This window comes from Cyanobium sp. NIVA-CYA 375, assembly GCF_056108345.1.
The window spans coordinates 1-53,687 of the sequence record NZ_JBSYHW010000003.1; the positions used below are offsets into that span (position 1 = coordinate 1).

The 53,687-nt window shown below is 61.7% G+C and carries 63 protein-coding genes, 1 tRNA gene and 1 pseudogene (1 of these 65 running past the window's edge); 39 read left to right on the plus strand and 26 right to left on the minus strand.

Annotated elements, in window-relative coordinates:
- Window positions 1-336 precede the first annotated feature (336 nt).
- Window positions 337-513: a hypothetical protein gene (locus AC01FP_RS01370; RefSeq protein WP_474477219.1), complete on the plus strand. Its 177-nt coding sequence runs from the start codon at window positions 337-339 to the stop codon at window positions 511-513.
- Between the two features lie 6 nt (window positions 514-519).
- Window positions 520-776, plus strand: a pseudogene (locus AC01FP_RS01375) (lytic transglycosylase domain-containing protein); the annotation flags it as partial.
- Between the two features lie 14 nt (window positions 777-790).
- Here AC01FP_RS01375 and AC01FP_RS01380 read toward each other — a convergent pair.
- On the minus strand, window positions 791-994 hold the full coding sequence (locus AC01FP_RS01380) for a hypothetical protein (RefSeq protein ID WP_474477525.1): 204 nt from the start codon (window positions 992-994) through the stop codon (window positions 791-793).
- 77 nt (window positions 995-1,071) lie between these two features.
- A complete protein-coding gene (locus AC01FP_RS01385; RefSeq protein WP_474477222.1) occupies window positions 1,072-1,248 on the minus strand; it encodes a hypothetical protein in 177 nt (58 codons plus the stop codon).
- A gap of 146 nt (window positions 1,249-1,394) precedes the next feature.
- Between AC01FP_RS01385 and AC01FP_RS01390 the strand changes: the two genes are divergently transcribed.
- Window positions 1,395-2,246, plus strand: coding sequence for an aldose epimerase family protein (locus AC01FP_RS01390; protein WP_474477225.1), 852 nt, complete (start codon window positions 1,395-1,397; stop codon window positions 2,244-2,246).
- On the opposite strand, the gene AC01FP_RS01395 is transcribed toward AC01FP_RS01390, so the two are convergent.
- Window positions 2,243-2,563 (minus strand): 4a-hydroxytetrahydrobiopterin dehydratase, encoded by a 321-nt coding sequence (locus AC01FP_RS01395; protein ID WP_474477228.1) that lies wholly within the window; start codon window positions 2,561-2,563, stop codon window positions 2,243-2,245. The two genes, AC01FP_RS01390 and AC01FP_RS01395, sit on opposite strands and share 4 nt — an antisense overlap.
- A 94-nt stretch (window positions 2,564-2,657) precedes the next feature.
- Between AC01FP_RS01395 and AC01FP_RS01400 the strand changes: the two genes are divergently transcribed.
- From AC01FP_RS01400 to AC01FP_RS01440, 9 genes are all read left to right on the plus strand, one after another.
- A complete protein-coding gene (locus AC01FP_RS01400) occupies window positions 2,658-3,671 on the plus strand; it encodes a sensor domain-containing diguanylate cyclase (RefSeq protein WP_474477231.1) in 1,014 nt (337 codons plus the stop codon).
- Between the two features lie 98 nt (window positions 3,672-3,769).
- Window positions 3,770-4,912: an N-acetyltransferase DgcN family protein gene (locus AC01FP_RS01405; protein ID WP_474477235.1), complete on the plus strand. Its 1,143-nt coding sequence runs from the start codon at window positions 3,770-3,772 to the stop codon at window positions 4,910-4,912.
- On the plus strand, window positions 4,909-5,982 hold the full coding sequence (locus AC01FP_RS01410) for an alanine/ornithine racemase family PLP-dependent enzyme (RefSeq protein WP_474477238.1): 1,074 nt from the start codon (window positions 4,909-4,911) through the stop codon (window positions 5,980-5,982). Before AC01FP_RS01405 ends, AC01FP_RS01410 begins: the two co-directional genes overlap by 4 nt.
- A gap of 316 nt (window positions 5,983-6,298) precedes the next feature.
- Window positions 6,299-7,846, plus strand: a complete 1,548-nt coding sequence (locus tag AC01FP_RS01415) for a glycosyltransferase (RefSeq protein WP_474477241.1) — start codon at window positions 6,299-6,301, stop codon at window positions 7,844-7,846.
- Entirely contained in the window at window positions 7,843-8,679 is an 837-nt protein-coding gene (locus AC01FP_RS01420) for an HAD-IIB family hydrolase (protein ID WP_474477244.1), read from the plus strand. The genes AC01FP_RS01415 and AC01FP_RS01420 overlap by 4 nt, the downstream gene beginning before the upstream one ends.
- Window positions 8,651-9,589, plus strand: a complete 939-nt coding sequence (locus AC01FP_RS01425) for a carbohydrate kinase family protein (protein WP_474477247.1) — start codon at window positions 8,651-8,653, stop codon at window positions 9,587-9,589. Before AC01FP_RS01420 ends, AC01FP_RS01425 begins: the two co-directional genes overlap by 29 nt.
- A 4-nt stretch (window positions 9,590-9,593) precedes the next feature.
- Window positions 9,594-11,594: an alpha-amylase family glycosyl hydrolase gene (locus AC01FP_RS01430; protein WP_474477249.1), complete on the plus strand. Its 2,001-nt coding sequence runs from the start codon at window positions 9,594-9,596 to the stop codon at window positions 11,592-11,594.
- Window positions 11,595-11,659: 65 nt separating this feature from the next.
- Window positions 11,660-12,469 carry a prohibitin family protein gene (locus AC01FP_RS01435; protein ID WP_474477251.1) on the plus strand — a complete coding sequence of 270 codons (810 nt, stop codon included), beginning with the start codon at window positions 11,660-11,662 and terminating at the stop codon, window positions 12,467-12,469.
- A 71-nt stretch (window positions 12,470-12,540) separates the two neighbouring features.
- Window positions 12,541-13,206: an SDR family oxidoreductase gene (locus AC01FP_RS01440; protein WP_474477253.1), complete on the plus strand. Its 666-nt coding sequence runs from the start codon at window positions 12,541-12,543 to the stop codon at window positions 13,204-13,206.
- A gap of 6 nt (window positions 13,207-13,212) precedes the next feature.
- Here the strand turns inward: AC01FP_RS01440 and AC01FP_RS01445 are convergent, their stop codons facing one another.
- Together AC01FP_RS01445 and AC01FP_RS01450 are read right to left on the minus strand one after the other, a co-directional pair.
- Complete coding sequence (locus AC01FP_RS01445; RefSeq protein WP_474477256.1) at window positions 13,213-14,676, minus strand: glycosyl hydrolase family 57; 1,464 nt, start codon at window positions 14,674-14,676, stop codon at window positions 13,213-13,215.
- Between the two features lie 13 nt (window positions 14,677-14,689).
- On the minus strand, window positions 14,690-15,391 hold the full coding sequence (locus tag AC01FP_RS01450) for a glycosyltransferase (protein ID WP_474477258.1): 702 nt from the start codon (window positions 15,389-15,391) through the stop codon (window positions 14,690-14,692).
- 243 nt (window positions 15,392-15,634) lie between these two features.
- Here AC01FP_RS01450 and AC01FP_RS01455 point away from each other — a divergent pair, with 243 nt between their 5' ends.
- The 3 genes from AC01FP_RS01455 to AC01FP_RS01465 all read left to right on the plus strand — a co-directional run bounded on the left by AC01FP_RS01455 (window position 15,635) and on the right by AC01FP_RS01465 (window position 17,553).
- Complete coding sequence (locus AC01FP_RS01455; RefSeq protein WP_474477261.1) at window positions 15,635-16,102, plus strand: nuclear transport factor 2 family protein; 468 nt, start codon at window positions 15,635-15,637, stop codon at window positions 16,100-16,102.
- A 25-nt stretch (window positions 16,103-16,127) separates the two neighbouring features.
- Complete coding sequence (locus AC01FP_RS01460) at window positions 16,128-16,304, plus strand: hypothetical protein (protein WP_474477264.1); 177 nt, start codon at window positions 16,128-16,130, stop codon at window positions 16,302-16,304.
- 91 nt (window positions 16,305-16,395) lie between these two features.
- On the plus strand, window positions 16,396-17,553 hold the full coding sequence (locus tag AC01FP_RS01465) for a fatty acid desaturase (RefSeq protein ID WP_474477267.1): 1,158 nt from the start codon (window positions 16,396-16,398) through the stop codon (window positions 17,551-17,553).
- A 213-nt stretch (window positions 17,554-17,766) separates the two neighbouring features.
- Here the strand turns inward: AC01FP_RS01465 and AC01FP_RS01470 are convergent, their stop codons facing one another.
- Window positions 17,767-17,910 carry a high light inducible protein gene (locus AC01FP_RS01470; protein WP_474477270.1) on the minus strand — a complete coding sequence of 48 codons (144 nt, stop codon included), beginning with the start codon at window positions 17,908-17,910 and terminating at the stop codon, window positions 17,767-17,769.
- A gap of 58 nt (window positions 17,911-17,968) precedes the next feature.
- Between AC01FP_RS01470 and AC01FP_RS01475 the strand changes: the two genes are divergently transcribed.
- Together AC01FP_RS01475 and AC01FP_RS01480 are read left to right on the plus strand one after the other, a co-directional pair.
- Complete coding sequence (locus AC01FP_RS01475) at window positions 17,969-18,556, plus strand: PAP/fibrillin family protein (protein WP_474477272.1); 588 nt, start codon at window positions 17,969-17,971, stop codon at window positions 18,554-18,556.
- A 5-nt stretch (window positions 18,557-18,561) separates the two neighbouring features.
- Window positions 18,562-18,975 (plus strand): VOC family protein, encoded by a 414-nt coding sequence (locus AC01FP_RS01480; RefSeq protein WP_474477275.1) that lies wholly within the window; start codon window positions 18,562-18,564, stop codon window positions 18,973-18,975.
- On the opposite strand, the gene AC01FP_RS01485 is transcribed toward AC01FP_RS01480, so the two are convergent.
- The gene (locus AC01FP_RS01485; RefSeq protein WP_474477278.1) at window positions 18,968-19,804 is read right to left on the minus strand and encodes a PfkB family carbohydrate kinase; all 837 of its coding nucleotides are present in this window, start codon (window positions 19,802-19,804) and stop codon (window positions 18,968-18,970) included. The two genes, AC01FP_RS01480 and AC01FP_RS01485, sit on opposite strands and share 8 nt — an antisense overlap.
- A 64-nt stretch (window positions 19,805-19,868) precedes the next feature.
- Between AC01FP_RS01485 and AC01FP_RS01490 the strand changes: the two genes are divergently transcribed.
- Genes AC01FP_RS01490 through AC01FP_RS01500 form a run of 3 tightly spaced genes read left to right on the plus strand, consistent with a single transcriptional unit; the run spans window position 19,869 to window position 21,573 of the window.
- Window positions 19,869-20,435 (plus strand): PCC domain-containing protein, encoded by a 567-nt coding sequence (locus AC01FP_RS01490; RefSeq protein WP_474477501.1) that lies wholly within the window; start codon window positions 19,869-19,871, stop codon window positions 20,433-20,435.
- On the plus strand, window positions 20,432-20,998 hold the full coding sequence (locus AC01FP_RS01495) for a hypothetical protein (protein WP_474477281.1): 567 nt from the start codon (window positions 20,432-20,434) through the stop codon (window positions 20,996-20,998). Before AC01FP_RS01490 ends, AC01FP_RS01495 begins: the two co-directional genes overlap by 4 nt.
- Window positions 20,995-21,573 carry a rhomboid family intramembrane serine protease gene (locus tag AC01FP_RS01500; protein WP_474477284.1) on the plus strand — a complete coding sequence of 193 codons (579 nt, stop codon included), beginning with the start codon at window positions 20,995-20,997 and terminating at the stop codon, window positions 21,571-21,573. The genes AC01FP_RS01495 and AC01FP_RS01500 overlap by 4 nt, the downstream gene beginning before the upstream one ends.
- Window positions 21,574-21,583: 10 nt before the next feature.
- Here the strand turns inward: AC01FP_RS01500 and AC01FP_RS01505 are convergent, their stop codons facing one another.
- Entirely contained in the window at window positions 21,584-22,096 is a 513-nt protein-coding gene (locus AC01FP_RS01505; RefSeq protein WP_474477287.1) for a TspO/MBR family protein, read from the minus strand.
- Window positions 22,097-22,103: 7 nt separating this feature from the next.
- On the opposite strand from AC01FP_RS01505, the gene AC01FP_RS01510 reads away from it, so the two are divergent.
- Window positions 22,104-22,460, plus strand: coding sequence for a hypothetical protein (locus AC01FP_RS01510; protein ID WP_474477290.1), 357 nt, complete (start codon window positions 22,104-22,106; stop codon window positions 22,458-22,460).
- Here AC01FP_RS01510 and AC01FP_RS01515 read toward each other — a convergent pair.
- The 4 genes from AC01FP_RS01515 to AC01FP_RS01530 all read right to left on the minus strand — a co-directional run bounded on the left by AC01FP_RS01515 (window position 22,430) and on the right by AC01FP_RS01530 (window position 24,417).
- Window positions 22,430-23,308 carry a GNAT family N-acetyltransferase gene (locus tag AC01FP_RS01515; protein WP_474477293.1) on the minus strand — a complete coding sequence of 293 codons (879 nt, stop codon included), beginning with the start codon at window positions 23,306-23,308 and terminating at the stop codon, window positions 22,430-22,432. The two genes, AC01FP_RS01510 and AC01FP_RS01515, sit on opposite strands and share 31 nt — an antisense overlap.
- Before the next feature lie 5 nt (window positions 23,309-23,313).
- Entirely contained in the window at window positions 23,314-23,970 is a 657-nt protein-coding gene (locus tag AC01FP_RS01520) for a hypothetical protein (protein WP_474477296.1), read from the minus strand.
- Between the two features lie 61 nt (window positions 23,971-24,031).
- Window positions 24,032-24,247, minus strand: a complete 216-nt coding sequence (locus tag AC01FP_RS01525) for a Nif11-like leader peptide family natural product precursor (RefSeq protein WP_322765540.1) — start codon at window positions 24,245-24,247, stop codon at window positions 24,032-24,034.
- Window positions 24,229-24,417: a hypothetical protein gene (locus AC01FP_RS01530; protein ID WP_322765539.1), complete on the minus strand. Its 189-nt coding sequence runs from the start codon at window positions 24,415-24,417 to the stop codon at window positions 24,229-24,231. The genes AC01FP_RS01525 and AC01FP_RS01530 overlap by 19 nt, the downstream gene beginning before the upstream one ends.
- Window positions 24,418-24,547: 130 nt before the next feature.
- On the opposite strand from AC01FP_RS01530, the gene AC01FP_RS01535 reads away from it, so the two are divergent.
- Window positions 24,548-25,063 carry a tellurite resistance TerB family protein gene (locus AC01FP_RS01535; protein ID WP_474477299.1) on the plus strand — a complete coding sequence of 172 codons (516 nt, stop codon included), beginning with the start codon at window positions 24,548-24,550 and terminating at the stop codon, window positions 25,061-25,063.
- Window positions 25,064-25,090: 27 nt separating this feature from the next.
- On the opposite strand, the gene AC01FP_RS01540 is transcribed toward AC01FP_RS01535, so the two are convergent.
- Genes AC01FP_RS01540 through AC01FP_RS01550 form a run of 3 tightly spaced genes read right to left on the minus strand, consistent with a single transcriptional unit; the run spans window position 25,091 to window position 28,750 of the window.
- Window positions 25,091-25,234, minus strand: coding sequence for a high light inducible protein (locus AC01FP_RS01540; protein WP_474477302.1), 144 nt, complete (start codon window positions 25,232-25,234; stop codon window positions 25,091-25,093).
- Window positions 25,235-25,274: 40 nt separating this feature from the next.
- Window positions 25,275-27,140 carry a DNA helicase RecQ gene (gene recQ / locus AC01FP_RS01545; protein WP_474477305.1) on the minus strand — a complete coding sequence of 622 codons (1,866 nt, stop codon included), beginning with the start codon at window positions 27,138-27,140 and terminating at the stop codon, window positions 25,275-25,277.
- 14 nt (window positions 27,141-27,154) lie between these two features.
- Window positions 27,155-28,750, minus strand: a complete 1,596-nt coding sequence (locus tag AC01FP_RS01550; protein WP_474477307.1) for a glucose-6-phosphate isomerase — start codon at window positions 28,748-28,750, stop codon at window positions 27,155-27,157.
- A 235-nt stretch (window positions 28,751-28,985) separates the two neighbouring features.
- Between AC01FP_RS01550 and AC01FP_RS01555 the strand changes: the two genes are divergently transcribed.
- Complete coding sequence (locus tag AC01FP_RS01555; RefSeq protein WP_474477310.1) at window positions 28,986-29,738, plus strand: helicase DnaB; 753 nt, start codon at window positions 28,986-28,988, stop codon at window positions 29,736-29,738.
- Here the strand turns inward: AC01FP_RS01555 and AC01FP_RS01560 are convergent, their stop codons facing one another.
- From AC01FP_RS01560 to AC01FP_RS01570, 3 genes are read right to left on the minus strand one after another with little or no spacing between them, the layout of a single operon-like run.
- Complete coding sequence (locus AC01FP_RS01560) at window positions 29,739-30,617, minus strand: N-acetylmuramoyl-L-alanine amidase (protein WP_474477313.1); 879 nt, start codon at window positions 30,615-30,617, stop codon at window positions 29,739-29,741.
- Window positions 30,614-32,359, minus strand: coding sequence for a M61 family metallopeptidase (locus tag AC01FP_RS01565; RefSeq protein ID WP_474477316.1), 1,746 nt, complete (start codon window positions 32,357-32,359; stop codon window positions 30,614-30,616). Before AC01FP_RS01565 ends, AC01FP_RS01560 begins: the two co-directional genes overlap by 4 nt.
- Window positions 32,360-32,363: 4 nt before the next feature.
- A complete protein-coding gene (locus AC01FP_RS01570; RefSeq protein ID WP_474477319.1) occupies window positions 32,364-32,708 on the minus strand; it encodes a DUF1257 domain-containing protein in 345 nt (114 codons plus the stop codon).
- A 6-nt stretch (window positions 32,709-32,714) separates the two neighbouring features.
- Between AC01FP_RS01570 and purN the strand changes: the two genes are divergently transcribed.
- Window positions 32,715-33,389, plus strand: coding sequence for a phosphoribosylglycinamide formyltransferase (purN, locus tag AC01FP_RS01575; protein WP_474477322.1), 675 nt, complete (start codon window positions 32,715-32,717; stop codon window positions 33,387-33,389).
- Here the strand turns inward: purN and argC are convergent.
- On the minus strand, window positions 33,380-34,444 hold the full coding sequence (gene argC, locus AC01FP_RS01580; protein ID WP_474477325.1) for an N-acetyl-gamma-glutamyl-phosphate reductase: 1,065 nt from the start codon (window positions 34,442-34,444) through the stop codon (window positions 33,380-33,382). The two genes, purN and argC, sit on opposite strands and share 10 nt — an antisense overlap.
- Window positions 34,445-34,601: 157 nt before the next feature.
- Here argC and ribBA point away from each other — a divergent pair, with 157 nt between their 5' ends.
- Complete coding sequence (ribBA, locus tag AC01FP_RS01585; RefSeq protein ID WP_474477504.1) at window positions 34,602-36,206, plus strand: bifunctional 3,4-dihydroxy-2-butanone-4-phosphate synthase/GTP cyclohydrolase II; 1,605 nt, start codon at window positions 34,602-34,604, stop codon at window positions 36,204-36,206.
- Window position 36,207: 1 nt separating this feature from the next.
- On the opposite strand, the gene AC01FP_RS01590 is transcribed toward ribBA, so the two are convergent.
- A complete protein-coding gene (locus AC01FP_RS01590) occupies window positions 36,208-36,648 on the minus strand; it encodes a peptidylprolyl isomerase (RefSeq protein WP_474477327.1) in 441 nt (146 codons plus the stop codon).
- Window positions 36,649-36,777: 129 nt separating this feature from the next.
- Between AC01FP_RS01590 and mtnP the strand changes: the two genes are divergently transcribed.
- Window positions 36,778-37,701 (plus strand): S-methyl-5'-thioadenosine phosphorylase, encoded by a 924-nt coding sequence (gene mtnP, locus AC01FP_RS01595; protein WP_474477330.1) that lies wholly within the window; start codon window positions 36,778-36,780, stop codon window positions 37,699-37,701.
- Here the strand turns inward: mtnP and murQ are convergent.
- The 4 genes from murQ to dnaK are packed head-to-tail and all read right to left on the minus strand — an operon-like array spanning window position 37,680 to window position 41,981.
- The gene (gene murQ / locus AC01FP_RS01600; protein WP_474477333.1) at window positions 37,680-38,609 is read right to left on the minus strand and encodes an N-acetylmuramic acid 6-phosphate etherase; all 930 of its coding nucleotides are present in this window, start codon (window positions 38,607-38,609) and stop codon (window positions 37,680-37,682) included. The genes mtnP and murQ overlap by 22 nt on opposite strands.
- A complete protein-coding gene (locus AC01FP_RS01605; RefSeq protein WP_474477507.1) occupies window positions 38,606-39,001 on the minus strand; it encodes a DUF3110 domain-containing protein in 396 nt (131 codons plus the stop codon). Before AC01FP_RS01605 ends, murQ begins: the two co-directional genes overlap by 4 nt.
- Before the next feature lie 35 nt (window positions 39,002-39,036).
- Window positions 39,037-39,963: a DnaJ domain-containing protein gene (locus tag AC01FP_RS01610; RefSeq protein WP_474477336.1), complete on the minus strand. Its 927-nt coding sequence runs from the start codon at window positions 39,961-39,963 to the stop codon at window positions 39,037-39,039.
- Complete coding sequence (gene dnaK, locus AC01FP_RS01615; protein ID WP_474477338.1) at window positions 39,960-41,981, minus strand: molecular chaperone DnaK; 2,022 nt, start codon at window positions 41,979-41,981, stop codon at window positions 39,960-39,962. The genes AC01FP_RS01610 and dnaK overlap by 4 nt, the downstream gene beginning before the upstream one ends.
- A gap of 252 nt (window positions 41,982-42,233) precedes the next feature.
- On the opposite strand from dnaK, the gene pstC reads away from it, so the two are divergent.
- Genes pstC through pstB form a run of 3 tightly spaced genes read left to right on the plus strand, consistent with a single transcriptional unit; the run spans window position 42,234 to window position 44,965 of the window.
- Window positions 42,234-43,175: a phosphate ABC transporter permease subunit PstC gene (gene pstC / locus AC01FP_RS01620; protein ID WP_474477341.1), complete on the plus strand. Its 942-nt coding sequence runs from the start codon at window positions 42,234-42,236 to the stop codon at window positions 43,173-43,175.
- An 8-nt stretch (window positions 43,176-43,183) separates the two neighbouring features.
- Window positions 43,184-44,098: a phosphate ABC transporter permease PstA gene (gene pstA / locus AC01FP_RS01625; RefSeq protein ID WP_474477343.1), complete on the plus strand. Its 915-nt coding sequence runs from the start codon at window positions 43,184-43,186 to the stop codon at window positions 44,096-44,098.
- Between the two features lie 45 nt (window positions 44,099-44,143).
- On the plus strand, window positions 44,144-44,965 hold the full coding sequence (gene pstB, locus AC01FP_RS01630) for a phosphate ABC transporter ATP-binding protein PstB (RefSeq protein ID WP_474477348.1): 822 nt from the start codon (window positions 44,144-44,146) through the stop codon (window positions 44,963-44,965).
- Window positions 44,966-45,077: 112 nt separating this feature from the next.
- On the opposite strand, the gene AC01FP_RS01635 is transcribed toward pstB, so the two are convergent.
- A tRNA-Ser gene (locus AC01FP_RS01635) sits at window positions 45,078-45,164 on the minus strand.
- 38 nt (window positions 45,165-45,202) lie between these two features.
- Between AC01FP_RS01635 and AC01FP_RS01640 the strand changes: the two genes are divergently transcribed.
- The 7 genes from AC01FP_RS01640 (at window position 45,203) to AC01FP_RS01670 (ending at window position 50,889) form a co-directional block, all read left to right on the plus strand.
- On the plus strand, window positions 45,203-45,571 hold the full coding sequence (locus AC01FP_RS01640; protein WP_474477351.1) for a 2Fe-2S iron-sulfur cluster-binding protein: 369 nt from the start codon (window positions 45,203-45,205) through the stop codon (window positions 45,569-45,571).
- On the plus strand, window positions 45,568-46,446 hold the full coding sequence (locus AC01FP_RS01645) for an inositol monophosphatase family protein (protein WP_474477354.1): 879 nt from the start codon (window positions 45,568-45,570) through the stop codon (window positions 46,444-46,446). The genes AC01FP_RS01640 and AC01FP_RS01645 overlap by 4 nt, the downstream gene beginning before the upstream one ends.
- A 45-nt stretch (window positions 46,447-46,491) precedes the next feature.
- Window positions 46,492-47,661, plus strand: coding sequence for an ATP phosphoribosyltransferase regulatory subunit (locus AC01FP_RS01650; protein WP_474477357.1), 1,170 nt, complete (start codon window positions 46,492-46,494; stop codon window positions 47,659-47,661).
- Window positions 47,662-47,670: 9 nt separating this feature from the next.
- Window positions 47,671-47,895, plus strand: a complete 225-nt coding sequence (locus tag AC01FP_RS01655) for an indolepyruvate ferredoxin oxidoreductase subunit alpha (RefSeq protein ID WP_322765519.1) — start codon at window positions 47,671-47,673, stop codon at window positions 47,893-47,895.
- 159 nt (window positions 47,896-48,054) lie between these two features.
- Window positions 48,055-49,980, plus strand: a complete 1,926-nt coding sequence (gene htpG, locus AC01FP_RS01660; protein WP_474477360.1) for a molecular chaperone HtpG — start codon at window positions 48,055-48,057, stop codon at window positions 49,978-49,980.
- Window positions 49,981-50,066: 86 nt separating this feature from the next.
- On the plus strand, window positions 50,067-50,303 hold the full coding sequence (gene rpmB / locus AC01FP_RS01665) for a 50S ribosomal protein L28 (protein WP_474477363.1): 237 nt from the start codon (window positions 50,067-50,069) through the stop codon (window positions 50,301-50,303).
- A 7-nt stretch (window positions 50,304-50,310) separates the two neighbouring features.
- Complete coding sequence (locus tag AC01FP_RS01670; RefSeq protein ID WP_474477366.1) at window positions 50,311-50,889, plus strand: peroxiredoxin; 579 nt, start codon at window positions 50,311-50,313, stop codon at window positions 50,887-50,889.
- Window positions 50,890-50,905: 16 nt separating this feature from the next.
- On the opposite strand, the gene csaB is transcribed toward AC01FP_RS01670, so the two are convergent.
- On the minus strand, window positions 50,906-51,991 hold the full coding sequence (gene csaB, locus AC01FP_RS01675; protein ID WP_474477369.1) for a polysaccharide pyruvyl transferase CsaB: 1,086 nt from the start codon (window positions 51,989-51,991) through the stop codon (window positions 50,906-50,908).
- Window positions 51,992-52,040: 49 nt separating this feature from the next.
- Here csaB and AC01FP_RS01680 point away from each other — a divergent pair, with 49 nt between their 5' ends.
- The 3 genes in view from AC01FP_RS01680 to AC01FP_RS01690 are tightly spaced (each overlapping or abutting the next) and all read left to right on the plus strand, a layout consistent with a single transcriptional unit that may run on beyond the window.
- Entirely contained in the window at window positions 52,041-52,346 is a 306-nt protein-coding gene (locus AC01FP_RS01680) for a DUF2499 domain-containing protein (RefSeq protein ID WP_254936304.1), read from the plus strand.
- Window positions 52,343-52,672 carry a DUF3593 domain-containing protein gene (locus AC01FP_RS01685; RefSeq protein ID WP_474477372.1) on the plus strand — a complete coding sequence of 110 codons (330 nt, stop codon included), beginning with the start codon at window positions 52,343-52,345 and terminating at the stop codon, window positions 52,670-52,672. Before AC01FP_RS01680 ends, AC01FP_RS01685 begins: the two co-directional genes overlap by 4 nt.
- Window positions 52,672-53,687: the 5' portion of a transporter substrate-binding domain-containing protein gene (locus AC01FP_RS01690; protein ID WP_474477375.1), read on the plus strand. It continues 67 nt past the right edge of the window; the window shows 1,016 of its 1,083 coding nt (coding positions 1-1,016); its start codon is at window positions 52,672-52,674; the stop codon falls past the right edge of the window. Before AC01FP_RS01685 ends, AC01FP_RS01690 begins: the two co-directional genes overlap by 1 nt.

Consider the following 53,687-nt stretch of genomic DNA (forward strand, 5'->3'; position numbering starts at 1 on the left):
CCTGAGATCCAAGCTGTTTTCAGAGGTCTGTCAAGAGCGGAACTGCCACGGAGCTTTCTCCCCCCTGAACAGTTACGAAACTCGGTTGATCTTCGGGGATTCGCGGCCTGTTTTTGGTGCTGTGTCAGCAGATCGCCACGCTCGGGGATCAAGGGGTCCTCCCTAGGTATTGGGTTCAGTAGGCCATTTCGGGCGACCCCAGCTCGCAATTAGCCGCTGCCATTGACTTGGTTCTGTCAGCGGGAGCAAATCAACTGGCAGAGGCCTTGCCCTTAGCGACTTGTGTCAAAAGTTGCCCGACTCCCTCGCCAGAAGCGTGGTCTGCTCTTAAAAAAGGTGGGTTACTGGGACCTATCAATGCGTTGGCTGGGCCTGGTGCTGTGCCTGCTGTGGTTGGGCTGGCGGCTACAGGCCCTGTGGCAGTGGAGCCAGCGGCAGTGGAGCCTGGATCCCCTCAGCAATGAGTTCCAGCAGGAGCTGCGCCGGCGCGGCTTAGTGGGGGTTTTGCCCTGAATCGCACCTGCCGAGACCCTGCTTCATTACTACCGCAAAGCAAAAGCTGCCACCGGCATTCCCTGGGAGGTGCTGGCAGTTGTGAACCTGGTTGAAACCGGCAGGGGTGACATTCGCGATCACCACGACGCCAAGACATTCGCCGTGGCCTCTGGGGCTACAACAACAGCAGGCACTACGGCGAAGCAGTGCTGCAGTAAACCAAGTTGCTTGAGGAGGAGCCGCTCAGCTTTCGTGGTTTTTACAACTGGCCTGGCCATTGGATACGAACCGAACGTCAGGCACTAGCTACAAGGCGCTGACGCAGCAACTGGATATGGTCATCAATCAAAATGCGAGCTTCTTCCAGGCTGGACGCTGCACCCATAGACATACCGCTGCAGTGCTGGATGCGATAGGCCTCAGCAGCTGGACAGCGACGAATCAATCGCACGCTGCAGCCCCTGTGACGCCACTCCGCGATGGCAGCTGGTTCTGGCATTGCAAGCTCCCCGGCCTCTGCAATCAACCAAAAGGGAATTGCGCTGGCAAGGGGGAGTGTTGGTGCGGAGACAGGGCTCAGGCTTTCTGGCTGAGCCGCCAGAGCTCGTTGACGTTTTCTCCCGATTCAACGGCCCGCAGCCGCTTGACAAGCTCGAACACCTCGGTAGTTGCCAGCTCGCCATTTTCTTGCCATTCCAGGCTGCGGGGCTCGAACAATTCCGGCACGGGAACACTGTCATTTGACCGGGTCATCGGGTTAGCGCTCGCTTGCAAGACCCTATGGAGTTGATCAGGAGATCGAGACCGGCTCAGATCTTTTTCAATGGAAGATTGTGTGAAGGAACACCGGCTTGGAGGCTGGCAGCAGGCCTAAATGGGCAAATCCCTGCTCAAACCCCGTGGACCTGGTGCACCGCGATCTGCCCTATCCGCATTGGGAGTACGGCAACGAAGCCGGAGATCTGCTGCGGGTGGTGCCGGAACGCGGCGGCCTGGTGACGGGCTGGCGCTGCGGCGGCAAGGAGCTGATCTACCTCGATCTGGAACGCTTCCTCGACCCCACCCAGTCGGTGCGTGGCGGTATCCCAATTCTCTTCCCGATCTGCGGCGGCCTGCCGAACAACATCCTGCCCCTACCCCAGGGAAACTTTCCCCTTGGGCAGCACGGCTTCGCACGTCAGCTGCCCTGGCAACTGACAGCCCTAGGGGATGGCCAAGGCATTGCCCTGGAGCTCGTCGATAGCGAAAGCACCCGGGCGAGTTATCCCTTCAGCTTCCTGCTGCGCCTTGAGCTACGCCTAGTGCCAGGGGCCCTTGAAATCGTCGCCTCTGTAAACAACCGCAGCGAGGAGTCGATGCCCTTCAGCTTCGGCTTGCACCCCTACTTCAACATCAGCAACCTCAAATCCGCATGCTTTGAGGGGCTGCCGGAGCGCTGCCTCAACCACCTGTCAATGGCCGATGCGCAAACCGCAGAACAGATGGGGCGGCTCGACGATGGTGTGGATCTACTGGTGAGGCCCCGCGGTGATGTGCGCCTGCTGGATCCAGAAGCAAACCTGGCCCTAGATCTCCAGCTCAGCGCCCCCCTCAACCTGGCGGTGATCTGGACCGAACCCCCACGCCAGATGGTTTGTCTTGAGCCCTGGACGGGACCCCGCCAGGCTCTGATCAGCGGCGACGGCAAACTCGAGGTGGCCCCGGGCGGAAGCTGCAGGTTGCACACCAGTTACGCCGTCAGAGCCCTCTAGCCCCCTTCAAGCTTGGCGGCCAGCACTACGTCGGCACGGGTTAAGCCATCGACCTTGTGGGTGTACACCTCAGCGCTTGCATGGCCCCAACCAATGGTGAATTCGGCATGGTGCCCCTCTGCTTCACAGATCGCTCCAGCCCGGTTCAGCCATGCGAGGGCTTGCTGAAAATCGGCAAAGCTCCAGGCCTTCTGCAGGTGGTGGCCATCAACAACCACCCAACCGGGCAGCTGAGGCAGCAATTCAGCCAGATCAGCTTCAGCGAGGATCGGAGCCCCCTCGCGGCAGGGGAGGCAGCTTTCTTGGGCGAGGACCATTGAATAGGCTCGTTGCAATAGCTAAATCATGCCTCGATATTTGCCCAGTCAGCTGGCCATGGTTTTCCTAAGGTAAGAAACTTCGGCGCACACCATGCCGTACCCCGACTACCCAATTCCGGCAGACGAGCCTCAGCGCCAGCGAGACCTAGAACGCCTTGGGGTACTGAATCATCCGGGCGACGAGCATTTTGAGCGACTGGTGCGCCTGGCCTCGACTGTGCTGGAAACACCGATTGCCCTGATCTCCCTGATCGATGGAGACCGCCAGTGGTTCCTGGCCCATCACGGTCTGGAGACCACCGAAACGCCGCGGCAGATGGCCTTCTGTGCCCACGCCATCGCTGGCAACGAAACCTTGGTGGTGCCGGATGCCCGCCAAGACCCGCGTTTCTGCACCAACCCGCTGGTGATTCAGGACCCAAAGGTGCGCTTCTACGCAGGAACACCACTGCAGAGTCGAGACGGTCACAACCTGGGCACCCTGTGCGTGATTGACAAGCAGCCTCGTCATTTCAGCTCCAGCCAGGTGCGGCTGCTCGAAGATTTGGCCCAGCTAGTGCTGCGTGAGCTTGAACTGCGCCGGCTCACCACGGTGCATCCAATCAGCGGGTTGGCAACCCGACCAAACTTCCTGGAGCAAGCAGAGCCGGAGCTGGTGCGGGCACGCCAGGCGGATAAGAACTTGGCATTGCTGGCCCTCGAGCTCGACCACTTCGACCAAATCAAGAGCCGCTGGGGGGTTCAGGCATCGGAGCGAGCCCTCGCTGACATCGCCGCCCTGCTGCGTTCAGAGCTCTGCGACCAAGACCTGCTGGGTCAAATCGGCAATCGGGAGTTTGCGGTATTGATGGTTAACGTTGACCTGGCGATGGCCATGGAAAGGGCAGATGCTATTCGCACCGGCATAAACGAAATTCGGGGAATCTTCACAGCCAGCGGCCACAGACTGAGTGTCAGCGGCGGACTTACCCTGCTAGCTCCAGGCGACCACCAGGCCATTGATGCCCTCCTGCGGGCCGAACGAGCCCTGTTCCTGGCTCAGGGCAACGGCCAAAACCAGATTGCCGAAATACTGGCCGACCCCCTAGAGGAGAAAGCGTCGTAGACTGATTTTATCCACGCCCCCCAGCGGCCACTCCTGAGCCCTGGAATCTCCACCTCTGACTTGCTTCAAGTCTTGGTAACTGATGGGTCCTGGCTTATTTGGCATTTCTTAAACAGGTCAATGACCTGACCATCTCGATTGCACCGCAACAAGCTGCGGTGCAATCGGTTGCAGTCGTTTACTGCGAAGGAAACTTCGCTGGACTCGACGGCAAAACCGCCCATGGCCTAGTGCGCTTCTGCGAAGCTTTCAAAATCAGAGCAATTATTGATAGCCAATCCGCAGGCATTGATGCAGGACTTCTGCTGGACGGCGTCAGTAACGGCATTCCCATCGTGGCCAACCTAGGTAAAGCCCTTGCCCTGCCAGGGCCCCGCGCCACCACCTTCATCTATGGCATGGCGCCTGCAGATGGCCTTTATGGCAAAGACGATCGCCAGGCCCTGCTGCTGGCCATGGCTTCTGGCCTGAATCTGGTCAGCGGCATGCGCGAATTCCTTAATGATGACAGTGAATTCGCCCTGGCGGCCGCCAGTCACAAGGTATCAATCCGGGATGTACGTCGTCCGCCCGAATTAAAGGATCTCCGCCTGTTCAGCGGCTCAATCGCCAAGGCACGCTGCATTCGAATCGCCGTGCTCGGCACCGATGGCGCCATCGGTAAGCGCACCACAGCCACGCTTCTGGTTCAGGCCCTGAACGCCAGCGGCATCCACGCCGTTCTGGTCAGCACGGGGCAAACCGGTCTTATTCAAGGGGGGCGCTATGGCATTCCACTCGATGCCATTCCGTCGCAGTTTTGCTCAGGTGAGGTGGAGGCCGCTGTTGTGGAGGCTTACTGCACGGAACATCCCGCAGTGATAGTGATTGAGGGCCAAGGGGCTCTAAGCCATCCGGCCTACCTCTCGTCCAGCTTCATCCTGCGGGGCAGCCAACCCCAGGCTGTGGTGTTGCAGCACGCACCAGCACGCCGTCAGCTCAGCGACTTCCCGTTTCTGCCGATGCCCACGCCTGCAAGTGAAATTCGGCTGATCGAAGCCTTCGCACCAACGCGTGTCATCGGCCTCACCCTGAACCACGAGGGCATGGATGACGCTGAGGTGAGCGCCGCAATCGCCCTCTACGCAGCCGAGCTAGCCATTCCCGTGACCGATGCGGTGAGCCGTGCACCCTCTGCCCTCGTGGCGATGGTGCTGCGGGCCTTCCCCGAGTTGTGCGCATCACCTATCGGGCTGCCTTGAGCGCACCCCGGCTGGAGATTCACCTCGAGCGTCTAAGGCACAACGCCAGCACCATGGTGAATCGGCTGGCACGCCAGGGAATCAAGGTGACCGGAGTCAGCAAGGCAACGCTGGGACTGCCGGAGATAGTTCACACCTGGGTGGCGGCAGGGGTGCATTCAATCGGTGAATCGCGGATTGAATCAATCGAAACCCTCAGCCGCCGCGAAATCGGTGTGCCCTTACTGCTAATTCGCTCACCGATGCTGAGCCAGGTAGAGCGGGTGGTGGCCCATGCGGCGATCAGCTGCAACAGTGAAGCAGTCGTGATTAAGGCGCTGGCAGCCGCAGCAGCATGCCAGGGAGTGCGCCATGGCGTGCTTTTAATGGTGGAGCTTGGGGACTTACGCGAGGGGATCCTGGCGGCAGACCTCGAGGCGATGGTGTTGCTCACCCTGGCCCTGCCAAGCCTGGTACTGGTGGGAATCGGCACAAATCTGGGCTGTCAGCACGGCGTAGCTCCTGAACAAGCAAATATGGCCGAACTATCGCGGCTGATCGAGGCACTTGAAAGCCGTTTTGGCATCAAGCTCGAGTGGTGCTCTGGTGGCAATTCAGCAAATCTTCCCTGGCTGGCTAGTGGCGCTGAGACGGGGCGGATCAACCACCTGCGGCTCGGCGAAGCGCTGCTGTTGGGCAGGGAACCGCTTAGCCGTACGGCGATCCCAGGGCTCCATACCGATGCCATCACCCTGGTAGCGGAAGTAATCGAGGCCAAGCGCAAGCCCTCCCGGCCTTGGGGAACGCGACACCGCACAAGTTTTACCCAGGGGCAAGCCGCTCCTCTAACAGAACCGGACCAACCAATGACGATACGTTCCATACTTGCCCTAGGCGAACAGGATGCCGATCCAGCCGGTCTCAGCGCTCCAGGAATCAAGATCGAAGGGGCATCCAGCGACCATTTGGTTGTTAGCGGTGCAGCAGTGGCGCTGGAAGTCGGCGATGAACAACGCTTCCAAATCAGCTACAGCAGCCTGCTGCGCGCAATGACATCTCCCTATGTGAGCCGCTGTTTCATCGAAAAATGACTCTTGGCAGATTTGCTGACCACAAATAAGTAGGGATCGATGGACTCAGATCATCCGCTGCATTTTCGCATCATTCCTAGCACCGATACGCTCAAAGGGATGGACTATTGCATCAAGCCGATCGATTATTATTGGGCTGCAAGCAGAGAAGACACTAGATCTGAAACTCAGCATCCTTTTTCCGTGTCAATCAGGTTAATGCTCAGGCAATACATGCTATTATGCGATAGGGAGTACCGTGAAGACCATAAAGATGAATAACAAAGGTCATTCACTATATATCTTGATGATCAGTATTCATGGCCTGGTTCGAGGCATGAATCTGGAACTGGGTCGAGACGCTGATACGGGCGGCCAGACGAGGTATGTAATTGAGCTGACCAAGGCCCTAGCCAGCCAGCCAGGCGTAGCCAAAGTAGATCTGATAACTCGTTGCATCAAGGATGCAGACTTGTCACCAGATTATCAAGCACCAGTCGAGATTCTGGGAAATAAAGCACGCATCATCCGGATTAATGCTGGGCCAGACCACTACATTGCCAAGGAAGATCTCTGGGAGCATCTTGACGCTTTCACAAACGAGCTATATGCCTGGCTACGTAGTCAGAAACGCAGACCTGATGCGCTTCACAGTCACTACGCCGATGCTGGCTATGTAGGCGTGCGCCTATCTCAGCTCACCGGACTACCACTTATTCACACAGGCCACTCTCTGGGCAGGGATAAAATGCAACGGCTTCAAGACCTAGGCATAGCTGCGGAAGAAATCGAAAAACGCTATAAAATTTCGCAACGCATTAGCGCTGAAGAAGACATACTTAAGCATGCGAGTCTAGTAATCACAAGTACGCACAACGAGATAAAAGAGCAGTACAGCTTGTATGACTGTTGTACCCCCAAGAAAATGTTCGTTATCCCGCCAGGCACCGATTTGAACAAGTTTTATCCACCTACAAGTGAGAACGGCAAGCTTACCTTTATTGGAACCCTACAGAAGCATCTCAGGGATCCCGATAAGCCTATAATTTTGGCATTATCAAGGCCGGATGAACGCAAAAACATTATTTCCCTTTTGGAATCCTATGGAAAGTGCAAGAGACTTCAAGAACTCGCGAATCTTGTAATCGTATCTGGAAACCGTAATGATATCAGGGAATTAGATGATGGAGCTCAAAACATTCTAACAGAACTACTACTTGTCATCGACTACCATGAGCTTAATGGTCTAGTGGCCATGCCAAAGCATCATTCCGCCAGTGACGTAGCAGACATCTATCGCCTTGCAGCAGCATCGAAGGGTGTATTTGTTAACCCAGCTCTCACTGAACCCTTTGGACTCACCTTGCTGGAGGCGGCTGCCAGCGGACTACCGCTAGTTGCGACGGAGTTCGGCGGTCCAGTGGACATCATCGGCAACTGCAAGAATGGCTTACTCATTGATCCCCTAAATGAAGCCTCAATTGCCAGAGCATTATTAAGAATTCTGGGGGATCAAAAGTTATGGACAACATTTTCACGGAATGGCTTGGAAAACGTCTCTAAGTTCTACTCCTGGGAGGCTCATGCCAAGGCATATCTTGAAATGTTAGCCGGACTAATTGATAACAATCAAGCAACAGCAAGACCCGCATCTCCTGCAAAAACTAATGCTCTGCCAATCAACTCTCGCCCTGTCTATAAAGCGCCCGATAACAGGCTGCCCTGCAATATGGATTCCCTATCACTGTTTAAGCAGCTGGTGAAGAGAGAGAAGCCTACCTCGTTAGATAACATACAGACCCTCTTTAAACAACACAAGATATCTGCAAACAATGCCAAAGGCCAGGAACTCCATCATGAAGAATCACCAAGCCAAATTCAGTGAAACCTCTACTTATTTGTACGGATCTAGACAGAACGCTTCTACCCAATGGAGCAGCACCAGAATCAGTTGGTGCCAGATCTATGTTTGCGCAGATAGTCGATCAACCGGAGATCAAGTTGGCATACGTTAGCGGCAGACATCTCGCACTAGTGGAGCAGGCGGTTGAGCAGTATGGGCTTCCAAAACCGAATTGGATAATTGGGGACGTGGGCAGTTCCATATATAGCAAATATTTTAAAACCTGGACACTTCTAAGTCAATGGTCCTTAGACATCTCGTCGGACTGGCAGGGATTAAGTGCTGCCAAGGTCTTTAATATTATGCCTAAAATATCGTCTCTAGCACTGCAGCCCGAGGATAGACAAAATACCTACAAGCTTAGTTTCTTTATTCCCTTGGAGACCAGCCTCCCCGAACTAACAAGTAACATCCAAAATTGCTTAACTGGGTACAATATTGCTGCCAGCCTGATCTACAGCATCGATGAAAAAGCCTCCACCGGCCTACTGGATGTGCTACCAGCTCGCGCAGGCAAGCTGCCTGCAATCGAGTTTCTGATGCGTAAGCAGGGTTTTACAGCCGAACAGATACTTTTTGCTGGGGATAGCGGTAACGATCTATCGGTACTAACCAGTGAGCTACCAGCCGTACTTGTGGCTAATGCCCATGCCGATGTGGCTACACAAGCAATGGAGACGGCCAGACAAAAAGGCACAACTAAGCGGTTGTATCTTGCCCAAGGCGGTTACCTCGGCATGAACGGCAACTACAGCGCCGGAATCCTGGAGGGGATTAGACACTTCCATGCCGATGCATTCTGGAAGCTGGGTTGAGCGAATGCAGATCCGTAATCCGATCACCGTCTTCGGAGAAGTACTCATTGATTGTTTCCCTGATGGCAGCAAACTCCTTGGTGGGGCTCCCTTCAATGTTGCCTGGCACCTCAGGGGGTTTGGCCTTTCGCCAATATTTATCAGTCGGGTGGGCAAAGACGACCAGGGGGAGAGGGTTGGTGCCTGCATGCGCCGCTGGGGTCTGGACTGTTCCTCGCTGCAGTGTGATGACAGCCATCCCACCGGCAAAGTAATAGTGAGCATCGAAGCTGATGAGCCCCACTACGACATCGTGGCGAACAGTGCCTTCGATTTCATCCAACTCCCGGATATCCGCACGGAAGCAAGCAGCGGTATCCTTTACCACGGGACTCTGGCCCTTCGCCATCGCCAATCGGCGGAAGCACTGGCCGCCCTTAAGTCTCTGCATCAGGGTCAGATCTTCTTGGATGTGAACCTACGTAGTCCTTGGTGGTCGCCTGAATCGGTATTAACTCTGGTAGCTGACGCCGACCACGTCAAGCTCAATGAAAATGAGCTAGCTCTGCTGGCGGCACACGGTTCTGAATTCGGAGATATAACCAACCTGGTGGCATCAATGAACCGATTCGCTCAACAGCACGGTTTAGAAACGGTGATTCTGACCCGTGGCGCCCAGGGCGCCCTGCTTTACCGGCAAGGCGATATTGTTGCCATCGGCCCTGCGCCCGCTACCCAGGTTGTCGATACCGTTGGGGCGGGTGATGGTTTTGCTGCCACCGTACTGCTCGGAATCAGTTTGCAGTGGCCTTGGGCAGACAGCCTAGAGCGCGCCCTGGACTTCGCTGCAGCCGTGGTGGCACACAAGGGAGCCACCATTGATGACCGCTCGGTTTATGCGCAGTTTCTAACTTCATGGGAGGTGAACTGATTCGATGTATGAACAAATCTCCCACTCACTATTGAACTCGATTCTAGATGATCTGAAGCCAGAGATTCAGCGCCAAGATTTACGGCACTTTTACACCAGGCTGGGTGCCAACTTCTACGCCATACATTCTCTATTTGTTACATTGTATGGTCACCGCGACGACTTTAAGGATCAACTTTTAGCCTTAGTCGAAACAATGGCACGTGGCTATATCGATAGGGCGCCTGAACTTGAGTCTATTGATATTCAGCGCGAATATGAATACAACTGGTTTTTATCCCAGAAGTGGGTAGGAATGGCCGTCTACTCCAATGGCTTTGCCGAAAATCTTGCCGATTTAAAGAACAGAATTGGCTACTTCCAGGAGCTAGGCATTAATATGGTACATATTCTGCCGGTTCTAATGTGTCCTACTGGCAAGAGTGATGGTGGGTACGCGATAAGCGACTTCCGCCGGATAGATGGGCGAGTCGGAACAATCGACGACCTGCGCAGCATTGCTAAAGAGTTCAGGAAATGCGAAATTCTATTGATTCTAGATATTGTCTTAAATCACACATCTGATGAGCACGAGTGGGCTAGGCGTGCAATAGCTGGTGATCAGCACTACCAGGATTATTATCATGTCTTCGAAGATAGGGATATTCCCGACGTATTCGAGCAGAGCATGCCGGAGGTTTTCCCGGAAAGCGATCCAGGTAATTTCACTTGGAATAAGGCGATGGGCAAGTGGGTGATGACTGTCTTTCATGACTACCAGTGGGACTTGAATTACTCAAACCCAGCAGTATTTATTGAAATGCTGGATGTGTTGCTATTTTGGTCTAACCAAGGAGTGGATATTCTGCGGCTTGATGCTGTTGCCTTTCTTTGGAAGAAGCTCGGCACCACATGTCAAAACGAGCGCAAGGCTCATCTGATTTTACAGCTGATGAAGGATTGCTGCCAAGTGACGGCACCCGGTGTGTTGTTCATCGCTGAGGCCATAGTGGCTCCTACAGAAATCAGCAAGTATTTTGGTGAAGATGCCATCGTAGCCAAGGAATGTGAGATCGCTTACAACGCCACCTTGATGGCTTTGCTCTGGGACAGTGTGGCAACTCGGAATACCCGGCTTCTGTCGCAGGGTCTCAAGAATCTGCCAACTAAATTAGAGCGCGCTACCTGGCTTAACTACGTACGCTGCCACGATGATATCGGATTTGGCTTCGATGACAGTGACATCAAGCAGGTGGGTTTTGATCCTCGTGAGCACCGACGCTTTCTGATTGACTATTTCAAGGGTGATTTTGATTCGATACCCCGAGGGCTTACTTTTATGCCCAACGACACGACTGGAGACGCAAGGATATGTGGCTCCCTTGCCTCGCTAGTCGGCCTAGAAACGGCCCTGGAGTCGAAGAATAAAAAACTAATCGCCACCGCCGTCAGCCGCATTCTGCTGATGCATGCCATCATCCTCTCCTTTGGGGGGATTCCACTTATCTATAACGGTGATGCCCTCGGAGTATTAAATGACTACAGCTTTTTCGCTGATCCCAGCAAATGTAATGACACCCGCTGGGTGCATCGTCCAAAAATCGACTGGGCAAAGGCGGAGCTTAGATGGAAGCTCGGCACAGTAGAGCATTCAATTTTTAGCGCATTGAAGCAGATGATTTCAATTCGCAAGGAAGTACCAGCTTTCGCAGATTTCAACAACCGGCAGATCCTCAATCTTGAAAATGACTATTTGCTGGCCTTCGTACGCTTCAACCATTTGCGGCCATCAGAGCTTGTACTTGTGGTGGCAAACTTCAACGACCAGCCCAGGTTCTTCGATCTCAATTGTCTAGCTCCATCGGTCTTCGGCATTCACGACAACCTCGTCGATCTTCACACTGGCCGCAAGCCAGCCCAGTCGAGCAGTCGCATCGTCTTGCAGGCGTATCAGTTCTATTGGCTGGCCAAGGCCGAGGAGCCTGTCGCGGTCGACCAGGGGACATTTACTACGCCCGCCTCGTGACTAAAAATTCACTAGCTACGTCCCACCGCAACCCTTCCTAGGATCTGAAATTCTGACAGGCTTTCATGCAGTCGCCCCTCCGCTCCGCTGGCAGTCCCGATGGGCCTGGAGCCACCCTCAGCCTGATAGCGGCTGTGCTGGTGGGGATAGCAATTTTGCTGAGCCAGACCGTGTTCATTGTCCCGGCTGGCAACGTGGCAGTCGTCACCACCCTGGGCAAGGTGACGGGCGCACCGCGCAGCCCAGGCGCCAACCTCAAGGCGCCGCTAGTGCAGAACACCTCATTGTTTGATGTGCGAACCCAGGTGCGCCCTGAGCAGTTTTCGACCCTCACCAAGGATCTCCAGGTGATCCAGGCGACCGCTACGGTGAAATACGCCATGAAGCCTGCAGAAGCTGGCCGGATTTACGAGACGATCGCCACCGACGACCAGCAGATCTACCCCCGGGTAATCCAGCCTTCCCTGCTCAAGGCGCTCAAGTCAGTATTTTCTCAATACGAGCTTGTGACCATCGCCACCGAATGGAACTCCATTTCAGAATTAGTGCAAGAGAAGGTAGCGGAGGAACTGCGCAAGTTTGACTACGTCAGCGTGCAGGGACTCGACCTCACTGGCCTGCAAATCGCCGAGGAATACCGCGCTGCAATTGAACAGAAACAGATTGCCGAACAGCAGCTGTTGCGTGCCCAAACCGAGGTGTTGATCGCCGAGCAGGAAGCAAAGCGCTACGAAACGCTCAATTCAAGCCTCGACGACCAGGTGCTCTACAAGCTCTTCCTCGACAAGTGGGATGGCCAGACCTCCGTGGTGCCGGCCCTGCCTGGTACTGCTGGGGGCAGCGGAAACTCCGTAATCGTCAACGGCAGGCGCTGAAGCGGCAAAAGCCCGCTGGGCGCGTTAGGTCTGCTCCAAGTTAATAGCTAGCTCTGAGTTTGAATCAACCCATGTCCAATTTCCTTGTCACCGGGGCAAACCGCGGCATCGGCCTGGAGTACTGCAGACAGCTCCAGGCTCGCGGTGATCAGGTAATCGCCGTGTGCCGCACGCCATCGCCGCAGCTGGAGGCCCAGGGAATTCGTATAGAGGCGGGGATCGAGCTCAGCGATGATGCCGACCTTGCTGCACTGATACAACGGCTCGCAGGTCTACCTCTGCAGGGGGCAATCCTCAACGCCGGCATCCTGGAGGCCACCAACCTGGCGAACCTTGATGCCAACAGCCTGCGGCGTCAGTTTGAGGTGAACGCCCTGGCACCGCTGCGGCTAGTTCACGCCCTGCTGCCGAACCTCCAGCAAGGCTCAAAGCTGGCCCTAATGAGCAGCCGTATGGGTTCTATCGACGACAACAGCTCCGGCGGCTCTTACGGCTATCGGATGTCGAAGGTGGCGCTAAACATGGCAGGGAAATCCCTTGCTATCGACCTGCGCCCGCGCGGCATCGCCGTAGCGATTTTGCACCCGGGGCTGGTGTGCACCGGCATGGTCAACTTCAACCCCCAAGGCATTAGCCCCGAATTGGCGGTGCGGGGTTTACTGGCCCGCATCGACGGCCTCAGCCTCGAAACCAGCGGCAGCTTCTGGCACGCCAACGGCGAGCTGCTGCCCTGGTAAGGCCGATCAGCTGGCCAGGCTGGCGAGGCCTCGCCGATGGATTTCGCTGGCGTAGTCGGTCCAGATTCCCTGGCCCCAGTAGCGAAAGCAGCTGGTCTCGAGCAGCAAAAGATGCAGCAAGGCCTGCTGGTATGGCTCAGTTTGGGTGGCTGACGGGTCAGCCTCAACCAGGGGATCAAAGTGCTGGTGGAAGGCAGCACTGAGGCTTGTCATCGGCTCCAGCACGTTGGCGTAGCCCTCAACCCAGCTGAGGTTGTTGGTCCAGGAAGCACCTGCCATCGAGAAAGCAGGATCGCGCGCCTGCAGCTCGGCGATGGCAGCCTCAACAGTTGCAGAGGTAGGTGGCTCTCCCAGCTGCGGCCACAGCTTGTGTTGCTGCACCGCCTGAATCTGCGGATAGTCACAGGCAGCAAGTCCGGCAGCATCGAGCAACTCCAGATATTCGGTGCCGTTGATCGCCACAGTGGTCTCAGCTCCACCAACAGGCTCGTTCAGTTCGGCGATGCGTTGATTGGCCTGGATGAACGCCTGGGGGAATTCGTTCATCATCACGCCACCGTTTTCGCCATCGGCAATCTGGGAGACGAGCGCGGGAATGGATGCGGCGCCCAGCTCCAACCGGCCCAGCCCCAAAGCTTCGTAGCAGGGCTGCATCTGGCCCACCAGCTTGGTGTCGGAGCCTTGGGTTTTGATCAGCGCCGTAATCGTGACCACCTCACCACTTGAATTGCGCGCCACCAGCTGGTTGGGACCGTATTTCTGCGATTGGCCCAGGCAGGAGCCATCAAGGTTTTCAACGCTGTGCTCCTGAACCAGCAGCCAGCGGTAGCCGCACTCCAGTAGCGCTTTGACAAATTCGTAAAGCGTGTCGGGGTGGTTTGGCAGGTGCATCTCGGGCGGGGAAAAGCCCTTTACCCTTTGCAGCGCAGCATCACCAAATAGCGCCGCAAAGTGATGCTGCCAAGCCAAGATCTGCAGCTTTAGGTCTGGGATCGGCGTTGAGGGGGCTACGGCATGACTCCAGAAGGTGCCTAGCCACTCCACATGGGGTTGCAGCGTGGGATCACAAGCCAAACGCTGCAGCGCCTCGAGGATGTCGTGGCGTCCCATCTGCTGGAAGCCCCAGAGGAGGTTGCCGGAATAATCCAGCATGATGCGCGGATTACAGCCTTCTGCGATCAGCTGGGGAATGATCTCTGCCAAGCGCTTGTAGCACTGGGCAAAGGGTTCGGCATTGTGGTTATCTCCCTGGCCAGGATTATCCAGCATGTATTGCAGATGGGAGATCAGCTCTCCATTGGCACCGGCTGGAATCGTGGGCTGGTGCATGTGCAGAGCACAGGCGAAACCGGAGCGAATCTGCTCCAGTTTGAGGTTGGTCTGGGGCAGAAAAACCGGCTGCTGCTGTTGCACCAGGGCGAGGATTTCGGCTTCACGGCCAGCGATTGGCGGCAGGGCGGTGGTGCTCACAAATTTGAGTTGCTCAAAGGGTGGCAATGCGCTGGCGGATCAGCGGCACTGAGGAACTTGCAAGCTGCTGAGACAGGATGTACTGACCGCGTTCCCAAGCAGATCGGCGCGATAAAAGTTCTAAATCATCAAACCATGACGATTTTGTCATCTGGCCAACATGGAGGCGAATGTGATAAACGTAATCAGCAATTAACACACCTGCCGCACTACTTGTGACCGCGATCATCATGCCTACGTCTTCACCTTGAGGCAGACCCATCCAGCCGCCAACTCGCTTGAGCAAGGCTGCCTGCACTAGCAGGGTAGTTGGGCCTAGGGGAATGCTGTCGTGGGGGGATGGCCAGGCCCGCCAGACATCACCCGCCAGGCATGGCCCCGCGGCAACAATGGCTGGATCATTCTTGAGATCATCTGTGCAATACCCAGCTGCCCAAAGGGCTCCCGCCTGGCCATTGATTGCTGCCAGTCGCTTATCGATGGAATGGGGATAAAGCCAGTCGTCATCGTCGGCGCTGGTGATCCACTCCCCCCGAGCAACAAGCAGACCAAGATTGCGAGCTGCAGCCTGACCAATTGGACGGGCGGAAGCGATAACGGTGGCGTTAGCGGCAAGCTCCGCAGGAAGATCCTTGAGGTCGTTGCCATCGACGACGATTACATGTTCAATATGGCAGCTATTTTCAGTCAGACTGCGATTGAGCTTGCTCAACATAGACAATCGATCAGGCAAAAGCCTGGTCGGAGTAATGACGCTTACAGTCGTCAAATTGATTGAATTATTGCGAGCTCTGCCATCCTAGTCTACCTTCGCGACACGCCTGCCTCAGCTCAAAACCCAGATAGGCAAAAGCCGTGAGATTTGGTCGAAAAACTGATCGAACGAATCTCTCTAAAGAGTGCAGCTTTCGATCGAATTATTGGGCTGCGCTCAAGAGCTCTGGCAAAATGCTATGGCATGGATGCCGCCTGGGCCATCCTGGTATCAGCCTTTGATCTGACTGCGGTGGACACTGCCCAGCTGCGCGCCCTGTTTAGCAAGCCCTACGGCGCTCCAGGCCCAAGCGAAGCGCAATGGCGGCAGCTCTACGCCGAAGACGTGCACTTCAGCGATCCCACCCAGGAGAGAGAGGGCATTTCGGCCTACATCAAAGCCCAGCAGGGCCTGCTGAAACGCTGCGACGACACCTATCTCACTCCCGGCGCGATCGCGATCGAAGCCAATTCGGCGTTCGTGGAGTGGGAGATGGGCCTGATGATCAAGGGCATTGAGTTTGTGTATCCAGGCACCTCACGGCTGCTGTTCAACAGTGAGGGCAAGATCTGCGACCACCGCGACTACTTCGATTTCGTCGGCCCCACCTTCGGGCCGGTGCCGCTGCTCGGCGGCTTTGTGCGCTGGCTATACAAGCGCTTCGTGGGCTGAGCCTGCGCCAAGAACCGTAATCCCCATGACTCAGTACCAAATCCGGCGCGATGACGGCGTCAGCGATGCCATCACCAAGCGCCTGTACACCAGCTACAACGAAGCCCATCAGGAACTCGAGCGCTATTACGCCGATCTCTGCTGCTCGGACGATCGGGAGTACTACCGGATTGAGGAGGACACCAGCGTCTGCTGGCATTAAGGCTGCCGCGACGCGGGCGGAGGGTGCTGATTCCTAAGGTCTCAAAGGCTTACCAAGGCCGATCCATATCCCTTGTCTTGCGGCAGCTTCATTGACTCCACCTGTTTCCCTGCCGTCCATCGCCACCGCGCAGGCCGCCACGCCAGCAGCCATCTATCCCAGCAAAGCTGAACTGCTGGCTTGCCTGCCAGCCGAGCTAACCCAGATCAACCCGGTTAAAGCCTGGGGAAGCCTGGCCATGTCCCTGGGCTTGTCCGTCCTTGCTTATGGACTGGGAACCCTGATCCCCCTGCAGCTAAGCGCTGCACCCCTCTGGCTGCTTTACGCCTTGGTTACAGGAACGGTGGCAGGAGGTTGCTGGGTAATTGCCCACGAGTGCGGCCACCGTGCTTTCCATCCCAACCCCCGCGTAGAGGCCGTAGTGGGCTTTTTGCTGCACAGCCTGCTGCTTGTGCCGTATTTCAGCTGGCAGCGCAGCCATGCGGTGCACCACGCCAACTGCAACCACCTCGAGGCCGGTGAAACCCATGTGCCGCCCCGCTCCGATTCCAGCTCGGGACGCTTCGTGGCCGGAGCAAGACGGCAGCTTGGCCAGGGCCTCTACGGCGTTGCCTCCCTGTTTACCCACCTGGTATTGGGTTGGCCCCTATACCTAATGTTTGGTGTTGCCGGCGGCGAAGAGTACGGCAGCCCAACCTCCCATTTCACTACGGCTGCACCCTTCCGCAACGGTGGGCGCCAGCTATTTCCCGACTCCTACCGTCGCCTGATGGCGATCTCCAACCTCGGCCTGCTGGCAATGGTGGCGGCCCTGGTATGGGCCTCAATCCACTTCTCCCCGGCGCGAGTGCTGCTGGTTTACGGCCTGCCCTACCTGGTTATCAATGCTTGGTTAGTTGGTTACACCTGGCTGCAGCACACCGATACCGATATTCCCCACTTCTCCACCAGCGACTGGAATTGGGCAAAAGGTGCTCTACAGACGGTGGATCGCCCCTATGGCCCCCTGCTGAACCTGCTGCATCACGGCATCGGTTCAACACATGTATGCCACCACATCAACCCGAGGATTCCCCACTACAACGCCTGGCGAGCCAACGCCCTGCTGAAGCAGCGCTTCCCCGACTTGGTGCGCTACGACTCCACCCCTATCCACCAAGCCTTGTGGCGCGTTGCCACCCAATGCGCCGTAGTGAGTCAAAGGAAAGTTAATGGAGGCTTCTTCTATCAACCCAGATCATCAACCTAAATCTGGGTAGCAATTCCATAAAAAAAGGCCGGTGCGTTTGCCCCGGGCTTTCGAGATGAGAGTTAGGGAATTCTCTAAAATTATCCAGAAATTAAGGAGCTTTGGAAGAGAGGTCACTTGGACGGCTCAGCACATATGTAGTCATGCCAGTAAGCACGACGACTAGAGCGATAACAAAGGCAATAGCGGTGGTGTAATCGGTGCTCATGGCAATCAGCCCAAGCCCAGTTGAGCTGCGATGGTTTGGCCGGTAAGGATCTCGGTGCCAAGGCCAATCACGAAGCCCATCATGGCTAGGCGGCCATTCCAGGTTTCGGCAAAAGCGACAAATCCGAAGCGGGGAGTGGATGTGGTCATCAGTGTTGAGGATTGTTGCAAGAACTATAACTGACTGTAACGACGCCTCTAGCCCCAGATGTTGAAAGCAAGCGAAGAGCTGCTGGCCCTGTTGCGACGGGGTGCCAGGGGGGAAGCCCAACGCCAGGGGCCGCGGGTTCGGGAGCTGATTCTCGAGCTCGAACGCACCTCACCAGTAGACCTCGCCGCCCCAGGTGCCCTCGATCTGCTGGAGGGGGTCTGGGAATTGCGCTGGAGCAGCAGCAGCCAGCCCTATCTCCAGGCTGTGCCATGGCTGGAAAACCTGCAGATACTGGCTCCATCGCTGGGTCGTGCCCTGAATCTGTTGAGGCCGCCAGGGCAGCTTGCCGGCCTGGGTGGCATAGCTGTTGAGGCCAGCATCCAGCTCGAATCAAGCCCTGGCGAGAACAGCCCAACTCCCCAGCAGCGGGTGCAGGTGCGCTTCCAGCGCGGTGGCTGGCGCGGGCCCCTAGTTGGTGGCACACGCTTGCGGCTGCAACGTGAGGTGCAGCAAAGTTTTTCAGCCTGGCTCGACATCACCGTGCTCAGCCAGGAGCTGCGGCTATGCCGTGGCAACGCCGGCACGATATTTGCCCTGCTGCGCCGCCCTGATCTGGCCGTTGCAGACTTTTTAGACAATCACTAAAAACGGTGCAAGACACCCCAAGCCTGAGCAGCTCTCTGGTGCTGGCTGCAGACAATCCCTCTGCCCTGGCAAGGTTTTACGCCAATTTGCTGGCGGTAGAGCCACTGCAGGGGCTTGGTGCCAGCCATTGGCGGGTGCCCTGGCCCGCCGGTGGCTTCCTGGAGATCTATGCCCCATCCCAGAGCCGGCCCCAAGCAAGGCAACCAGGCCGGCTAGCAACGTGCCTGCAGCGCAGCGTGGCTTGCGGCAACAACCCAGAAGCTGCCATGGCCTTGCTGCAAGCCTGGCTGACGAGCGCCATTGGGCTGGGCGCCTCGCTACTGGACGGTCCGCGCCAGGAGTCCTTTGGAGTGGAGGCCTGGCTGCTGGATCCGGAGGCAAACAGGCTGCTGCTGCTGGTGCAGAGCCAGGTTAGTTAGGGCGGGCATAGGGACCAAACACAACGGCGCACTCGGCGCCGCAGCGGGCGCCCAGGCCTATTGCTGCGGCTGCGGTCCAGCCAGCCGCCAGTCCAGCCAGCACCCCGGCTGCAAAGCTGTCGCCGCAGCCATAACTGTCGACCGGCGGGGCCACCAGGGCCTGGGCAGCGAAGCGACCGCCGGGTTCGCTCCAGCCACCAGCAGCCCCTTCGGTAGCGATTCGCAGTCGCGGGGGGCGCGATAGAGCGCCAGCAGGCACCTGCTCACCAGGATCAAGGGCGCTGCCGATCAAGGCATCGCAGCTCACCCCGCTGGCCTCCAAGAGCGGCAAGCCAACCCGTGGCGTGACGCCTAGCAACCGGGCCCGGCGGCAGTGCTGCAGGGCTGCCGCATCGGCCGCGGTCACAAAGACGCCATCGCAGCCAACCAGATCAGCCCAGGGGAGTGGGTCCCTAGCCAAAGGGGCCAGTCGCTCGCCGATCACGGTGATGCTGCGGTCACCGGCCCGATCCACAAAGCTCACGCCCCGGCGGGTTGGGGCATCCCGCCAGGCCACCTCCAGATCAAGGCTGAGCTCAGTGAGCCGCTCCGCTGAGCGCTCGCCGGTGGCGTCCCGGCCCAGGGAGGTGAAAAACCGCACCCGCTTGCCACTGAGACGGGCCAGCTGAACCGCCACCACCGCCCCCCCACCGGCGGGTTCCTCCAGAAAGGCGCTGGCCCGGTCGATCGAGCCAGCAACTGGCAGCTGCTCCACTGCCACAAAGCTCACCCACTCCACATGACCCACCACCGCCAGGTTGAGCGCAGCGAGGACGGAATTCGGGGCCATGGCAACAGGGCAACCTCACCAGCATGGGCCGGCGTAGCCTGCACCCCACCTGTCTGTGTCTGTTATGCATGCCGTGCCGCTGCACCTCCAAGCCGGCAGTGATGTGCGCCGCAGCCTGGAGCAGCTGGCCCTTGAGCACAACGCCGGCGGGTTTGTGCTGAGTGTGGTGGGCAACCTCTCCCAAGCCGCCTTTGCCTGCCCCGGCAATAGCGCACCCACGGTTTTGGCTGGTGAGCTGGAGATCATCACCCTGCAGGGCACGATCAGCCCGGATGGGGTGCACCTGCACCTGAGCTTTTCCGATGCCAGCTGCCAGGTGTGGGGTGGCCACCTCGAGCATGGCACCCTGGTGCTGCGAGGCGCCGACCTGCTGGTGGGCCTGCTCAGCTCAGCGCCTATTGCATCAGCCAGCAACGAACCGCGAGTGGAAATCGCCGGCCGGCCGGAATGCCCCTTTTCGCGCCGGGCCCTGCGCATGCTGCGCACCCTGGGCATTGCCTTCGTGGAAATCGAACCCGACGAGGCGGCTCCGGTGCCCCAGCTTTACATCGATGGTGTCCCTATTGGTGGCTACAACGAACTGGCTGAACTGCACAGCCGCGGCGAATTAGACGCGCTGCGCAGCCTGTGAGCCCTGAGTTACGGTTTGCCACACTGCAGCTAGGCACCAGTAAGGGCTGTGGCCTGGCCATCGGCGCCTATCCCCACTTCAGCTACGACGCCAGCGGCGGCGGAGGGACCGGCAAGCTCGGCCCAGGCCCAGCTGACGGCCCCCGAACCGTGAGCTTCGAGCCCTCAACCCTGTTGATTCCGCCGCTCAACTGGCGCACCACTCGGGTGCTGGGGCTGCCCCTGCCCCCGGGCCTGGAGATCGCCATCGCCCCTGAGCAGCTGGCGGGCAGCATCGATTCAGCAACAGGTGCTGTGCAACTGCGCTTCCGGGCCCGCTTTCGCTTCCGCATTACTGGGCTTTACCGCGCCCCCGACCTGCTGATAGACACCCTGCTGAGCACTGGCTCGGCGCAGGGTCAACGCCACCGGGCCCAGGGCCAGCCCATGGACGCCGATGGCACGGCCCTGCTGGTGGGAGTGGCGAGCGTGCCGCCGTGCGGCGACCCCTGGCTGGATCGCCTGCTGGGCCTGCCTGATGAAGCCCTTGCCATGCTGCGCTGCAGCTTCAAGGGCGAGCCGTGAGCGAATCTCTACCCCAACGTCTGGATCGCTGGATCGCCCGAGCCGGTTTCAATCTGCTGATTCCGCCGCTGATCTTGCTGATCCCCTGGCTGCAGGAGCTGGTGGACCAGTTGGTTTTCGGTGGCAACTGGAACCTGCCGATGACGCCCGGAGGCTCCTTCCTCGGGGTGCTGACAGCCCCCTTCAGCCATAGCGGTTTTGGCCATCTCCTGGCCAATTCGCTCACCTTTCTGCCCCTCTCCTGGCTGGTATTGCTGCGGGGCCGCCGCGACTATCTGGCTGTTTGGTTGGGGGTTTATGCCACGGCTATTCCCGTATGGCTGCTCTGGCCCAATGGCAGTCACGGACTCTCCGGGGTCGTGTACGGGCTGCTGGGCTACCTGCTGCTGATCGGCTGGCTGGAGAAGCGGCCCCTCTCCTTGCTCCTTTCGCTGCTGGCCCTGGTCACCTATGCGGGGGTGCTGCCGAGCCTGCTGCCGATTTTTTCACCGCCAGGGGTGAGCTGGATCGGCCACCTCAGCGGTTTTGGCGGTGGCCTGCTGGCGGCCCTGGCCGTGGCTCGCGAGTCGCCATAGGTGACCAGGGCTAGCGGTTGAGCTGACGCATCTGCCAGGTAACCCAGGTGCCCACCGGGCTCCAGAGCAGGTAAGGCAGCAGCAAAGCAGCCGCCAGCGAACTCACGCTAGCCACAGCCAGGGTGAGGGCCATGCCCCACACCCAGCCAGCAAAGCCAATGGCCGTGCCCCTACCCAGGCTGCGGCTACGGCAGATCACAAGCGTGTAGCTCTGCACCAAGACCAGCTGCACCAAGAAAGCCGCCATCCAGAGGCCGCTCCAGCTGGCCTGCCAGGTAAGCCAGGCCGAGAGGTAGAAGCAGGCGTAGATCAGCAGCCAAATCACGGGAATCAAGCCCTCAAACATCAGCCAGCGGGGGCGGCGCAGCCGAATAAACCAGGCAAAATCCTGCCGGCTTGGATTGAGACTCCACGCCACCGCCACAATCACCAACAGAATCACCAGGGCGGCGAGCACTGCAAAAAGAATCAGCTGCACCCCAGCCTGCAGGTTCAACGCCCGTGATGCAGCAAACCAGGCCACGCCAAAAATGACCCCAACCAGCAATCCAGATCAAGCCAGCCAGGAAATCAGCCAAGAAGTAATTCTTGCCGCCTCCAGTCCCTGGGTGGCCGTAGTGCTCAACCTGGTGCCTGGTTTAGGTACGGGATACATCTATCAACGCCGCTGGCGGGCTTACTGGATCAGCTCAGGCCTGGCAACTGCCTGGTTTGTGGCGGGAGGAGTACTAAGCCAAAACGTGGATGAGGTGTTGATGCCCGATTTAGTGCAGCAAAATCAACTGATCGGGCTAGGCGGCCTGTTGCTACTGGCTGTTGTTACTGCCACAGAGGCTGGCCTCGCCGCCGGCCGCGCTCAGCCCAGCTCCAGGCAGGCCAACCCGTAGACATCGCCAAGGGGAACCGCCGGCAGGCTGCCCCGATACATCCTCAGCGTCTCGGCGACCACCGCAAAGCCCAACTGCCGCAGCAAGGGCCCCGCCTCCTGATTGGCGGCAGGGGCATCGATCAACACCACGCCGGCATGGCGGGCCATCAGGGCGTTGAGAAGCTGGGCCGCCAGGGCAGGCGTGTCGGCGAGCAGGGGCCCGATCCGCCAACCCTCACCTCGATGCAGCAGGCAAGGGCGGATCCGGCCAAAACCGTGGCATGAACCATCTGGGCCGATCAGGGCCAGCACAGTGCCGGCTGGATGGTGCAGCCAATCGGCGAGAAAGTGGGGCCGGGGGCTGAGCTCCCGCTGGGCGTCATAGGTCTGCACGGCCCAATCGGGTATGGCTCTTCCCTCAAGCAGGCTCAGGCCCTCTGGAGTAGCGGCGGGCGGGATGTTGCCATCACTGATCCGCTGCCAGCGCTGGGTTGGCGACGCCGGTGCAAACCCCCAGCTGGCGTAGTCATCGATGCGATCGGGGGCGGCCTCAATGCCGATGCAAGTAAGGCCCTCCAGATGCTGCAGGGCACGCTGCCAAAGCTGGCGGCCAAATCCCTGACCCCGGTGCTCTGGTTGCACCAGAAACATGCCGATGAAGCCGTATTCGGCGTTGTAACGGACCCCTGCAATACAGCCGATCGGACGCCCGCTGAGGCAGCCCACCCAGAGCCCCTGGCGGTCGGTATGGCGGTAGATGGCTAGGTCTCCCTGGCCAGGCGCGAAGTGTTCAGCGCGGGCCCAGGCGATGACGTTGGCGAGATCGCCCTTCTCCAGGGCCCGAATCTGCAAAAGGGAGGGGGCCATCTGGCTCAGACGGAGCCATAGGCGATGTGGCAGCTGGCGTTGAGCACCTGGGCCTGGTCAGCAGTGGTCGGTGCCATGCCATTGATCAGCCCCTGCTTGCAATCGCTGGTGGCGGTCATCAGGGGCATACCGGCAACGCCGTAGGAAAATTTCACTCCACTAGGTGGCAGCGCTTGAACCGAGCCGTAGTCAAGCTGCAGGCTGGTTTGGGGCACCACGATCACGGTTGACTGCTGATACGCAGCTGCGTCGACAGCACTGGTGATTGCAGCAGCCGTGGCCAAGCTGCCCACCCCCCAGGCCACCGAACTGGCTCCCCACCAGGGCCAGGCCGCTGGATAGGGCCGGTACCAGCCGGTGCTCCAGGTGCGGGACGACCAGTAACCGCCTTGGCGGCCCCAGGCCGGATTCCAGGCAGATGCCCCTGGGGCGCGGGTGAGACCTGCTCCAGGGGCGCCCCAGCCCACACCAGGCCGAGCTCCCGCTCCGGGTGCTCCTACTCCTGGTGCTCCCCAGCCCGCCCCTGGACGCACCCCCGCACCGGAGCCCGGCCCGCCAAAGCCGCCGCCACCCATGGGGCGGGCCAGAGCGGCCAAGCTGCCAGCAGCTGCCACGACAAGCCCTAAGCCAATCGCCGAGATCAGTTCCGCTCGCTTGCCCATGGTGATGTTGCTGCGTTCACTAGAGGTGGTCTAGCCGCGAACGAAGCCCACGGCACGGCAGCTAGTTGTATTCGCCAGGCAGGTCCTGCTTAATGACCGTTACGCGGCCTACTTTTTTACCTGAGAGCCGCAGCAGCTCGTCGCCAGAAAATTCAAAGCCCAGGCCTGCCCCGATCTGGGCCACATCATCAGCAGTAGCAGCGGCTTGCACGGCTTGCCGGAGCGACTGGTCATCCTGAACCTTGCCCAGGAAGGCCTTCAGCTGATCGAGGGACATGGGATCTCGTCGACAGTGCGATCCAGGATGGCGACCACATCTTCGTCGACCTGGGCCAGGCGCTCGAGCACTAGCTGCAGATCAAGGGCGGTGAGCTCGCCATCGGGCTGCCATTTGAGGCAGGTGCGTCCCAGGCAGCTGGTTGTCAAAACTTGGGTGGTGTGGACCATGGCCCACCTCCATTCTGTGTTCAATTCATCATGATCCCGATTGCCACCGTTGTATGCCCCCTTCTGGGGAGCATTTCCGCTGAACGGAGCCAAGGGCTGGCCAAAATGGCCCAAAAGCCATCCCTGCGCCATGGGCAGCTCAGAACGAGAACGTCAGCTTGACCTGCTCAGGGTGGTTTGTTGCGTGGCCTGGGCCGATGGCGATGTTTCCGCAGACGAAAAGCGGCTGCTCGAGAAACTCGTTGCCAAGTACTTCCCCTGTGGAGATGGCTCGGAGGCAAACCAGGAAGCTGCGCGTCAGCTAGCTGCCTGGACAGTGGACTCTTCCGTGCTGGCGGAAGTGATTCCCAGGCTCACTAGCGAGGAAGACCGGGCTCTGGCCCTGAAACTCAGCTACATGATGGCCAAAGTGGGCCAACGGCCTCAGGACAGTTCGCCGATCAACTCAGAAGAAAAAGCCCTTTACCGGCAGCTGGTGGAAGCTCTTGGCCTGGGTGAAGCTGGAGTGGCTGAAGCCGAATGGGCCGCTGAACAGGAGCTGTCTAGCGGCAAAGGGATATGGGCTGCCCTAGGGGCAGCCTTTGCAGGTCTCGGTGCCTGGCCCAGCCAGGAAATGCTGGAAACCCCGGGCATGCAGTGGCTTTGACGCCAGCTGGTCAGGCCCGATCGGGACTCAGCCCAGGCCAATTTGGCCCAGGATGCCCTGGCCGGTGAGCAACTCGGTGCCCAAACCGATCACAAAGCCGAGCATGGCTAGGCGGCCGTTCCAGGTTTCGGCAAAAGCGACGAAACCAAAGCGGGAAGTTGAATCAGTCATGAAAAGAATCCTTAAGGAAACGTGAACTTATTGTAACGCCTCATGAAGCTGGCGTTTGTGTTTCTTGATGCAAAAGCGCGGCATCCAAGCTCGCCAGCAGCGCCTCTCCATAGCGATCGAGCTTGGCCTGGCCCACGCCGCCGATCCCGGCCAGCTCCGCCAGCGAGCGGGGTCGGCGGGCCACCACCTCCACCAGGGTGCGGTCGTGGAACACCACGTAGGGAGGCACTGCCTGCAAGCGAGCCTGCTCGCGGCGCCAATCCTTTAGGGCCTGCAACACCGGTGCCGCATCAGCGGCCAGCTCCGCCGGGGCAGGGGCCTGATTTGCTCCGGGCTGGCGGCGCCGCTCCCGCCGCGGCGGCGGCAGCCGCAGCCGCAGCTGGGTCTCACCCCGCAGCAATGGCTTGAGCCGCCCGTCCTCACCGAATCCCAGGGCCCCGTAGCGCTCGGAGTCGGCCTGCAGCAAACCTTGGGCCACCAGCTGGCGAAACAGGCTGCGCCACTGGCCGCGATCAAGCTCCTTGCCAATGCCGTACACACCCAGCTGCTGGTGGCCGAGCTCGCGAATCCGGGCCGTATCTGCCCCCAGCAGCACATCCACCAAGTGGGCGGCACCAAAGCGGCTGCCCGTGCGGTACACAGCCGATAGGGCCTTACGCACCGACTCGGTGGCATCGACGGCCGTATCTGGCTCAAGGCAGAGATCGCAATTGCCACAGGGCTCGGGCAGGGCCTCGCCGAAGTGGTTGAGCAACACCTGACGGCGGCAGCCGCTGGCCTCGGTGAAGCCAATCAGGGCATCGAGCTTGCCGTGCTCAACCCGTTTTTGCTGCTGCTCCGCGTCGGAGTCGTCGATGAAGCGGCGCAGCTGGGGCACATCGCCGCCGCCATGGACCATCCAGGCCAGGGCCGGCAGGCCATCCCGGCCGGCGCGGCCAGTTTCCTGGTAGTAGGCCTCCAGGCTTTTGGGCAGGTCCACGTGGGCCACAAAGCGCACATCCGGCTTGTCGATGCCCATGCCAAAGGCGATCGTGGCAACCACCACCACGCCGCTTTCGCGGCGGAAGCGCTCCAGAGCGGCGCTGCGCACCGCCCCATCCAATCCGGCGTGATACGCAACGGCGTCATATCCCGCCGCCTGCAGATCGCGGCAGAAGCCATCCACCCGGTTGCGGGAGCGGGCATACACGATTCCTGAAGCGCCGCGGTGATCGGCGAGCAGCTCAAGCAATTGGCGGCGAACGTCGTCCTTATCGCGCAGCAGATAGCGGATGTTGGGGCGATCAAAGCTGGCCAGAAACACCCGCCCCTGCTCCAGCTGCAGCCGGGCGCGGATCTCGTCTCGGGTGAGGGGATCGGCCGTTGCGGTGAGTGCCAGCCGAGGCACGGCGGGAAATCGCTGGGCCAGCACCGAAAGCTGCAGGTATTCCGGGCGGAAGTCATGCCCCCACTGGGAAACGCAGTGGGCCTCATCAATGGCAAACAGGGCTAGGGGTAGGGCAGCCAGCCGCTCAAGGGTGTCCCCCGCCAGCAAGCGCTCGGGAGATAAATAGACCAAATCCAGTTGGCCCGCCCACAGCATGCGCCAGGTGTTGGCGGTTTCCTCAGCGCTACAGCCCGAGTGCAGCGCCGCAGCCCGCACCCCCGCCTGACGCAGCCCCTCAACCTGGTCTTGCATCAGGGCAATCAGGGGCGAAATCACCACCGCCGTTCCGGCTCGGCATAGGGCCGGGATCTGGTAGCAAAGCGATTTGCCCCCACCGGTGGGCATCAGCACCAGGGCCGAGCCACCAGCCACCACATGCTCAACAATCTCCTGCTGGGGCCCGCGAAAAGCGCCGTAGCCAAATACCTCGCGCAGCACCTGCCCGGGAGAGGCCGGGCTCGTCGCAACGGGCTCTGGCATGGGAATTTCCCTAATCAGACCTTGGCGAACTTCATCGCCGCCGGAGAACCCCAGTCACCAGTCACCTGATAGCCACGGGGATTGGCGCAGAGGTGGCGCAGGATCCAAAACAGGCTCTCTGGGCTATCCGTGCCCAGGGCCAGCTGCAACTCCTGCAAACTGCGCTCCTGGCCATCGCTTAGCAGGGTCTCGAGCCGCTCTTGCAGGGCCAGGATCAGGGCTGCTGCCTTTTTGCCGGCCTCCACCCCCGGCTGGTCGTAGGCGTTGACATTTACCAGTTCGGCGTAGAGACCGACGGCGCGCTCAAACAGGGCGATCAGGGCACCGAGGGCTGTGGCATCAAAGCGGCGCAGGGTGATCGAAAGGCTCTGGCGGCCGCCTTCCATCAGGGCCGAACGGGTGCCCTGCAGGAAGCCATCGAGGAAGTCGCCAGGGATCTCATCACCGATGGGCGGGATATCGCTGGGCTCTTCCAAGGCCTCGATGAAGGTCACAAAGAAGTTGTCGATGCCATCGCGCAGCTGCTGCACGTAGGCGTGCTGGTCGGTCGAGCCCTTGTTGCCGTAGACGGCAATGCCCTGGTGCACCACCTCACCGCCGCGGTCGTGCTTCTTGCCGAGGCTCTCCATCACCAACTGCTGGAGATAACGGCTGAACACCTCCAGCCGATCGCGGTAAGGGAGCACAACCATGTCGCGCTTGCCCTGGCCATGGCCGGCCACAAACCAGGCTGCAGCCATCAGGGCCGCCGGATTATTAAGCAGATCTGACACCCTGGTCAAAGCATCCATCCGGGCGGCACCGGCCAGGAAGCCGCGCAGGTCGGCACCCACTAAGGCGGCGGGGAGCAGGCCAACGGCACTGGTAATGCTGGTGCGACCGCCCACCCAGTCGAACATGTCAAAGCGGCGCAACCACTGCCCAGCTACGGCCACCTGGTCGAGCTTGCTGTCGAGCATGGTGACTGCCACAGCCTGACCGGCCCACTGCCCGCCCCGGGCCTCGAGCCGGGCCTGGGCTTGCTCCATGCCGATGTGGGGCTCAGGGGTGCCGCCCGACTTGCTCACCACCACCACCAAGGTGGTGGCAAGGCGGCCGTCCAGGGCCGCCAAGGTGCGGCTCATGCCGGCGGGGTCAACGTTGTCAAAGAAGTGGAAGGGGAGACCCTGACCCTCTTCCTGCAGGGCGCGCACCATCAGCAGCGGGCCGAGGCCAGAACCGCCAATACCGATCCAAAGCACGTCGGTGAAAGGTTGGCCATTGGGAGCACAGAGGCTGCCGTCGAGCACCGCGCGGCCAAAGGTCTCGATCCGGTCCACCTCGGTGTTGATGTGCGCGGTGGTGGCGGCGTCTGGTGCCAGCTCTGGGTTGCGCAGCCAGTAGTGACCAACCTGGCGCTGTTCATCCGGATTGGCGATCGCACCACCCTCCAGGGCGGCCATCGCCGCAAAGGCCAGGTCGAATCGGGGAGCCAAGGCATCGAGATCGGCCTGGCCGATCGCCATGCGACTCACATCTAGCCAGATACCAAGATCGCTTTCATACCAAAGCAAGTCGCAGAAGCGTTGCCATTGGATCTCGGCGCTGGAGCCATCAAAATTGGCAAGCATGGGCTTGCGGCTCAAGCCGCTCTCGTCGCCAGAACTTAGATCTGACCCAGGCCGAGCACCAGCCCTGGTGCCGGACGGAAGACCGTTCCATAGGCAAAGGACTTGCCAAGAACACTTCCTTAAGATCCGTAAGACTTTAGATAGTTTTGTGCCGAACCCTTCCAGCCAACGGGGTTGGCTTGCCTATGGCAAGCGGCTGGTCGGGATTAGGCGGTTTTGCGGACTTGCTGCAGCCGTGCTTGCGGTTGCAAGCTTGCCCCTCGCCGGCGGGCCCAATGCCCCCTTGCTACTGCTAGATCCCGGGCTCAGCGGCAGCATCAGCTCCGCCCCTGGGGAAGGCCAAATTGGCGATCCACTGCAATTTTCTCCAGACGAACTAAAGGAGTTGAAGCGTCGTTTTGGCGTCCATGGCCCCCAGCCCCGGCTGGCTCAATTGTTTACCAGCGGCATTGACCAGCTGGAACCACTACGCAGCCACACCTTGGGCCGCTTGGTCGAGCTTCGTCCCCTGATCCTGGCCGAATCCCAGCGCCAAATGGTCAATCCGCTGTTGGTTGCTGCTGTGTTGTTTGACGAAATGCGGCACGCCAAACCGGGTGAGGATCTACCCCTAGCGGCCCATTCCGGCTTGTTCAGCACCCACGGCCCGGCCCAGCTCGGCCTGGGCGAAATGGTGCACCAGGGCCTGCTGCAGCCCGATGCCTCCGAAGCCGAAATTACCGAAGCCCGCAACCAACTGCTCGATCCGGAACGCAACGTGGTGCTGCTAATTGGCAAATTCGCCCGCCTCAGCCGCGCCCTCGAGTTGCCGCAGCGCCCCCTCCAGGCGAGCGTCAATCCCCGGGACGCCAAGGCCCTGGCCACCCTTGCCTACCTACATAACGGCAAGCTCGATTACCCCCGCCGCATCCTGCGCACCATGCAGGACCCCGAGCTCCATGCCCTGCTCTATGCCACCCGCAAGCAGGCCCCAGCACCACTGATCTGATTAGCGGTTACAGAGCAGGCCAAGGTTTTGCAGTCGGCTTTGCAACTCAGACCAACGGAAGCTGCGGGGATCGGCTCGCTCCCCACCCAGATCCACCGCCTGGTGGGTGGTGATATTTGCAGGGGGTATGGGGAAACGCTGCATCCAGCCCGCTAGCAGGGCCGCCAGGGCGTCGTATTGGGCTGGGGTGTAGCCACTGTGAGCTGGCCCAGCGTCTTCGCCATCGAGGGGCGTTTCCAAGCTGATATGCAGGGCGAAATTATTGATCGAGCCACCCACCTTGGCGTTGGTAACTACCCAGCGGCCGTTAAAGGCCGAATTACCAGCTCCAAAGGCCCGTTTGGAAGGATCGAGCAGCTGCACCACTGAGCCATCTCCACCGATCAAGGTGTGATAGCTCACCTGGTCTTCATCACGGGGATGGGGCGTCACGAAGGTGTTGATGGCCGAGCCGATGCCATAGACCGTTTCGTGGAGCACCACCAGCTGAGGAGTCGGATCCACCGGATTGCCGTAGGCATCACGATTAAATCGCTCGCCGAAATTAGTGGGGTGGATCTGCACCCGCACCGAGGAGCTCTGCACCCTTTCGGCCAGCTGCTGCAGCTTTAAGCGCTGAGCAGGATCGCCAGGAGCGCAACTCGCCACCAGTGGCGATTGCCATGGCCGGTGGGCCGGAGGCCCCGGTGCCGCCCGTCGGCCCGGCTCTGGGGAAGAAGGAGGCTGGCGCACCTCTTCGAGCAGCTCGAGCAGGCTGGGGCGCTTTTGACCGCCACTCGGTTGTGCTGAGAGGTCCCGGGCCAGCCAGCCAAGCCCACCCAGGGCAAGCATGGCGCCAGCGCCTAGGGCAATCCAGAGGGGCCTGGGGCTGGAATTCATGCAGCTTCAAGGCCCAGCCAGCGGCGGCGGCGCTCGGCACAGACTTCGGGAGTGCCCAGCTCCGAAGTGCCGGGATCGAGCTGGAGCTGCCAGCTCTCGACTGGCGGCGCCGTTGGCAGCAGCACGGTGCTGCGCACCAAGCCATCCCGGCAAAACAGCAGCTGGTGCGGAATCAGAGGAGCCTCTGGCCGCAGATGCACCATCAAATCGTCAATGGTGCGCAGGCGCAGGCCATCGAGGGCAAGCCATTCATCGCCCACTACCAGCCCCGCCCGTTGGGCCGGTCCATCGCGGCCCACCCGTTGCACCACCAGCCCACCGCTGCCTGGCTCCAGGCGGCAGCCCAGCTCCTGGTTGCCGGCCAGCCGGGGGGTAAGCCGCAATCCCACATCGGCCAGATAGCCAAACAGGGGCGGATCTTCACATGAGTTGAGCCAGTGGGGCAACAGCTCGGCCAGATCGGGCGCCTGGCTGGCAAAGGCAGCAATCAGGTCTGCCTCCTGGTAGCCCCGCCCTACGGCGCCATGGCTGGCCCAAAGCTGCCGCAGCACCACGGGCAGGCCGCTGCCGGTACGGCGTAGGTGCAGGTCCAGCACCAGGGCCAGCACCGCACCCTTGAGGTAGTAGCTCACCTGGCTGTTGGGGGAGTAGGCATCGGGGCGGTAGAGCTTTACCCAGGCCTCCTCACTGCTGGCGCGCAGGCTCTGCAAGCGCCGCCCAGCACTGAGCAGATAGCGGCTCAGATCCGCGCCCAGATCCTCGAGCAGCTCCGCCTCGCTGCTGCAGCCGGCGCAGTGGGGCAACAGCTGATCCACATAGCTGGTGATTCCCTCGGCAAACCAGAGGGTGGGCACCACCACCGCCTGGTCGTAGCGATAGGGGCTTAATTCGGCGGGCCGCAGCCGGCGCACGTTCCACTGGTGCAGGTATTCATGGGCGGCTAGCTGCAGCAACTTGCGGCGCCCATCAGGCTTGGCCAGGACCCGGCGGCCAAACTGCAACACCATGCTGTAGTCGTGCTCCAGGCCGCCATAACCGCTTTCGGTGAGGTGCAGCACAAACAAGTAGTGGTCGGCCGCAGGTCGCTCCACCCCCATCAAGCGGCAGCAGGCCAGGCAAACCTTTTCGAGGTCGTTGAGCAGCTGGGGATCACTGTCGAGTAAGTCGCCGCCCTGCAGATCGCGGCCCCAACTCACCCAGCGATGGGGCACGCCGGCGACGCTGAAGTGATGGAGGCGATGGGGACCAACCTCCACCGGCGTATCAATAAGTTGGTCGAAGTTGGCGGCAAGCCAGCCCTGCGCCGGGCCCTGCAGCTCCGGCAGGGGCACGAAGGCCTCCCAGCTGGGCGGCAGGCTGAGCTGCAGCCGGTGGGGCGACCAGCGCTCCCCCTCCAGCTCCAGAACAACGGCCGCCAGGGCCAGAAAGCCGTGGTCGCCATCAAGGTGGCAGGTGCGCACCGTGAGCTCAGCGGCCAGCACCGCGTAGCTGATTTCGATGGGTTCGAGGCTGGGCAGCTCTAGCTGCCAGCCGCTCGGGCTGGTGCGGCGCGGCTCTAAATGGAGTCCAGCCTGGGTGATTTCCAGACCCTCAAGCTGGCGCACGTAGTCGCGGATCAGGTAAGAGCCAGGGGTCCAGGCCGGCAGGGCCAGGCGCAGGCTCAGCTGGCGGGGGGTATGGAGAAGGCAAACCCGCACCAGGTGCTGGTGGCAGGCGGTGAGATCGAGATGCAGCTCGGGCACGACGTCAGTACGCCAGGCTCACCTGGACCCCTGGAAACTCGCTGGCGGCCTGGCTCAGGGCCAGCTCGGCGGCGTAGCGGCGGGTGATGGCGCCAAGCAGGCGTTGCAGGGTCTGGGAGCGGCTAAGGCGCTGCAGGTCGCCGACCAGGGCAAGGGAGCCGTCGTTGTGGCGCTGCCAGCCCAGCCGTTCACCACCTGGCAAAACAACTTGCAGAAGAACGGGTTGGAATTCGCCGGCAAAACCTTTGAGCACCCCGCCATAGATGGGGGTATGGCCCAGGGCTACCAGGCTGGCGGCGAGCCCTTCGGCATCGCGCAGCACTGTGGGCAGGATGGTGAGGTGGGACACGGCGCAATGCCCGCTTTTTCAGACCCTAGCGATCAAGAGACCTGCGTCCAGTGGCCATTGCCACCGGAATTGCCAGCGGATTGGGCCAGCGCCCAGCCAATCCTGCGGCTGGGGGTGATGGCTTCCGGAGCCGGCAGCAACTTTGAAGCCCTGGTGCAAGCCTGCACTGACGGCCGGCTCCAGGCAGAGGTGGCCCTGCTGGTGGTCAACAACCCCGGCTGCGGTGCCCAGCAAAGGGCCGGGCGTCTCGCCATACCTTGCCAAGTGCATGACCACCGCAGCGTGGCCAGCCGCGAAGCCCTCGACCAGGCCCTGGTGGCGGCTTTTCAGGCAGCCGGCGTTGATGTGGTGGTGATGGCGGGCTGGATGCGCGTCGTGACGCCCACCCTGATCGGCGCCTTCCCCGAGCGTCTGATCAACATTCATCCATCGCTGCTGCCCAGCTTCCGCGGCCTTGATGCGGTGGGCCAGGCCCTGGCAGCGGGAGTCACCCTGGCCGGCTGCACTGCCCACCTGGTGTGCGAGGAGGTTGATGCAGGACGAATCCTGGTGCAGGCGGCGGTGCCGGTGTTAGCAACGGACGACCACGCCAGCCTCAGCGCCCGCATCCAGCGCCAGGAGCACCGCATCCTGCCCCTGGCGGTAACCCTCACCGCCCAGCACCTCGCAGCTCAGGGATAGAAGGGCAGCAACGGCAGGCCGGCGGTGGGCTCAAGCCCGGCCATCAAGTTGAGACATTGCACCCCCTGACCCGCCTGCCCCTTGATCAGGTTGTCGATGGCAGCCATCACGATCAGCTGGCCGGTGCGGGGATCCACCTGCACTGAGAGCAGGGCCCGGTTGGTCTGGCGCACCCATTTGGTGGAGGGGTAGGTGCCCACCGGCAGCACATCAACGCAGGGAGCTTGGCGGTAGGCCGAAGCCAGCAGGGTGGCGCAGTCTGCGGCGGTGAGGCCTGGGTCGCGCAGACGGCAGTAAACGGTGGCCAGTAGGCCCCGCACCATCGGCATCAGGTGCGGGGTGAACTGCAGCTGGATCTCATGGCCCGCCACCCGGCTAGCCAGCTGCTCAATCTCACTGGTGTGGCGGTGGCCCACCACCCCATAGGGAGCCACCGCCTCGGAGCATTCCGCCAGCAGCAGGTGCTCCTTGGCAGCCCGACCACCACCGGAGGTGCCGGTTTTGGCGTCGATCACGATGCCCGTGGTGTCGATCAAACCCTGCTTCAAAAACGGCAGCAGGGCCAGCAAGGAGGCCGTGGGGAAACAGCCAGGAGCAGCTACCAAGCGGGCGCCACGAATCGCCTCCGCCTCCCATTCGGGCAGGCCATAAACGGCCTCAGCGCAGAGCGCGTCATCGCTGCGGGGCAGCTCCCGGGCCTCGCTGGCATACACCTCCTGCCAGCGGCCCAGGCTGCTGAAGCGATAGTCGGCGGAAAGATCAACCACCCGCACACCCCGCTGCAGCAGCGGCGGCACCAGCTGGGCCGCCAGGCCATTGGGCAGGCTCAGCACCGCGAAATCAGCCGCCGCGGCGATGGCATCCGGGTCTGGGGTTTGCACCACCGGATCGCCGGCCAGGGGCAGAAAGGGCACCAGCTCACTCCAGCGCTTGCCGCTGCTGCGCTCGCCACCCAGGAAACTGACCTCCAGGGCAGGGTGCTGCTGGAGCAGGCGCAGGGTCTGCAGGCCTCCGTAGCCACTGGCGCCGATTACCGCAACACGCTTGTTGGCCATGGCAAGGCCCGGGGGCAGGACGAAGGGGCTTTATAAAGGATGATTGCGCCAGGGCCCAGTCCCCGCCCGCACCCCGTTGACCCTCCTGCGCGACCCGAGTTCCTCGCCCTTGACAGCCGGTTCCGGGCCGGAGCTTGCCTTGAACGGGGAAGAGCGAATCGCTTTTGATTCCGTTGCCGATGGTCTCGCCGCGATCCGCAACGGCGAATCAATCGTGGTGGTTGACGATGAAAATCGAGAAAACGAAGGGGATCTGATCTGCGCGGCGCAGTTTGCTACGCCCGAACAGATCAACTTCATGGCCACCGAAGCCCGGGGCTTGATCTGCCTGGCCATGGAGGGCGACCGGCTCGACGCCCTGGATCTGCCTTTGATGGTGGACCGCAACACCGACAGCAACCAGACCGCTTTCACGGTGAGCGTCGATGCGGGCCCAGAGAACGGCGTCAGCACGGGAATTTCCGCCGACGATCGCGCCCGCACCATCCAGGTGGCGATCCACCCCCACACCCGTCCGGCCGACCTGCGCCGGCCAGGCCACATCTTCCCGCTGCGGGCCAAGCAAGGCGGCGTGCTGAAGCGCGCTGGACACACCGAGGCCGCCGTCGATCTAGCCCGGCTTTCGGGCCTGTATCCGGCCGGCGTGATCTGCGAAATTCAAAACAGCGACGGCTCCATGGCCCGGCTTCCCCAGCTGGCTGCCTACGCCAAACGCCACGGATTACGCCTGATCAGCATTGCCGAACTGATCAGCTACCGCCTCGACACGGAGCGCTTCGTGCAGCGCCAGGCGGAAGCGGCCATGCCCAGCGCCTTCGGCGACTTCCGGGCCATCGGCTACCGCAACCAACTCGATGGCAGCGAGCATGTGGCCATCATCAAGGGCCAACCGCAGCTGGCTACAGAGCCGGTGCTGGTGCGGGTGCACAGCGAGTGCCTCACCGGGGATGCCTTTGGTTCGCTGCGCTGCGACTGCCGGCCCCAGCTGGAGGCGGCCCTGCGCATGATCGAAGCCGCCGGCGTTGGCGTGGTGGTGTATCTGCGCCAGGAGGGCCGCGGCATCGGCCTGATCAACAAGCTCAAGGCCTACTCCCTGCAGGACACCGGCCTCGACACGGTGGAAGCGAATGAGCGCCTTGGCTTTGCTGCCGACCTGCGCAACTACGGAGTTGGCGCCCAGATCATCAGCGACCTAGGCATACAGCGCCTGCGCCTGATCACCAACAACCCGCGCAAGATCGCTGGCCTCGGTGGCTATGGCCTACAGGTGGAAGACCGGGTGCCGCTGGTGATGGATGCCGGCAGCCACAACGCCGCCTACCTGCAAACCAAACGCATCAAACTTGGCCATCTGATGGGTGATGGTCCCTCCTGTCCGATCGGCGGACCCACGGCAGTGCTGGCCTGGCACGGCCAGGTGGCCAGCAGCGGTCAGCTGGAGCAGCTGCAGCTTTGGGCCCTGAAGCAGGGGCTGCAGGTGGAGCGAGAGGAGCATCCAAGGCTGCTGGCCCTGCTCGACCAGCCCCAGCTGGCGGTGCTACTTAGTGGCCTCGACCATGCCGGCAGTGGAGTGGGGGCCGTTGCTGCAGCGCTGGTGCTGATGGGCGACTGGCCCAAAACCGAACGGCTGAGCCTGCTATTGGCCCCTGACGGCCAACGCAGCAGTCACCCCAGCGCTGATCTGGAGTCAGAGCAGCGGCCCCTTGCAGATCTGGGCACCGACCTGATGGTTCAGCCCGGTGCCTTTCTGGTTTGGCGCTAACTCAGCCCTGAATGGTCACATTGTTGATACGGCTGCCGTTCTTGAGGGCCGTGACCACTTCCATGTTGCCGGTGAGGCCAAACACGGTGTGCACGCCATCGAGGTGGGGCTGGGCTCCGTGGCAGATATAAAACTGCGAGCCGCCCGTGTTCTTGCCGGCATGGGCCATGGCCAGGGTGCCCGCCTGGTGCTTCTGGCTATTGATCTCGCAGTTGATCTGGTAGCCGGGGCCGCCGGTGCCGGCGGTGCCACGGGCGCCTTCACGGCTATTGGGGCAACCGCCCTGGGCCATGAAGCCGGGGATCACACGGTGGAAGGCCAGGCCGTCGTAGAAGCCCTCCTTGGCGAGCTTGGTGAAGTTGGCCACGGTGTTGGGTGCATCGGCCTCGAACAGTTCGAGTTCGATGGTGCCGGCGTCTGTCTCCATCAAGGCTTTGGTCACGGCGGCAGGGAACAAAGGCCGACTTTATGGGGTGGCAAGGGCCAAGCGGCTGAAACGCCGTGCTGAGAATGGGGCAAGCTCCTACCGGATCAATCCCTTACAACGCCCCGTCGCCAGACCCCGCCGCCGATGAGTAGCCCCACCCCCAGCTCCCCCCACGGCATCGATCTCAGCCGGGCCCGCCTGGGGATCCTGGGGGGTAGCGGCCTCTACGCCATGGAGGGTCTCGAAGACATTCAAGAACTCACGATCGAAACGCCCTACGGCGCCCCCTCCGATGCCCTGCGCCTCGGCCGTATCGGCGATCTGGAGGTAGTGTTCTTAGCCCGCCACGGCCGCCACCACAGCCACACCCCCAGCGAGGTGCCCTACCGCGCCAATCTCTGGGCCCTGCGCTCCCTCGGCGTGCGCTGGATCCTGTCGCTGTCGGCAGTGGGCTCCCTGCAAGAGCCATTTCGCCCCCTAGACATGCTGGTGCCAGATCAATTCATCGATCGCACCCACCAAAGGCCTCTGACGCTATTTGGCGAGGGGCTGGTGGCCCATGTGGCTTTTGCCGAGCCCTTCTGCCCGGTGCTCAGCCGCCTGCTGGCCGATGTGGCCGAAAGCCTGATGCCAGAAGGCCGCAAGTTGCACCGCGGCGGCACCTACCTCTGCATGGAGGGGCCCGCCTTCTCCACCCGGGCCGAATCGGAGCTCTACCGCTCCTGGGACTGCGCCGTTATCGGCATGACCAATCACACCGAAGCGCGCCTGGCCCGGGAAGCCGAGATCGCCTACGCCACCCTGGCGATGGTGACCGACTACGACTGCTGGCACCAGGAACACGCCTCGGTGACGGTGGAAATGGTGATCGCCAACCTGCAGGCCAACGCCAGCCTGGCCCAGCAGATCGTGCGGCTAGCTGCCCAGCGGGTTGAGGCCCAGCGACCCAGCAGCAGCGCCCATCAGGCCCTGCGCCATGCCCTGATGACAGCCAAGGAGCAGGTGCCCGCCGCCACCCGCCGCAAACTCGACCTATTTACGGCCCCCTACTGGGGGCCTTTCAGCTGAGCGCCGCAGGCCGCCAGGGCCTGGCGCAGGGAAGGGCCATGGCTGGCCAGATGGGCGGCGGCTGAGGCCGTATCCAGGGCGCTTGCGGCCATCAGCAGGGCCAGCTTCACCGAGCCGCCGCTCTGCTGCAGCAGTTCCCTGCCGCGCTGGCGCTCCAGCCCCGCCAGATCGCGCAGGATGCGCAGGGCCCGATCTTCCAGCTTGCTGTTGGTGACGGCCACATCCACCATGCGGTTGCCGTGCACCTTGCCCAGCCGCACCATCACGCCGGTGGAGAGCAAGTTCAGGGCCATCTTCGTGGCGGTGCCGGCCTTGAGCCGGGTGGAGCCCGCCAGCAACTCCGGGCCCGTGAGCAGGCGAATGTCGATGGAGCAGGGCATCGGCACCTGCTCGGCTGGCACGCAGGCCATGGCGATTGCCAGGGCTCCAATCGCCTGGGCGTGCTCCAGGGCCCCCAGCACGTAGGGAGTGGTGCCGCCAGCAGCGATGCCCACCAAACAATCGGCCGGGCCAAAGCCGCGCTCCTCCAGGTCGCTGCGGCCAGCAGCTGCCAGATCCTCCAGCCCCTCGGAGCTGCGCAGTAGGGCTGGGGCGCCGCCAGCGAGCACGCCCTGCACCAGCTCCGGCGCTGTGCAGAAAGTTGGCGGACACTCGGCGGCATCGAGCACCCCAAGCCGGCCGGAGGTGCCCGCCCCTAGGTAAAAAAGTCGCCCGCCAACCTGCAAACGCGCCGCGATGGCATCAACGGCGGCAGCCAGGGCCGGGGCCGCCGCTTCCAGGGCCCGCTGGGGCTCCCGTTCGTTGGCACAAAAAAGGCCCACCAGCTCGTCGGTGGGCAGCTGGTCGAGCCGCTCGCTGAGCGGATTGGCCTGCTCGGTGAGCAGGTGGCCGCGATCTGGCCCGCTCACAGCAAGCCCTCCAGCTGGCGCCGGAAGTCTTCGAGACTGGGATCATCAGCGGAGCCCTCGCCATCGCGCTCCTGCTGCTCCTGCCAGTTGGTTACGTCCATGTTGCGCTCAGGCGGAGCGAGCAGCAGCCGGTCTTCGGCGCTCTGGGGCAGGAAGCCGGCGGGCACAAAGCGAGCCTCATAGCCCGCCTCGCCGCAGAAAAGCTCCATCTCTTCGCGGTCGAGGGATTCCACGGTGGGCACCGGGAAGTCCTGGGCTTCGAGCAGACCGGCGTAGCGCTCCGCATCGTCGCCGTCTTCAAACAGCAGCACCACCGTGCGGCCATTTAGCTCCAACGAATGGATGCCTTCCTGATCGGTTCCAGCATCGAACAGCAGCACATGCACCGGCATGGGTCGCGGCATAGGGCATTGACCAACTCAGTGTGTCACCGGTGCAGCCCCTCAGGGTCGTCGGCGAGCTCCTGCAGCCGTTTGTAGAGGGCAGCTTCAGCCTCACCCAGCTGCTCCGGCACCAGGATGCGCACCTCCACCAGCTGGTCGCCGCGCTGCTCACCCCACTCCTGGCCCCGCCCCCGCAACCGCAACATGCGGCCGCTGGAGGAGCCGGCCGGCACCCGCAACTTCACCGGCCCGCGCAGGGTGGGCACCACCACCTGGCAGCCCAGGGCCGCTTCCGCGGGGGTCAGTTCGAGGGGGTAGAGCACCCGCAGGCCATCGATGCGCAGGCCTTCTTCGGTGCGCACCCGCAGCTGCAGGAAATGGTCGCCGCCGCTGGGGGTCACCCCGGCCAGCCGCAGGCGCCAGCCATCACCGGCCAGTGGCGGGGTCCACACCTCCACCGCCGTGCCGTCAGCTAGCTCCAGCTCCAGCCGCTCCCCCTGAAGCGCCTGCTCGGGAGTGAGCTCCACCAGGCTCTCCTGGTCGCTGGAGGCCTGCACCGGCGGCGGCGGCGGCGGCGAGGCAGTCACCGATCCAGAGGCCGGACGCGGCTTTTGCGCAGGAGGCTCGGGCTCGGCGTCCCGGCGCGAGCGCTGACGCTCACCGAAGAGCGCCTCGAGGTATTCCTCGAAGTCTGGGAAACCGGCAGCAAAGGGATCCTCGGACTGCCGGTTTTGGCCGTCAGCGGGCTGGCCGGTCTCCCAGGCCTGGCGTCGCCGCGGATCCGAGAGCACCGCATAGGCCTCATTAACCAGCTTGAAGCGCTCCTCCGCCAACGGATCGTTGCCGTTGAGATCGGGGTGCCAGCGGCGGGCCTGGGCCCGGAAAGCCCGTTTGAGGTTGCTGGCATCGGCACCAGGCTCGAGGCCCAGCACCGACCAGTAGTCGGCCGGGGCGGCGGGGCTACGCGTCACCGGTAAGAACCATCTCCCCAGGGGTCTTCGTCGTTGCGGGGCCGGCGCTCGCGATAGGGATCCCGGTCATAGCGACTGGGGGGGGCGGCCCAGGGGTCGCTGCCCGGGCGGTTCCAGTCATCCCAGTCGTCATCGGCAAACAACTCATCTTTGAGCGAGCCCAAGGTGTTTTTGAGACCCTGCAGCGGCCCCTGCTCCGCCTTGCGCTCGCTCAGCAGGCGGCGGTTGAGACCAAACAGGGCCTCCTGCAGCTGGCTCACGGCCAGCTCCAGCTCCACCAGGTCGTTGGCGGCCAGCAGATCCTGCACATCGCGCAGGGCCATCTCCACGGAACGCTGCTGGCGCTCGGCGCCGTAGGGGCCCAATTCAAGCGAGGCGTCGCGCAGGCGGCGCTCTGCCTGGGCCACCAGGGTTTGGGCGCGATTGCGGCGATCGATCTCAGCCCGTTTGCGGCGATCTTCGCTGGATTTGAGCTCCGCCTCCTCGATCAACTTGGCGATCTCCTCCTCACTGAGGTTGGATCCCCCCTGAATGCTGACGCTCTGCTGGCGCCCGGTGGTGCGATCGGTGGCTGATACCTGCAGCAAACCATTGGCATCAATATCAAAAGACACCTGCACCTGGGGTACGCCCCGGGGCGCCGGCGGGATGCCAGACAGGCGAAAACGCCCCAGGCTCTTGTTATCGGCCGCCATCTGCCGCTCCCCTTGCAGCACATGGATCTCCACCGAGCTTTGGTTGGACTCGGAGGTGCTGAATAGGTCGCTTTTGCGCACCGGGATCGAGGTGTTGCGCGGAATCAGCACCTTCATCACGCCACCGATGGTTTCCAGGCCCAGCGAAAGCGGCGTGACGTCGTTGAGCATCAGATCGCGCAGCTCACCGGTGAGGATCCCCGCCTGCACCGCAGCACCGATCGCCACCACCTCATCTGGGTTCACCGACTGGCAGGGCTCCATGGGAATCAGGGTCCGCACCGTCTCCTGCACCATCGGCATGCGGGTGCAACCGCCCACCAGCACAACGTCGTCGATGTCTTCGGCTGCGAAGGCCGCATCGCGCAAGGCCCGCTGCACCGGCCGCAGCAGGCGATCGAGCAGATCGGGGCACAGGCCCTCAAATACCTGCCGCTCCAGGGTGGTTTCGATGTGCAGCGGCCCGTCGGGGCCGGTGGCGATGAAAGGCAGCGAAATCGGCGTGCTTTGGACGCCGCTGAGTTCGATCTTGGCCTTTTCCGCCGCCTCGGTGAGCCGTTGCAGGGCCTGGCGGTCGCGGCGCAGATCGATGGCGTGCTCCGCCAAAAAGGCAGCGGCCAGCCAGTCGACAATGCGCCGGTCCCAGTCGTTGCCTCCTAGCTGGGTGTCGCCGCTGGTGGCCTTGACATCAAACACGCCCTGGGCGATGCGCAGCACCGAGACATCGAAGGTGCCACCACCCAGGTCAAACACCAGCACCCGCTTGACGGTGCTGCGATCAAAGCCATAGGCCAGGGCTGCCGCCGTGGGCTCGTTGAGGATCCGCTCGACGCTGATGCCCGCCAGGCGGCCGGCATCGCGGGTGGCCTGGCGCTGGGCATCGTTGAAATAGGCGGGCACGGTAATAACCGCCGCCTCCACGGGCTCGCCCAGATACGTGGCGGCGTCATCGCAGAGCTTGCGCAGCACGCTGGCAACAAGTTCTTCGGGGGCGTACTGGCGCTCCGTGACCGGACACACCACGCGCACATTGCCCTGCTCGTTTGCCCGCACGCTGTAGGGCACCGAGAGGCTGCCCTCCTCCAGCTCGTCCCACTGACGGCCTACGAAGCGCTTGAGATTTGCAAAAGTATTGCGGGGGTTGAGCACCAGCTGACGCCTGGCCAGCTGGCCCACCAGCAACTCCTTATCCCGGCTGAAGCCCACCACCGAGGGGGTCGTGCGGCCGCCTTCGGCGCTGGCGATCACCTGGGGACGGCCGCCCTCAAGAACCGCCACTACTGAATTGGTAGTGCCCAGGTCGATACCAACTATCCGGGACATGGCACCCCACTACGTACAACCATGCACCTGGAAACCCGTCGACCCATTAAGAAGGCGGCTAAGCCCCGCGCTGTGGAGCCCCAAAACTACCCGGCCTCCAGACGTTAATCACTGCTTAAACGGCAACGTGGGCAGCGCTTCGTAGATTTAGAACGGATCGGCCGCCCAGCGCTGACCGATGCAAAGCCAGCCACCCCCATGCTGAAGGACTCCAGCCAAGCGGGCTCAGGCCCTGTGAATCCAAGCCTAAATTTGGCTGCTGACGCCTTCACCCTGCGTCGCCGCCCACCTTCGGAAAAGCTGCTCGATCTGGGCTTTCGCCAGCTAACCCTGGTACTTGCTTCAGCTGTAGCAATCGTGCTACTCGGCATTTTCCTCACCGTGTTCCAAGGAGCCCGGGAAGCGATTTCCGCCTTTGGCCTCAGCTTCCTCACCACCTCCAGCTGGGATCCAGTCAACGAGGACTACGGGGCCTTCATTGCCATCTACGGCACCCTGGTGACTTCGATCCTGTCGCTGGCTATTGCCATTCCCTTAGGTGTGGGCACAGCGATCTTCATCACCGAAGACCTGATCCCCAAACCCCTGCGGGAGGCGATTGGCCTGATGGTCGAATTGCTTGCCGCTATCCCCTCGGTGGTGTTGGGGCTTTGGGCCATCTTCGTGATGGAGCCAGCGATCCGCCCAGCCCTCAATTTGGTGCACAGCTTGTTGGGCTGGAGCCCTTTTTTCAACAGCGTGCCCCAGGGCCCTGGCATGGCCCCGGCCATCTTGATCCTGGTGGTGATGGTGCTACCGATCATCACGGCCATCGCCAGAGATGCTCTTAATCAGGTGCCGATTGAGCTGCGCCAGGGGGCCTACGGCGTAGGCACAACCCGTTGGGGGGCGATTTTCAGCGTGATCCTGCCCGCCGCAGTCTCTGCCATTACTGGCGGCGTGATGCTTGCCTTGGGCAGGGCCATGGGCGAAACCATGGCGGTCACCATGATTATCGGCAACGCCCTCAACTTTGATCTCTCCCTGCTGGCCCCCGGCAACACGATTGCCTCGATGCTTGCCAACCAGTTCGGCGAAGCCGATGGCATCCAGGTATCTGCCCTCATGTATGCCGCCTTGATCCTGATGCTGCTCACATTCGCGGTGAATGTGATCGCCCAGTGGCTCGTGCGTCGCCTCAGCCTGCGTTACTGATCACCACCATGGCGAACCCTTCTCCGCTCACCTACGACAACTCCGCCCTGTTTGACCGGCGGCCGTTGCATTTCGACCCGCGCCTGCGGCGCAACCGGCTCAATCTGCTGTTCACCAGCATCGCTGGCATGTTTGCTGCCATAGCGGTTTTGCCGCTGGTGCTGGTCCTATTTCACGTTTTGATGCAGGGCGGCAGCCTGATCAGCGCCAGCTTGTTCACCGAGCTGCCACCACCCCCCGGCCTAGAGGGAGGCGGTATCGGTAATGCCATCTTGGGCACCATATTGGTAACCCTGATCGCCTCCCTCATAGCTATCCCCGTGGGAGTAGGCGGCGGTATCTATCTCAGCGAATACTCCAGTCGCGGCTGGTTTGCCCAGTTCGTCAGCTTCGGCAACGATGTCTTAGCCGGGGTGCCATCAATCATCAGCGGCGTTTTCGTATACGGGATTGTCGTTTCCACTCGGGTGTTTTTCGACCAGAGCTACAGCGCCATGGCCGGCGGTATCGCCCTGGCTGTGTTGATGCTGCCGACCGTAATTAAAACCACCGATGAGGGGCTCAAGCTGGTACCCCAGGAGTTGCGCTGGGGTGCCTATGGCGTGGGTGCCTCAAAATTTTTGACCGTGATGCGGATCACCCTGCCATCGGCCTTCACACCGATCGCTACAGGCGTAGTGCTGGCTATTGCCAGGGCCGCCGGCGAAACGGCTCCCTTGATCTTCACGGCGCTTTTCTCACCCTTCTGGCAGGAAGGAGTGTTCAATCCGATCGCCACCATGTCGGTGCTGATCTTCAATTTCGCGATCATGCCCTATGAGGCCCAAAACGAACTCGCTTGGGCTGCCTCATTTGTGCTGGTGATGATGATCCTGGCCGCCAACCTGCTGGCCCGCTGGATCAGCCGAATGGCCAAAGTCTGAAGCCCAAACCTCCAGTTCTTCCCTTCCCCCATTCCCTCCAGAGCAATGACCAGCAGCCACTCCAGCCAAGTCGTCGACTCCAGCAAAGGAGATGCCTGCATGTCACTGCAGAACGTCACCATCTCCTACGGCAAGTTTGAGGCGGTGAAAAATGTATTCATGGATATCCCCCGCGGCCGGGTGACCGCCTTTATCGGACCTTCAGGCTGCGGTAAGTCGACCGTACTGCGGGGCTTGAATCGAATGAACGATCTGATTCCAGGTTGCAAACTTAAGGGCAGGGTGATTTTTGACGGCTACGACCTCTACGACCCCAAGGTGGATGCAGTCGAAGTGCGTCGGCGCATCGGCATGGTGTTTCAGAAGCCCAATCCCTTCCCCAAAACGATCTACGAAAACATCGCCTTCGGCGCCCGGATCAACGGCTTCAAGGGCGATATGGATGAGCTGGTGGAACGCTCCCTGCGCAAGGCTGCCGTTTGGGATGAGTGCAAGGACAAACTGCGGGAGAGCGGCCTTGCCCTATCGGGCGGCCAGCAGCAGCGCCTCTGCATCGCCCGCGCCATCGCCACCGAGCCTGAGGTGATCTTGATGGACGAACCCTGCTCAGCGCTGGATCCGATCTCCACACTGAAGATCGAAGAAACAATGCATGAGCTGAAGCGCAGCTACACAATCGTCATCGTGACCCACAACATGCAGCAAGCCGTACGTGTGGCCGATCAAACCGCCTTCTTCAATGCTGAAGCTGTCGAAGGCGGCACCGGCAAGGTGGGTTACCTGGTGGAGTTCAACGACACAGAACGGATCTTTAATGCTCCTGGCCAGCAGGCAACTCAGGACTACGTGAGCGGCCGCTTCGGCTGATACCTACAACAATATAAATTTATATTCAAAGCAACCATCTGGCAGGTTGGAAGATTGAATGACTAGCTCCCTGCAGGTCATGAAAAAGCCGGCCGCAAGGCCGGCTTTATAACGGAGAGGGAGGGATTCGAACCCTCGATAAAGTTGCCCCTATACAGCATTTCCAGTGCTGCGCCTTCGACCACTCGGCCACCTCTCCAGGGGCAAAATGGGGCAACCAGATGGCAATGTAGCAGCATGACTCTCACCCATCCGATCACGGTTCACTGGCGCCAAACCGGCCAGGTGATTCGCCACGACGTTCCTGAAGGGGAGTACATCCTGCGCAGCTTTGAGCAGCAGGGAGACCCCCTGCCTTTTAGTTGCCGCAACGGCTGCTGCACCGCCTGCGCCGTGCGGGTGCTCAACGGTGAAATCGATCAGCGCGAGGCCCTCGGCCTCTCCCGGGAGCTGCGCCAGCGTGGCTATGGACTGCTGTGTGTGGCCCGGGCCATCGGCCCTCTGGAGGTGGAAACCCAGAACGAAGACGAGGTCTACGACCTGCAATTCGGGCGCCATTTTGGCCGCGGCAAGGTGCGCTCCGCCCTGCCCCTGGAGGAGGAATGAAAGCAACCAGCACCACGGCCTACGAGCAATCGGGCCTGAGCAACGGCGAGCTCGAACGCCTGGCGGCGGTGGCGCGTCTGGCGGCGGAGGCCGGTGGCAACCAGCTGCGCCAGCACTTCGGTCGCCTGCAGCAGGTGCGAGAGAAAGGGCGCTCTGGAGACCTGGTAACCGAGGCAGATCACGCCGCTGAAGCGGCGGTTTTAGCGCTGCTCGAGGCCAAAACCCCAGAGATTGGCGTTCTGGCGGAAGAGAGCGGACGCCGCTCCAAGCCCGGCGATCTGGAGTGGTGCGTCGATCCCCTTGATGGCACCACCAACTACGCCCATAGCTACCCGTTGTTTGGCACCTCGGTGGGCCTGTGCTGGCGGGGCGAGCCCCTACTCGGCGCCCTAGCCGCTCCCGGCCTGGAGCAGCTCTACTGGGCCGCCCCCGGCCTGGGCTCCTGGTGCAATGGCAGCAGGTTGGCCGTTAGTAACTGCCCCAGTCTCGGGCAGGCCCTGCTGGTGACCGGCTTTGCCTACGACCGCCGCAGCCGACTCGACAACAACTACGCCGAATTCGCCTGGTTTACCCACCGCAGCCAGGGCGTGCGCCGCGGCGGCTCGGTGGCCCTGGATCTGGCCTTCGTGGCCGCCGGCAAGCTCGATGGCATCTGGGAGCGGGGCCTATCGCCCTGGGATCTGGCCGCCGGAGTGGTGCTTGTGGAGCAAGCCGGCGGTGTGGTGAGCGCCTATGACGGCTCTAATTTTGAGCTCGACTCGGGGCGGATCCTGGCCTGTGGAGCGACCCTGCAACCAGCCCTGATCGAGGGCCTGGCGTCCTGCCGCCCCCTGGCCGGCGCCAGCTATGGCGCCCCCGAACTCGACTCGCCCTAAACCGATCCATAGGATCAGCCCATCCCTCCCGCCGCCAACGCCGCAATGGCCCTGCAACCCGCCGCTGGCGTTCGGGATCTCAACCCTCGCGAGGTTGAGGGCAACCGGCGCATCGCCGATCAACTAGCAGCTGTGTATCGGCTCTGGGGCTACCAGGAGGTGGCACCGCCCAGCTTTGAGCGGCTCGACACCCTGGAAGCCGGCGGTGGCATCGACGGCCGCGAGCTGGTGAGGCTGGCAAGCGATGAACCCCTGGGGCTACGGCCGGAGCTGACCGCCTCAATCGCCCGCGCCGCCAGCACCCGCCTGGCCGAGCGCCCCCGCCCCCTGCGGCTCTGGGCCATGGGCAGCACCTTCCGCAGCTCCACGGCTGCAGGCGGCTCCCAACGGCTGCATGAGCAGTTGCAGAGCGGTGTGGAGCTGCTCGGGGCCCAAACCGCCGCCGCCGATGGGGAGCTGATGCGGCTGCTGCTTGCCGCCGTCGGTGCTCTAGGGCTGCAGGCCCATCACCAACCCCGCTTGCTGGTGGGTCACCACGGGGTGCTCAACGCCCTGCTGCGCCAGCTGCCCGAGCAGCAGCAAGGCGCGGCCCGCGCCGCCCTCACCAACTTCGATCCCCTAGCTCTGGCCCAACTGGCCCTCCCCGATTCTGATCGGCAGCGACTTGGCAACCTGATGGGCCTGCGCGGCGAGCCAGCCAAGGTGCTTTATCAACTGGAGCAATGGCTGGGCCCCATACCCCTGCTAACGGAGCTGGGCGAGACCCTGGCAGCGGTGGCACCGGCCGCAGTGCGCCTGGGGGTGCAGTTGCAGCTCGACCCGAGCTTCCAGCCCCACTTCGCCCTCTATGACGGCCTGGTGCTGAAGCTGGTCTGCCAGGGGCAGGAGGTGCCGGTGGAGATTGCCAGCGGCGGTCGTTACGACGCCCTGGTGGGGCGCTTTTGCCCGGAGCCAGCCGAGGCCGCTGGCGTGGGCTTTGGCTTCGATGTGGGAGCGGTGCGGGAGCTGGTGGCGCCAGCGCTGGAAAGCCGCTTGCCGGTGCTGGTGGCCTATGGCTGCCCCCAACACCTGGCTGCAGCCCTCGATCACCTCGAAGCCCTGCACCAGATGGGCATCTGCGCCGAACTGCTCAGCGGGGCCTGCGCCAATCAAGCTGAAGCTGAGGCCTTAGGCGAAGCCCGCGGCTGCGGCCGTACCGTTTGGATCGCTGTTTAGGATTCGTCAATGGCACACACGATCGTTACCAACGTCTGCGAAGGCGTAGCCGATTGCGTGGATGCCTGCCCCGTGGCTTGCATCAACCCTGGCCAAGGTGCCAACAGCAAGGGCACCAACTTTTACTGGATCGACTTCGACACCTGTATTGACTGCGGCATCTGCCTGCAGGTATGTCCCGTGCAGGGAGCCATCCTTGCCGAAGAAAAGCCGGAGCTGCAGCAGGCGGGCTGAGCGGGGCAGGAGGGAGGAGAGAGGAGAGAGGCTGTGCGGTTCATCACTTAGCTAAGCTAAGACTTAGCTAAGTCTGAGTTCGGAGACCCCTCCCCCAGAGCCCTTGAGCCGGCAGGCCCAAGCTCCGTAAGGTTTGGCCCAACGACAAAAACGCTTGCCATGACGGTGCTGGAACAGGGCCAGATTCAGATCCACACCGAAAATATCTTCCCGATTATCAAAAAGGCCGTCTACAGCGGCCATGAGGTGTTCCTGCGGGAGCTGGTGAGCAATGGCGTGGATGCCATCAGCAAACGGCGCATGGCGGCGATGGCTGGCGACTGCAGTGAAGGTCCAGAAGCCAAGATTTCGATCCGCATCGACCGCGAGGCCAAAACCCTCACCATCTCCGACAACGGCATCGGCATGAATGTCGATGAGGTGAAGCGCTACATCAACCAGGTGGCCTTTTCCAGCGCCGAAGACTTCCTCGAAAAATACAAGCAAGAAAACGACGCGATCATCGGTCACTTCGGCTTGGGCTTCTACTCCAGCTTCATGGTGGCCAAGCAGGTGGAGCTGGTCAGCCTCTCGGCCAGTGCTGGCGCTGAGGCGGTGCGCTGGAGCTGTGATGGCTCCCCCAACTTCAGCCTTGAGCAAGCCGAGCGCAGCGAGCCCGGCACCGACGTGATCCTGCACCTGATGGAGGAGGAGCTCGAATACATCGAGCCCGCCCGCATCCGCACCTTAATAACCACCTACTGCGACTTCCTGCCGGTGGAAGTGCAGCTGGAAGGCGAAACCGTTAATAAGCGCGAGGCGCCTTGGCGCAAGAGCCCCAGGGATCTCACAGACAACGACTACATCGAGCTCTACCGCTACCTCTACCCCTTCCAGGGCGACCCCCTGCTGTGGGTGCACCTCAACACCGACTATCCCTACAACCTGCAGGGCATCCTGTTCTTCCCCAAATCGAGCGGCCGGGCCGACTGGGAGAAGGGCGAGATCAAGCTCTACTGCAACAACGTGTTCGTGAGCGATTCGATCAAGGAGGTGGTGCCCCGCTACCTGCTGCCCTTGCGCGGCGTGATCGATTCACCCGACATCCCCTTGAACGTGAGCCGCTCCGCCCTGCAAACCGACCGGCGGGTGCGCTCGATCGGTGGCTTCGTGGCAAAGAAGGTGGGCGACAGGCTCAAGGAGCTCTATCGCGACGACCCCAAGCGCTACGCCGAAAGCTGGGAGTCGCTTGCCCCCTTCATCAAGATCGGCGCCATGGAGGATGAAAAATTTGCCGACCAGGTGGCCGATCTGGTGCTGTTTGGCACAAGTGCCTCGGCCATGGAGCAGGAGCCTGGCGAGGGCGAGAGCATTGACCCCATCCCCGGCGAAAACGGCAAGGCTTACACCACCCTGGCCTGCTACCGCACCCGCCTGGCTGCCGCCAACGACAAGCGCATCCTATACTGCACCGATGAGGCCGGCCAGGCCGGTGCTCTGGCCCTGTGGAAGAGCCAGGGGGCTGAAGTGCTGCTGGCCGATACCTTCATCGACACCCAGTTCATTCCCTGGCTCGAATATCGCCACGAGGAGCTGAAGTTTCAGCGAGTTGACAGCGAACTGGATGAATCGCTGCAGGAGAAAGAAAGTGAGATCAGTGACGCAGACGGCAAGGACAATTCCGAAAAACTGCGCGATCTATTCAAAGGTGCTCTGGCCAACGACAAGGTGACCATTCAGGTGCAGGCCCTCAAGGGTGACAATGCCCCCGCCGCCCTGATCCTGCTGCCAGAGCAGATGCGCCGCCTCAACGACATGGGCGCCCTGATGGAGCAGCGCCTGCCGGGCCTGCCCGATCACCATGTGCTGCTGGTGAATCGCAAACACAAGCTGGTCGAAGGTCTGCTCAAACTCTCTGCCGGTTCGGTGATCACAACCGGTGCCAGTGGCGGCAGCTCCCCCAGCCAGCAGCTGGCCGATGATCTTGGCCGCCACGTATACGAATTGGCGCGTCTAGCGGTGGGTGGCCTGGAACCCAACGAGCTGGCCGGCTTCCAGCAGCGCAGCGCCGATTTGATGGGCAAGCTGATGGAGCGGGGGCTCTAGTCGCCATCCCAGCAGCTGACCCTCACCCCCACTTGATACAGTGGGAGCTTGGGCTTTTGCCCTGTAAGTCGTTTTGGAAGTGGTTCATGTCCCGGGTCTGCCAGCTCACAGGCAAGCGCGCCAACAACGGCATGGCCGTCTCGCACTCGCACGTGCGCACCAAAAAGCTCCAGCAGGTCAACCTGCAGTCGCGCCGTCTGTGGTGGGCTGAAGGCAACCGGTTCGTCAAGTTGCGCGTCTCCACCCGCGCTCTGAAAACCATCCAGAAGAAGGGTCTGGGCGCTTACGCCAAAGAGTTGGGCGTAAACCTGGCAAAAGTCTGAGGCTGCCATGCGGCGTCGGGCACTCCTGCAGGGCCTAGCTGCTCTTTTGCCAGCAGCAGCGGGTGCAACAGGTCTGCTGGCAGCTAGCCGGCGGGCTTTTGCTTTGGGCGGCACCCTGCCTGCCCTAAATCAAGCTGCCCCAGCTTTCGACCTGGCTGGCATTGCTCCAGCTGCCGGTGGTGAGGCTGTAGCAACACGACTAAACCTGGCCGATTTCCAGGGCAAATGGTTGGTGCTCTATTTCTATCCGCGTGATTTCACCGGTGGCTGCACCATTGAGGCTCGTGGTTTTCAAAAAGACCTGGCCAGCTTCCGTGCCGCCAATGCGGTAGTGGTGGGGGTGAGCGCCGACGATGCCGAATCCCACGCCGATTTCTGCAGCAGCGAGGGACTGGCCTTTCCCTTGCTGTCTGATCCGGCTGGCACGGTGAGCCGCGCCTACGGCAGCTGGATCGCACCTTTCTCCCAGCGCCACACCTTCCTGATCGACCCCTCCGGGGTATTGCGCTCCACTTGGGTGGCGGTGCGTCCCAGCGGCCACGCCACTGAAGTGCTTAGCGCTTTGCAGCAGTTTCAAGCCAGCTGATCAGGAGCTGGCCCCACTAGCAACGGGGCGCACTTGCGTCCAGAGAAGCGAGAACAGCCCAGTGCACTTCGCTCTGCTGACGCAGCGCCAGTAACCTTGAAGTGGGCTGCGGGGTGTCGAGCGCCCTATCCCAGCTGGCCAGCAGCCCAGGGGCAGGTGCATTATCCAAATTTTGACAGGAGCAGCCCAGGTTGGCGGCGGCGGCGGCCACCTTGGGGTCGTAGCTGAGGGCGGCGCAGGGCGCACCGGAGAGGGCTGCCAGGATCAGGCCGTGCAGCCGCATCGCCAGCACTAAGCCAGCGCCGCTGCATATGGCCATCGCCTCCTGGGGCCGCTCAGCCAGCACCTCCCGACTGCGGGCTGCCAGTCCTGGCGGCAGCAGCTGCTCGCGACGCAGCTGCTCCAGTAGGCCCCGGTCCTGGTTGGCGTGGAAGGGCAGCCAGATCACCTCCCGGTCGTGGCTGGTCGCCAACTGATCAAGGGCTGCCAAATAGGGCTTCCAGGCAGAACCCTGCAGCTGGCGGGTGGGGCGGAAGCAAAGCACCAGGGGGCCACCGCTACCGCGCCATTGCAGGGGTGGCAGCGCCCACACTGGGTCGCTGCCCACCGCGCCCTCACGCCCGAGGCTCCTGGCCAGCGCCGCCGACTCCGGGTCACGCCAGCTCAGCGCCGTGGCCAAACCCAGTAGGCGGCCCACCAGCAAGCGGCTGCGCCGCCTTCGCAAAGGACCAAGGCCCTGGCCCCAAAGCAACACAGGCTTGCCCTGCAAGCGAGCGAACCCAATCAGGGCTGCGTAATAGAGCAGGCTCTTGAAACTGGTGGAGTCCTGCAGCAAGCTGCCGCCGCCAAGCACCAATGCATCGCACTGTCGCAGAGCCTTGAGCACCAGAGGCAGGCTGCGGCGCTGCACGGTTTCAACGCCAAAGCGCTGCCGCACCAAGGCACAGTCGTGGGCAGTAACCGTGGCGAGGCAGCCCGCCGGCAACTGGGCCAGCAACACTTCCAGCAGGGCATCGTCGCCCAGGTTGTGTTCGCCGTAATAGCCGCAGAGCAGCGGCCGCCTCGCTGACTGATCAGTCTTCGCCGGCGTGATCACGCGCACCTGAGCCAGGTATTAGGCGCTCAGCTTCTCACCCTGCCAAAATTGGCCGATGCACGCCCTTTCCCTACCCACCTGGTGGATTCATGTCACCTCGGTGCTCGAGTGGGTGGTGGCGATGGTGGCCGTGCAGCGCCTAGGTGTGGCGCGCCGGGAGGGTGGTTGGCGTTGGTTGAGCCTGGCGATGCTGCCCGCCCTGGTGAGCGCCATGGCTGCCTGCACCTGGCATCTGTTTGACAACAGCCCAAACCTGCAAGGCCTGGTGGTGTTCCAGGCAGGCCTCACCACCATCGGCAACGCCGCCCTGGCCCTAGCAGCCTGGAACCTGCTACGCCAGCAGCGCCAGGCGGCGCCATGAACGGCCCCCTCGGCTGGCTAGCCGCCATCGACCCCACGCCTTTGTTTGTGCTGTCGCTACTCCCCTATCTGGCCTTCCTTTGGTGGGCAGGGCGGATTGAGGGGTTCCCCAAACTGGCCCTGCGGGGTTTCCAATTCACCCTGGTGTTTGTGGCCGTCACAATTGCCGCCGCCATCGTGGCCCAGCTGCGCTACGGCGAGCTGCTGGCCAATGTGGATCCCCTGCATGGGGGAGCTGAATCGCTGCTCACCATCTCCAACCTGCTGGTGGTGCTCGGCTTCAGCGGCATCGGCGCCGTAATCACGGCCCAACCGCCCCGATCCTGATGCTCTGGCTCCTGGCGATCGCCGTCGGCCTGGCCGCTGGACCCAGCCAGGCTGCACCAATATTGAGAGTTGGTGTAGCCGATGGCTCCCAGCCCTGCTCCTACCGCGAGCGGGGCAGCTGGAGCGGCATGGCCGTGGAACTTTGGCAACAGGTCGCCGACCAGGAGAAGATCCCCTATGTGCTAGTGCCAGCTGAAAACACAACCAAGCTGCTGGCAGCCACCAAGCGCAACGAACTGGACGTCGCGATCGGCTGCATCACCATCTCGCCAGAACGCATCCGCCAGAACCGCTTCAGCCTGCCTTTTCAGGAATCGGGCTTGGGGGTGATGGTCAAGCGCAACCAGCTGGAGCTCGGCAGCTCCCTTCTGCGCGCCCTGCTGGCTCCTGATCTGATCCGGCTGCTGCTGGCCTACGTGCTGCTGATAGGCCTGTTGAGCGTGGCTGTCTGGAAGGTGGAGCGCAACGGCAGTAAGCCCAGCAGCTGGGAGGTTGGGCCGCGTCGCGCCTTCGCCCTGATCTTTCAGGTGCTAGCCACCGGCCCTGGCACAAACACCGTGGTTGTTAGTTCACGGGGCCACACCTTGGTGTTCCTGGCCTACTTGGTGCGCATCATCACGGCCTCGCTGCTGGTCAGCTACGTCACCTTGAACGTTGTGCGTGGCAACCAGGAGTTGGCCAGCCACAACATCCGCAGCCTCAACGATTTGGCCGGCCAGCGGGTCGCCGTGCGGCGCGGCACCATCAGCGAAGAGCTGCTTCTCAGGCTCAATGCCTCGGGACTGCAACCGCCGATCCAGCTGCGAGAGCTTGATCAGGTGATTCGCGCCGACAGCCTGCTGGCGGCTGATGCCGTAGATGCGGTGCTCGCCGACGACATCCAGCTCGACTTTTTGCTGCAGCAACTGCCCCACAAGCGCTATGGGCTAGCGCTGCGCAACCTCAACCCCCAATCCCAGGCCTTCGCCCTCTCACCAGGCAGCAGCGAAGAACTGGAACTCCGCATCAATGAAGC

Excerpts from the sequence above, each read along its gene's own strand:
- AC01FP_RS01380 (WP_474477525.1), bottom strand. The coding sequence starts at position 994 with ATGCCAGAACCAGCTGCCATCGCGGAGTGGCGTCACAGGGGCTGCAGC.
- AC01FP_RS01385 (WP_474477222.1), bottom strand. The coding sequence starts at position 1,248 with ATGACCCGGTCAAATGACAGTGTTCCCGTGCCGGAATTGTTCGAGCCC.
- AC01FP_RS01395 (WP_474477228.1), bottom strand. The coding sequence starts at position 2,563 with ATGGTCCTCGCCCAAGAAAGCTGCCTCCCCTGCCGCGAGGGGGCTCCG.
- AC01FP_RS01400 (WP_474477231.1), top strand. The coding sequence starts at position 2,658 with ATGCCGTACCCCGACTACCCAATTCCGGCAGACGAGCCTCAGCGCCAG.
- AC01FP_RS01415 (WP_474477241.1), top strand. The coding sequence starts at position 6,299 with ATGAATCTGGAACTGGGTCGAGACGCTGATACGGGCGGCCAGACGAGG.
- AC01FP_RS01425 (WP_474477247.1), top strand. The coding sequence starts at position 8,651 with ATGCCGATGCATTCTGGAAGCTGGGTTGAGCGAATGCAGATCCGTAAT.
- AC01FP_RS01430 (WP_474477249.1), top strand. The coding sequence starts at position 9,594 with ATGTATGAACAAATCTCCCACTCACTATTGAACTCGATTCTAGATGAT.
- AC01FP_RS01435 (WP_474477251.1), top strand. The coding sequence starts at position 11,660 with ATGCAGTCGCCCCTCCGCTCCGCTGGCAGTCCCGATGGGCCTGGAGCC.
- AC01FP_RS01440 (WP_474477253.1), top strand. The coding sequence starts at position 12,541 with ATGTCCAATTTCCTTGTCACCGGGGCAAACCGCGGCATCGGCCTGGAG.
- AC01FP_RS01450 (WP_474477258.1), bottom strand. The coding sequence starts at position 15,391 with ATGTTGAGCAAGCTCAATCGCAGTCTGACTGAAAATAGCTGCCATATT.
- AC01FP_RS01455 (WP_474477261.1), top strand. The coding sequence starts at position 15,635 with ATGGATGCCGCCTGGGCCATCCTGGTATCAGCCTTTGATCTGACTGCG.
- AC01FP_RS01460 (WP_474477264.1), top strand. The coding sequence starts at position 16,128 with ATGACTCAGTACCAAATCCGGCGCGATGACGGCGTCAGCGATGCCATC.
- AC01FP_RS01470 (WP_474477270.1), bottom strand. The coding sequence starts at position 17,910 with ATGACCACATCCACTCCCCGCTTCGGATTTGTCGCTTTTGCCGAAACC.
- AC01FP_RS01475 (WP_474477272.1), top strand. The coding sequence starts at position 17,969 with ATGTTGAAAGCAAGCGAAGAGCTGCTGGCCCTGTTGCGACGGGGTGCC.
- AC01FP_RS01485 (WP_474477278.1), bottom strand. The coding sequence starts at position 19,804 with ATGGCCCCGAATTCCGTCCTCGCTGCGCTCAACCTGGCGGTGGTGGGT.
- AC01FP_RS01490 (WP_474477501.1), top strand. The coding sequence starts at position 19,869 with ATGCATGCCGTGCCGCTGCACCTCCAAGCCGGCAGTGATGTGCGCCGC.
- AC01FP_RS01510 (WP_474477290.1), top strand. The coding sequence starts at position 22,104 with ATGACCCCAACCAGCAATCCAGATCAAGCCAGCCAGGAAATCAGCCAA.
- AC01FP_RS01515 (WP_474477293.1), bottom strand. The coding sequence starts at position 23,308 with ATGGCCCCCTCCCTTTTGCAGATTCGGGCCCTGGAGAAGGGCGATCTC.
- AC01FP_RS01520 (WP_474477296.1), bottom strand. The coding sequence starts at position 23,970 with ATGGGCAAGCGAGCGGAACTGATCTCGGCGATTGGCTTAGGGCTTGTC.
- AC01FP_RS01525 (WP_322765540.1), bottom strand. The coding sequence starts at position 24,247 with ATGTCCCTCGATCAGCTGAAGGCCTTCCTGGGCAAGGTTCAGGATGAC.
- AC01FP_RS01530 (WP_322765539.1), bottom strand. The coding sequence starts at position 24,417 with ATGGTCCACACCACCCAAGTTTTGACAACCAGCTGCCTGGGACGCACC.
- AC01FP_RS01535 (WP_474477299.1), top strand. The coding sequence starts at position 24,548 with ATGGGCAGCTCAGAACGAGAACGTCAGCTTGACCTGCTCAGGGTGGTT.
- AC01FP_RS01540 (WP_474477302.1), bottom strand. The coding sequence starts at position 25,234 with ATGACTGATTCAACTTCCCGCTTTGGTTTCGTCGCTTTTGCCGAAACC.
- recQ (WP_474477305.1), bottom strand. The coding sequence starts at position 27,140 with ATGCCAGAGCCCGTTGCGACGAGCCCGGCCTCTCCCGGGCAGGTGCTG.
- AC01FP_RS01550 (WP_474477307.1), bottom strand. The coding sequence starts at position 28,750 with ATGCTTGCCAATTTTGATGGCTCCAGCGCCGAGATCCAATGGCAACGC.
- AC01FP_RS01560 (WP_474477313.1), bottom strand. The coding sequence starts at position 30,617 with ATGAATTCCAGCCCCAGGCCCCTCTGGATTGCCCTAGGCGCTGGCGCC.
- purN (WP_474477322.1), top strand. The coding sequence starts at position 32,715 with ATGCCCGCTTTTTCAGACCCTAGCGATCAAGAGACCTGCGTCCAGTGG.
- argC (WP_474477325.1), bottom strand. The coding sequence starts at position 34,444 with ATGGCCAACAAGCGTGTTGCGGTAATCGGCGCCAGTGGCTACGGAGGC.
- mtnP (WP_474477330.1), top strand. The coding sequence starts at position 36,778 with ATGAGTAGCCCCACCCCCAGCTCCCCCCACGGCATCGATCTCAGCCGG.
- AC01FP_RS01605 (WP_474477507.1), bottom strand. The coding sequence starts at position 39,001 with ATGCCGGTGCATGTGCTGCTGTTCGATGCTGGAACCGATCAGGAAGGC.
- dnaK (WP_474477338.1), bottom strand. The coding sequence starts at position 41,981 with ATGTCCCGGATAGTTGGTATCGACCTGGGCACTACCAATTCAGTAGTG.
- pstA (WP_474477343.1), top strand. The coding sequence starts at position 43,184 with ATGGCGAACCCTTCTCCGCTCACCTACGACAACTCCGCCCTGTTTGAC.
- pstB (WP_474477348.1), top strand. The coding sequence starts at position 44,144 with ATGACCAGCAGCCACTCCAGCCAAGTCGTCGACTCCAGCAAAGGAGAT.
- AC01FP_RS01640 (WP_474477351.1), top strand. The coding sequence starts at position 45,203 with ATGACTCTCACCCATCCGATCACGGTTCACTGGCGCCAAACCGGCCAG.
- AC01FP_RS01645 (WP_474477354.1), top strand. The coding sequence starts at position 45,568 with ATGAAAGCAACCAGCACCACGGCCTACGAGCAATCGGGCCTGAGCAAC.
- AC01FP_RS01650 (WP_474477357.1), top strand. The coding sequence starts at position 46,492 with ATGGCCCTGCAACCCGCCGCTGGCGTTCGGGATCTCAACCCTCGCGAG.
- AC01FP_RS01655 (WP_322765519.1), top strand. The coding sequence starts at position 47,671 with ATGGCACACACGATCGTTACCAACGTCTGCGAAGGCGTAGCCGATTGC.
- htpG (WP_474477360.1), top strand. The coding sequence starts at position 48,055 with ATGACGGTGCTGGAACAGGGCCAGATTCAGATCCACACCGAAAATATC.
- rpmB (WP_474477363.1), top strand. The coding sequence starts at position 50,067 with ATGTCCCGGGTCTGCCAGCTCACAGGCAAGCGCGCCAACAACGGCATG.
- AC01FP_RS01670 (WP_474477366.1), top strand. The coding sequence starts at position 50,311 with ATGCGGCGTCGGGCACTCCTGCAGGGCCTAGCTGCTCTTTTGCCAGCA.
- AC01FP_RS01680 (WP_254936304.1), top strand. The coding sequence starts at position 52,041 with ATGCACGCCCTTTCCCTACCCACCTGGTGGATTCATGTCACCTCGGTG.
- AC01FP_RS01685 (WP_474477372.1), top strand. The coding sequence starts at position 52,343 with ATGAACGGCCCCCTCGGCTGGCTAGCCGCCATCGACCCCACGCCTTTG.